This window comes from Deinococcus sedimenti, from assembly GCF_014648135.1.
Taxonomy (GTDB): Bacteria; Deinococcota; Deinococci; order Deinococcales; family Deinococcaceae; genus Deinococcus; species Deinococcus sedimenti.
In genome coordinates this window covers 1-51,911 of record NZ_BMQN01000017.1, presented here as the reverse complement: position 1 = coordinate 51,911, position 51,911 = coordinate 1, and the positions used below count along the sequence as shown (strand labels likewise).

Here is a 51,911-nt window from a genome sequence, read left to right as displayed (position 1 = left end):
CCGCCCTTTTTCATGCCTCACTGCGTTCAGGACGCCATTTCTAGCGAAGTGTCAGGTGCTGAGGGATCAGGCCCTTGGGGCCCTCGTACCAGGGGTCCGGGTGCTGCACCAGGCCGTACAGCTCGCCAGTCTTCAAGGCGTCCTGCGCGGCGGCGCACATGCCAGTCAGGACGGCGAGGCTGAAGAAGCGCCGGTTCAGATTGATGGAGTCGGCAGACTTGGCCACGCCGCTGATCCGGCGGGGCTTTCCAGCGTCGGCGTCCTGCATAGGCTGCAGGTCAAAGGATTCGACGGCATCTCGGAGGATGCCGTCGGGCGTGGTGGGGCTGCGGGTGCGCTGGTCGGTCATGTTCGCTCCTTGTCCTGCATCAGGACTTCGCCCGGTTTGAGTTCCGGGTGACGGCGGGCGGGGAAGTGATCTGGCGGGGCTTCCTGATCACTGACCGGCTTTGGGGTCGGCGGTTGGCTTTCTGGCTTTCGGGTCGGGGTTCGGTCCATTCGTCTCAGCCTCCTTGGCTTCGCTGGCCAGCTTCTCTGCCTCTGCGGCGGGGTCGTAGCCGAGTTCGGCGGTCATGGTCTGACGGCTGGCCAGGCGCTCCCGGGCGACGAGGTTGATCTTGGCGATCAGGGCGGTGAGGTCCTCGTTCTGCAGGCTGGGGAAGTTGAAGGGAAACTCGACCTGCGCGGCGCTGACACGCTTGCGGCTGCCTTTCTTGGTGACGAAGGTGCCGTCCGGGTAACGGCGGGTGAGCTCGGTGCGGAAGGTGGCCTGCAACCAGTTCCAGACGGTGCGCTGCCGGCGCTGGAAGCTCTTACGGGCGGGTTCGCCCATGCTGTCCGCCGTTGTGCGCGTGACACCCCCGCCCTCGGCGAGGTAGTGCTCAGGGAGGCCCAGGGCCACGGCGAGCAGCTGCTTGATCAGCTTCGCGTCGACCGCAGAGTCCTGCGCCTTGAGATCCGGGATGTGGAAGTCGAACTCCTCGCGCTTGCCCTCAGCGTTCTGAGCGAGGGTCAGCACGGCGCCGCTCCTGGGAACATTGCGGAAGCGGCCCGCCTTGGCATTCAGTTCCTTCTCGTCCTTCGCGAAGGCGTAGTACACCGCGTTGATCCGGGAGGCCAGCTCGTGCACCTTCGTGCGGGCGTTGATGAAGTTCAAGTACGCCAGGGCTGGGCCCAGCGCACGGCCCACGGCAGGCCAGCCGCGCACGTCATTCAGGAGGCTGTCGTGGGCAGACCAGATGTACTCGCCGTCGCGAAGGGTGCGCTTCCCGGCGATACCGATACTCTCGACAACATCGGGCAGGCCGGGTGCGGTCGTGAACTTCAGCTGCCCGTCGATCACGCCGTACTGGCCGATGCGGGCCGCCTGGTCGCGCCGGGTGAACCGCTTCGGGTCGGGCCAGATGGTCAGGTTCTCACCCAGCAGGAGGTGTTCCGTGAACCACCGTTCGATCAGGGTGTCGAAGCTGTTGGCGGCCCAGAATTCCTCCATGACGGCCTGCACGGTCTTGTCGGGGTGATCGCCGTACGTGACGGAGGTGCCCAGCACGAAGCTCTTGATGACTTCGACAGCGCCGTACAGCAGGGGGTTGAGGTACCACGCCACCACAGCAGCGCGCTGCGTGTCGGCCCGGGAGAGGGCGCCCAGCAGGCGCACCTGCTGCGGGAGGGTGACTGGACCGCCGATGCCGCCCGTGAGTTGCCAGCCGCCCTGCATGTCCTGCGCGTCTTCGTGGCGCGCGGTCACAGGTTGGCCGTATTGGTCGAGAATCACCAGTCACCTCCTTGGTAGGTGTCGTCCTGCTCGTACCCGGCGATGCCGGAGGGGGGAAGCTCGGGTTCGTCCTCGCCGAGCATGAGTTCAGTCAGGGCCCAGACGAGGGCGTCCATGCGGTCGGGCGACTTCTCTCCTGGCACCCAGGTCGTCATCTGCCCTTCCACGTCCGGGAACACGCCCACGTGATGCACGAGGCCCTGCTCGTACAGCGTGCTGATCGGCTCCGCTCGGGTCTGCTTGCCCCGGCTGGCCCAGACGGGCTTGACCGGCACACGCTTGTCCATGGTGCTGATGGTGTGCGTGACCATGTCCCCACCGTTGTTCTTCTCCGGCACGATCGCATCGGCGCGGTGGTAGTGGTACGCGTCGATACTGGTCTGCGCCCACTCGCTGGGGCTGAAGTTCCCGGACAGGTCCCCCAGGACGTACGCGTGCCCGTGGGCATCCTTCCCGGCGACGATGATGCCGGTCTCGGCGCTGTCGCTGCTCTGGCTGGCCTGCGGGTCCACGGCCACCACGATCCGGATCAGGTCGGGCAGCTGGTCGAACGTCAGGCGGAAGCCCTCGCGGTTGAACATCGCGTACTTCCAGAGGGCGCCGGGCGTGTCCTCGAGCAGTTCGCCGTCCAGCTCCTGACGCCCGAGCCGCGTGCCTTCGTACTTGCGGATGACGTTCCGCTTGAACGTCTCGGACAGGTTCCCGATGTTCTCTGCCGTGCTGCCACCGGTGAGGACGGTGCCCTCGTCCTTCTTCAGCTCCCGGATCAGGCGGTTCGGGCGGGGCGTGCCAGTCATGACCACGCGCGGGTCTTTCCCGAGACGCAATCCGAACAGCAGGTTCGACCAGGTCGTGTCCTCCCCGGTGCCCTGATCCGCGTCATTCCACGTGGCGGGCTCATCACCCCACGCGCCGTGATGCTGCGGACCGCGCAACTTGCGGGGCGTCTCGCTGCTGTAGCACTTGAATCGCGCCCCATTCTTCAGGTACAGCTCGCCGAGTGAGCGGTTCCAGGCGGTGTCGACTGATCCGCCCCGGAGTTCGGTTTCATCCAGCACGCTGAGCAAACCGGACTCCCCTTCGACCATGACGTCCCGGGCATCCGCCGCGGTCTGCGCGACCAGGGCGAAGCGGCCCCGTGGGGTTTCCCGCGCCCACTGCGCGATGGTCTCCGCACCGGTCCTCGTCTTCCCGAACCCGCGCCCAGCGAGGATCAGCCACACGAACCAGTCACCCTGGGGCGGCAGCTGGTTCAGGCGGGCGGTGAGCAGCCAGCGTTGCCGGGCGGTCCGTCCTTTGACAACCTTTGGTTTACGCGGTTGGATCCGCGCCACCCGCTTCTGGGTTGCTTTGATCCGGCTGACCATCTCCAGCATCACTCACCCCCTCGTGCCCGAGGACCTCGCGTGTGATGGCGATCTCACTGAGCACCTTGATGGCGCCCGTGACCGCACCGATGTTCTCTGCCGTGGACCCGGGCAGCTCTTGGGTCATCCCGCCCAGTTTCCGGATGAGGGTGGTCAGGGTGGAGTTGAGCTCTCCGGCCCAGGTCTGGGTGGTGACGAGGCTGGAAAGTTGGGCGTAAAGGGCGGAAAGCTCGGTGTCGGCTTCAAGGGCGGCGCGGTAGTTTCTGAGCGTCCTGTCCGTGATTTTGTGGGTTTCGCAAGCTTTCCGGTCACCGAAGAGGGCGGCATCCACGAGGATGCGGGCGGCGCGGGCGTTGTCTCGTTTGGGGGATGCCATGGGTCACCTCCTTGGTAGCGTGTGGGATGTCCACTGACTTCCTGATCAATCAGGTGTTTGAGCTCCAAGAAAACTGGGAGCGGTACCTCACGCCAGCGCAGGCTCTTGAGAATCAGCGGTTGAAGGATGATGGGTGGGAGTCGTGGCTGGAAGTCCAGACTGATTCGGTCCCGATCACCCTGGTGTTTCATTGGGGTCGGGCTGAAGACCAGGCCAAAGTGGAGTCTGACCCCGTCCCTTATCCCGGGGCGTTAGGAGAGGCGTTCGAGCAGGTGGTCAGGCGGATTCACGCGATGAGCAGGACACTCCAGGCCTAGCTGCGACAACGACAAACCGCCCCGGAGGGCGGTTGATGTTGACGTTTCGTGGAACTTAGCAAAACGGTAGCAGTTTCAGACAAGATTCACAACTGGGGAGGCGGGACGTTCGGCCTGGACGCTGCGGAGGGGACGCTCTGCGTGTACGTCACCCAGGCGCACCGCGAGGGTTAAGACCGCCACGGCATACCGGAGGGCGTTCTCGCGATTCTGTGACCAACTGGTGCCGCGCAGCAGGCTTTCCATGCGGGCGTGTTCATGTCGGCGGAGGCGGTCGAGCATCCGGCCCAGTTGCATGGTTTCGGGGATGGTGCTGGTGGTCATGTCGGTGATGAGCTGGCCGATCTCGGTTTCGCTGATCTCCCCTGCTGGGGTGCGCAGGTACGTCTTCTGGGGTAGGCCGCCCTCGCCCATGGTGAGGGGGTCGTATGCGCCCTGGTCGCGGAACGCGGCGTAGCTGATCTTGGGGAGGACGTCTGGGAAGTGGACGTCCCAGGTGCGGAGGGTCTGGTACCACTGCTCGGCGTACTGGCGGGCGTCGCGCGTCTCGGTGCGTTGCGCGGTGAGGCGGCGGATGGTGTCTCGCCCGCGGTTGATCGTGATGGGTGGTTTCTTGCGGGGCATCGGCACCTCAGGGCGGGTCATGGTCATCGGTGCTCGCTCTTGGGCGGCTGGGTGGGGCTGGGTGATTATGGGAGCGTCCTCACGTTGGGCTTTGAGTTGTGTTGAGCTGCGTCCCACATTGCCAAAAGCGGTACAAAGTGCCTCACGGGCGAGCGGCACACTGCCCACGTTGCACTTGCTCCAATGACTCTCGGTGCGGACCATCCCCGAGCCTCTGGCGGACCGTGCAACCTAATTCCTCCTCTGCTCGCCCCCAGGTTCCTGGGGGTGTTCTTGTGTGGATGACGTGCGGGAGGTTGTGGGGCTGGTCTGTGGGATGTCGCGGGTATGGGGTGAGGCCCAGGTCGTAGAGGTAGTGGGCGTCCTGGTCTTTGATGCGCAGGTACCCGCGCCGACGCTGCTGGTACCGGGCGCGGATCAGGCGGCGCAGGATGGGGTCCGTGGCGGCTTCCAGCGCGCGGGCGTACTCGCGCTCTTCCTGGCGTCGGCTCATGACTTCACCTCGAAGAGGGTGGCGGTGAGGGACGTGATGGTGACGTGCACCTGCCCGCCGGTGGTGACGGAGCCGCGCGTGACGCGCAGTTCGTCGATGAGGCTGTCGTCGGCCCAGACGCCCGCGTGGGTGAGGGCGTCTTCGAGCGCTTTTGGAATGTTCGATAAGTCCCGGGCGCGGCGGTCGGGTGGGCAGACGTGCAGGTGCAGTGCCAGACGCGCGCCGGGCGGGGTGCTGGGGCTGTTCAGGGCGCGGATGATGTCCCGCACGGCGCGGCGGTACTGGCGGCCGTCCTGGCTGAGGAGGATGCGGGCGGCCCAGGGTGGGGCTCCGGGTTTCTTGGGCTTGCAGGGGACGAGGGTAGCGCGCCAGATGCTGTTCAAGCTGGGCGGGAACGGCAGCGTGAAGGTCAGGGCGGTAGCCGGAGAGGGTTCTGGAGCTCTCGGCTGACAAGCGATAGGTCGTGAGGGCAAGACCGTCACCGGAGCAGGACGTATGGCGGGCTCCACTTCCAAGCCCAGCCGGGCGCGGGTGGCGTCGCGCACGGCCAGGTCGGGGATGCGAGCGAGGTACACCTCGGCGGCTTGCCGAGTCGGGAAGGGGTTCACGCGGGCACCTTCTTCAGGACGCCGCTGGGCACCACAGCCTCATGCTCGTCTGGGAAGCGCACCAGTACGTTCCCGATCGCACCGGGCCGGGGGACGATCAGCACGGTGCAGCTGGTGCCCCGCCGGGTGTCGTCCCCCTTGCCCAGCTTGGGGCCGTAGCGGTACGTCTCCCCTACCGTCAGCCAGCGGTACGCGGTCATTCGTACCACCAGCCGGGCAGAATGTCACCATGACCTACCGAGAGGAGATCATGGATGTGGTGCGTGAGTTGGTTCGTGATCGGCCGGACCGGGAATTCACTCTGGACGAGTTGATCGCAGCCTTGAATGACCGCGGATCGGCGTGCAAAACACAGACCGTGAAGACCTACGTGGCGGGCATCCTCTGTCAGCAGGCGCCGGTGATGTACCGCAAGCGTCACCCGACGCTCGAACGTGTGGGGCGCGGGCGCTACCGCTTGGCCTGACATCACGCGACCTTCCTGACCGTATGTTCGGCACCCCCGTTCGCCACACAGCGATGGCCGGGGCTGAGGAGAGGCAGTGGGACGCCTGAGTGACCCATTGTGACGCCTGGGTGGAACCTGCCCCGCACGTCTTGGTGCCACAGGTTGTCATGCGCTTCCCAGCCGAGCTGGCACTCGATCATGCCGTACCCGTCCGGTATGCCTTTCGCACAGGTGCCACAAGTGCCCATCAGGCCTTCACCTCCTCGACGAGATTCATAACGGCCTTCTTGAGGTACGGCGCATGGTCCCCGTACGCCACGGTGGCGTGGCTCTCGGTGTCCACCACCAGGGCCTGCACTGTGGCGTTCCCACTGGCATCCCGCTTGATCACCAGGCGCAGTTCCTGGGTGCCGGTGAGCTGCTGTTCGGCGTAGCTCAGGCACCAGTCCGTCCACCCGCCGCGCCCGTTGCTCTTGGCCTGCATGACGCTCCCCTGCACGTGACCCTTCTGGCGTTGCAGGCGCTCGTGCGTGCCGGTGCTGACGTTCTCGCGGATCACGGCCATCCGGGCGGGTTCGGGCAGTTCCATGAAGGGCACGGGCTCGCCGGTCTCGGGGTGCGCCACGGTGCCGTGCTCGTCGATGGCCTGCACGACCTCCGCCACGGCCTTGATCTGGCTGGTGGTGGGCTTCGCGGTGCCAGTGGTCGCTTGAATGAACCGTGCCACCTGCTGCTGCTGTTCAGGAGCCAACTGCTGCACCACCTGCGCGGCGGCCTTCGCTTCAGATGTGCGGGCTTCGCGTTCAGTGTCCGGCGTGTAACCCGTGGGTGACAGAACCTGCGCCACTTCAGCCGCCTGGATGAGGCGCCCGGCGTGTTGACGGGAGATCCCCCAGCGCTCCGTCAGGTACGCGTCGAAGGTGGAGTACGTGGCGCGGTACAGACGGCCATCCCGGATTTCCGCGAGGGCGCTGCCGGTTTCCCGGAAGGTGGTGAGGCCTTGGAGGATGGTGACCTCCAGTTCGCGGAGACGCCCGGTTTCAGCAGGGGTGAGGGGTTGAACTTCGTTCAGCGTGGTCATGCGGCGGTCCTCGCTTTCCAGCCAGCGCGCAACTGTTCCAGCGCGGCGGATTCGATCTGCCACAGTCCCTGCGCGCCCCGGTGCGCGACAGGTTCGGGCAGGGTGATGACGTGGGCCAGCTGCCAGTGGAACTGTCCAGCGGCAGCCCAAGGGGACGCGCTGTCCTGAACCACACCGGCCAGCCGCGCGACGGCGACGATGCCGGGCGTGATGGTGTTGCTGAGGCTCAGGTCCCCGGTGCCGTTCGTGTAGGTCATCAGGCAGGCGTACTGCTCGGCGGGCATGTGCTTCACCAACGCCTGGGTGTGGTGTCCAATCCAGCGCAGGTCATCGCGTGCGCTGTCGAGCTTGGCGCCGGTAGGCGTGGCCCCGCCGTGAATGGCGAGGTACATGCCCACCTGCCCGCCCTGTCGGCTGGGGTGCCAGCGCCGGTTTTCTACGTCCTTGCCGAGGTACGCAATGGCGAATGCCCAGGGATGGGTCAACGTGATGCCGCGAATCAGGGTGCGGGTCATGCGGCCACCGTCCAGGGCGCAGGCCGAACAATCCGGCAGATCCGGCGGCACAGGCGGCTGGTGTTCGTGACGGCCGTGCACACCACGCTGACCAGCAAGCCCAGCTGCTCAAGATGGCGGACCTGCCGGGCGACGGTGGCGGGATTCAGGCCGGTCAGGCGGGTGAGTTCGTTGAGGTTCAGGCCGGGGCAGGCGTACGCGGCGCTGAACACCTGGCGCTGCGTGGTTGAGAGGGCAGGGAGGGTCGTCATGGGATTCACCTGGGGGCAGCGCGGACCGCCCCCGTTCCTTGGTCAGTCAGCAGCGCCGTCGGTGTCGGGCAGGTTGAAGGGCAGGTCCTCGCCGGGCTCGCGGGGGTCCAGCGTCAGGCGGGGCGGCACGGGCCCGGCATCCACGTACAGCGGCTCATCGGTGCCGGGCGCGTCCTGCACTTCGGTCACGGGGTCCTGGTCGCTAACGTCGGGCAGCTCCTCGCCTTCACCCGTGCCAGTCAGCAGGGGCTCTGCGTCCACGTCGGCCTGACGCTCCCGGTTCAGTTCCTGTTGGATGACTTCGTTCAGGGTGGGCTGGTTGCTGACCGTGCACTCCAGGCACAGCGTGCTACCCAGCAGCGTGTCCACACCCAGGCCCGCCGTCTCCAGTTCGTCCAGCGTCACGCGCGTGGTGCACAGCACCTCGCCCTCATTGCTGACGGTGATGTTCCCGCGCAGGTGCACGCTCACGTACACGCTGGGCAGGTGCTCGCCGTCCAGGCGGGGGGTGACTTCCAGCTTGATCTTCCCGCCGTCCTGCGCCGCGCCCTTGAGGGTGGGCATGTGTTCCAGCGTGAACTTCCGCTCCGCGCGGGCGCCGGGCATGAACGCGAGTTTCGTGTCGGCCACCCAGCCGGTGTCCTTGTCGTCCTTGATGGCGATGCTGCGGGGGGTCACGGCGAAGATTCCGTAGGTCTGCATGGTTCGTTCCTCCTGGGACTCAGCTGGGGCGGCAGTAGTGCTCAACGGGGATCCACACGGTGATGTCGCGGCCCTTCGGGCTGACGTGGTGGTACAGGCGCGGTTCCTGCCCGCACTTGGAGCAGGTGGCAGAGGTGGGCCGGTTGAGTTGCAGGGGTTCATCGCCCTTGGCGCCCAGGGCACCGGCAAACGTCACGGGGCGGCCGATGCGGCGGTCACTGAAGGACACGGGGCACCTCCGTGCCGGGCAGGACGGGCGTGGTGTTGCGAGCCATGCCGGCCAGCTGCGCGGCGCGGCGCTCGAGGAACTCCTTGCGGGCGAACGTCAGCGTCCGGGTATCAACCTGGCCGAGCTGTTCACCGTTGCAGACGCTGCGGATCAGGTCACGCACCGGCCCCGGGGTCTCGGTTGAGGTCAGGCCCTGTGACACGCGGGCGATCGCTTCATCCCATTCGCTGATCGCGCGTTCCTGGAAGTCGCCCTTGCCGACGCCGTAGTCCACGAGTTTCTGCGGGCTGGGGAAGAACGTCTCGAACCGGAACGCGGCGCGGCAGGCCTCGGCGAACTGTTCGGCGGTGAGCTCGGCGCTGAGGATGTCGCGGTAGATCTTGACCGTCTGAGCGTTGTGCTTGCGGTTCCAGCGGTCTTCGAGGATGGTCCAGGCCGCGGCGAACTGAGCGTCAGAAAACTGCACGGGTGTCCTCCTGCAGTGCGGCGTAGATGTCGCTCGCGCGCTGCGCGGCCTGCTCGTTGGCGGCCTGCGTGGTCTGGGGCCTGGGGGTGAACTTCACGACGTGCGCGGCTCGGAGCGGAAACAGGCCCTGCCAGCCGTTGGTGATGCTGGTGTGGATCACCTCCACCGGCCCGTGCCCCTCAGCGGCCAGCTGCCGGAGCTTGTTGAACATGCCTGCGGCCGTGCTGGGCGCGGTGGCGAGGCGGCGCTCCCGGCGGTACTGGAGCCACGCGGCCCAGGCTTCGGGCAGGCCGGGCACGGCGGCCAGGTCCTCGGGCAGCTCGGGCAGCGCGGCGGCGGCGCGGCGAGCGGCCGGAACCTGTTCAGTGCTCGTGGCTTTCGTTTCACGGCGTGCCTTGCGGGTGGTCTGAACTTCACCCGTGAGGGGCAGGCCAGTGTCTGCCGCGTCAGCGGCCTCGCCGTCAGGCGAGCGGCCCTGACCAGCCACAGCCGCTGGGACCTGATCCTGAACCCCCGGCGCGGTGACGTTCCGCGCTTCTCCCCCTTGGGGGGTTGGGGGGGTGTTGATCTGTTCTTCCTTCTGTATTCCTTCCTTATTCCTTCCCTTGTGCCCTTCAATCGCCGGATTCGCTTTTGCACTTTCCTGCGCTGGGTGGGCGTTTCTGCCCTGCTGGTGGCGCACGTTTGTACGCGCGTCTTGCGCAAGGCTCGTGCAAGCTCCGCGCAAGACGTGCGCGCCTTCGTGCGCCAAGACATGGCCTTCAGTGACCAGGAAGGCTAGGGCCTGCTGGATGGTCCGCTCCTTGTACGGCAGGGTGTTGATCAGGTCCCCGGTCGTCATCTCCTGACGGCGGTAATTGCTCTGGCGGGACAGGGCCAGGAGGACCCAGCCGGCCGCACCGGGGAGGGTGGGCGCGAGATCCAGCGCCCAGTTCTCCAGGGTGGTGTACGTGCCTTTGGGGCGGGCCATCAGAAGGGCAACACGGCGCGCCGTGCCTCCGTCAGGGCCTGCACGGCTTCGTCGTTGCTCCAGCTGCTGAATGTGGTGAGGATGACTTCGGCCTGCGCTTCGGTGAGGTCACGGGCGCGGATGGCCAGGTCGCTGTTCAGCAGGTACGCCCAGAGGCTGGCGCGGTCCTCGCTGGTCTTCGCCCCGGCGCGGCCCGCATGGGCGCACAGGGCCTTGCGCTGCCCTTCGGTGAGCATGGCTTCAGCGGGGACGGCGGCGGGCTCCGGCTGGGCTTGGGGGGCGGGCTGGGGAGCGTGCTTCAGGCCCAGGTCCTTCAAGGCCGTATGGCAGGCGCGGGCAGCGTCGGTGGTCGTGCGCCAGGCGTACTTGTCGAGGATCGCCTGCACCTCCTCTGCTGGCGCCACGCGGCGCACGCGGGTGGCCATCTCCCCGATGCTCGTGGCCCAGCGCTGCATCACTTCTTCCTGGTGCGGATCGGGCAGGGTATGGGCGGGGGTGCCCGCTGCTTCCTGCACCTCCCGCGTCACATCGACGGGGCGAGCGGACTGAGCCTGCTGGGCGGGGCGTTCTTCGCGGCCGTTCTCGGCCTGGGCCATCTCCACGTCGCTGTACACCCCGCTCAGCTCGGCGGGGAATGCCTTCCGCAAGGCCAGTGCCTCAGCGCACTTGCCCAGCATGGTGTGCGGCATCCGCTTCCACATCGCGGTGGGCCCTTCCTTGCCCAGCTGCACGTACTCCGCCCAGCGGGCCGTGGCCGGGAACTCCGCCACGTGGCCGTGCACGAGCTTACGAACGATCACGCGGGCGAACTCCGGGAAGCCGTCCTTACTGACGGGCCCGAACTCCGGGTCAGTGGTGCCCATGTGCACGCCACTGCGCGCGGCGATCAGGCGGTACCCGTCGATGCCCGTCTGGATGACCATCTTCTCTTTGCGGGCCTTCGCGTCCCAGCGCATGACGGCGTAAATCTGCCGCTGGAAGGGGTTCAGGCCGCTGCTCTTGGCGACTTCCAGGAACAGCGCCAGTTCCAGGTCGCTCGTTCCGGCGGCCACGGTCTGTTTGATCAGGTCGATCTGCTCGCTGGTGAAGTCGGTGCTCTGGATGAGGGGCATGGCCTGAGCGGGCTGGATGGCGGAGGCGGTCATGCGTCCACCGCCGGGCGGGGCAGGTGCGTGAGGGCGTAGGCCAGGATCAGCGTGATCCCGATGACGAGCAGGGCGGCAATCAGCATGGTTTCCCTCCGGCGAGGTGGGCGCGCAGGATGCGTACCTGTTCGGCATTCGCAGCGGCGTGGCGGTCCTCGGCCTTGGGAGCCGGGGCGGGCGTGGGCGTGGGTTCGCAGTAGCGGGCCATGACTACCTCCGGGCCTCGATGCACTGGGGGCAGCCGCAGAACGCGGTGCAGGTCTGTTCGGGGACGGGCGTGAAGTAACGGCGCTCGACGAGGACCCCAGCGCGGCGGACGACGATCTCGCTCAAACCAGCGCGGGCCAGGAACGCCAGGGCGAACCCAGGGCGCTCGCGGGGAATGGTCTTCAGGGTCATGCGTGCGCCGCCAGGGCGATGGTCAGAACGCTCAGGGTCAGCAGGCCCACGCCGCACCACGGGCCGCACAGCGCGCGGGTGGCATGGACGCCGAAGCGCACGCGGTTCACGCCGCACCCCCTTCGGTCTGAGCGGCGCGGTGCACGGGGAATTTGACGGTGGCGACGATCTCGCCGAGGTTCCAGTGGCCGCAGGTGCCGCCATCGTCCGTGCTGGCGTTGCAGTCCATCCCGAGGCGGCCCAGACCGTGCTGGCAGCCGCACGCGTCGCAGCGCAGGCCGGTCACGCCGCGCGCCTTGGCGTCGGCAATCAGGCCCGCAACCACGCGGTCGTGGGCGGTGTCGCGCCGGGCGTCGCGGCGCAGCTGGGCGGTCGTGCGGTGCAGGTCCAGGTGGCGGTTGGGGTTCGTGGTACTGTTCGTCATACGAGCTCCTTCCCGCGCCGACTTCCTAGGGTCTAGGCGCGGTTTTTCGTTTCAGCCGGCTTTGGGGCCGGTCTGCTGCACGCCCTTGCGGGCGGTGTCAGTGGTCTTGGGGGTGACGCTCAGGAGGGCACGGGCGAGCTTGATCTGCCCTTCGCGGCTGTGGATGTCCACGCCGCTGCCGGTGGTGACGCTGCCGAGGTACAGAGCGGGGGCGGCCTGACGAGTCATGCGGGCACCTCTTCACCTTTTACGTTTTTACTGGTAATTCTGGCCGAGTAAAGATCCTCGATAGCAATACCAAGAGCCGCTGCCAAGGGTGCAGCGATGCTCAGAGATGCATCCTTTTGGATGCCCTGCTCCTGCTTCTGAATAGTCGCGATGGGAACCCCAGACAGGTCTGAAAGCTGCTGCTGGGTAAGCTTTTTCTCCTCTCGAACAGATTTCAGGCGGTCTAGATTAAACATCGTGCGAGTATTCTACGTTTTTACTAGTATCCTGTCAATACCAGCACCAGCAGAAACTTTGAATACCAGGGAACTCCTGAACTACCCTCTGCGTACTAGTACGGCAATGCTAGGAACGTATTCCATGACGACACGAGGGAGATCATCTACGCGCATTGTTCCGCCCTGGGCAACAGCCCTGAAGGTGCGGAGAGTGCAGCTCGGCCTGTCTCAGGAAGGCATTGCCGATGCGACTCAGGGTGTCGTTTCGCAGAGCACCATGTCTGCGCTGGAAGTGGGCAGGCAGGAACTGACCGACCTCGCCTATATCCGAGTGGTAGCCCTCGCGAAGGCCCTGAACTGGTCTCTCGCCGAGATGCAGCGCGCGACCGGCGTGGACCTCGGCATCACGCCCGTCACCCTCGTCGGTGAAGGCAGTGCGGACGTCTACCCCCTCACCGCCGCCCTCACCCTCGACAACCCCGGCCCCGCCGTCGATCACGAGCTCATCACCCCCGGCCTCAAACGCCCCCTCCTGCTCCGCATGGACAGCGAAGAGATGCTCGGCGTCACCTCCGCCAGCATCCGGCCCGGCAGCACCCTCCACATCGACCAGGCCGACACCACCCCCGAAGAAGGCCGCGTGTACGTCCTCACCGACCAAGACGGCGCGCACGTCCGCCTCTACACCACCACCCGCCTCGGCCCGGTCTTCCGCGCCGAGAACCGCACCTTCGAAGACATCCCCGCGACCGAAGCCACCATCATCGGCAGAGTGGTCTCCGTCGCCACCGATTACGACCCGAACCTGAACTGAGAGGAGGAATTTCTCGTGCAGTCCTACTTTATGCCCCGACGTTACGCCCCCAGCAAAGCCCCCGTCTGGGGTTTCATCTCCGCCGGAAATCCCGCCGATCCCGCTCCGTTCCAACCCGTCCGGCGCGTCCCCATCCCCCCACCCTTCCGGCGCTTCGGGATGCTCGCCTTCAAAGTCACCGGCGACAGCATGACCCAAGATGACCACGGCCTGCGCGAAGGCAGCTGGGTGCTCGTCGACCAGAAAGACCTCTGCACCGACCGCGGCTGGCTCTTCGCGTTCCAACTCGAAGACGGCAGCATGGTCGTCAAACGCTATAACCTCCACCACGGCCGCCCCGCCATGCACAGCGACAACCCCGACTACCCACCCGTCCGGCTCACGGGCGCCGTGCGCAACCGAGGCCGCGTGTACGCCACCAGCGCGGACGGCGTGACCTGGCACGCCGTGCGGTACCAAGGACTCGGCAACTGATCCCCTCCGCAAAACAGTGAACATCATGGACGACGGCCCGGAATGACATCCCCCCTGACCGGAGTGTCACAGACCGCACTACCCCTGGAGAAATTCTGATGAAACGCATCCTCTTCACCAGCGGCGCCCTGCTTCTCTCCACCACCGCCCTCGCCCGGCCATACCCTGACCAACTCGGCATCTGCTACGCCTTCACCAACGGCAACATCACTCAGACCGCCGCTTGCGTCATCGGCACTGGGTACGGCGCCGGCGCGCAGTACATGAACCTGATCTTCGGAAACCGCAACCACTACATTGAATTCCCGAACATCCGACCCAACATGGCCCCGACACTCGACGGCAAAACCGCCCTTACGTACAAACGCAACGCGGCCTTCTACGACATCCTCAAAGGTGCCCCGATTGACGGCGAAGAGTACATGGATTGCATCAAAACCAAAGACAGCAAGGTGGACGTGTGCTACTACAAACCCGGCGCAGGACAGTAACACCCAGCGCAGCAGTTCACATCATTGATCCCACGTGGCCGTCACCAGCACCCACGACGCGACGTGGCAAGCCGTGAAGTACCGCGGGCCACGCACCTGAGCAATCAGCGTAAGTGCGTCGAAAAAGCAACCGCAGGAGAGGCAGTATGAGGAACCCCATGGAGAAGCTACTCATCCCCCTGCTGTTGACCTCCTCACTCGCCCACGCCGTCAGTCCCATCCCACCCTTGCAAGGCAGTGCGGCCACACCCATCACCATCCAACTCGAAGCCGACGGCAAAAAACCCGCTGGCCCAAAAACGTACCCCACAGGAACAGACCTGTACATCTACAGCTGCACAGCCACCCGTTGCAACGTCTTCGTTCCCATCAGCATGCGACCTGGCTACGCACCGCGCGCTCTGATCAAAGTCCCAGCGGAATACACCTGTACGTCACTTCGACACTACGGCATGACATCCATCACGAAGAGAGAAGCCAGTTACCGAAGTGCCCTGGATCCCGATCGGGACGGCGTGGCCTGCGAAGGAAAGTGAGGGTCGGGCAGCGGACGGCGTGACCTAGCAGGCCATGAAGTACTGAGGACGCAGCAATTGAGGGGCTTGGTGGAACGCTTGCCCTGTGGGGGAAGTGAGTGTGAAATGGCGATGATTTGGCATGAGCGCTTAAGGTATTCAACGAGGTTACAGATGATACAGGCACTTAGATACCCTAAAAAATATGCATTCAAAAATAAGAATCAAATTGATTCATTTTACCGCAGATAAAGGTGATTTATGATGAAAATCCCCAACAGAAAAGTAGAATTCCTAGGCCTTAATGACTTGGTTTTCGATCCCCAGAATCCACGATTACCAGAGAAGCTAAAACACTCTAGTGAAGATGAGGTTATCAATTACATGCTGGAAGATGCAAATCTCCTTGAATTGATGACCTCAATTGCCGAGCAAGGTTTTTTCGATGGCGAGCCTCTATTAGTAGTACCCTCTCTTAGTACGAAGGGCAAGTTCGAGGTTGTCGAAGGCAACAGGCGACTCACCGCCGTTAAAGTGCTCAATAAAGATAATTGGGATGGCTTTAGGAAAAAGGCAGTAAATGATATTATCCAAAATGCCAAAGTGAAACCACCCAGCCTTCTCCCAGTTCTCAAATACGAGAGTAAGGGAGAAATTATGGAATACCTCGGATATAGGCATATCACAGGGGTCAAAGAGTGGGATTCAATTGCAAAAGCTAGATATATGAGATATCTCTTTGATCAATTAGATCCGATCCAGCACAGCGAGAGATACAAAGAAATCGCCAGAATCATTGGCAGCAAGCCAAATTATGTCGCCCGAATCATTGCAGGCCTAGGCGTTTTCGATGTTATAAAAGATAATGAGTTTTTTGGAATTAAAGGTATAGACGAAGATGGCTCTAACTTTTCACTTCTCACTACAGCAATGAGCTATAGAGAAATTACTCGCTTTATTGGCCTAGAAAGTAATCAAGAATTTGATGCTGCATCATTAAAATCCGATCATCTAAAAAGTCTCACAGAGTGGATTTATAAGGAAACCGAGGGGAAAACTCGCATAGGGGAATCACGCAATCTCGGCAAGTTGGCAAAGATTGTCGCAAGCCCAAGAGCAATGATAGCGTTCGCCAGTCAAGGGCGCAGCATAGATGAAGCAATTCTCCTGACAGATGAACCCAAAAACGTCTTTTCTAAAAGCCTCAATTCATCTCTAAGCTACTTATCCAGTGCCAGCGGAATTATGCATCTTTTTGAAGACTCAGAAAAAGATTTCATAAGTACCTTAAATGAAATACGAACAATGTCAATTTCCATCAGAACTGTTATGCAGGCGCGCATAGACGAGGCAGAGTAATGCCGAGAGCGAGGATGAATCCAACTTCGTCGAGATCAAGATTGAAGCCAAAGCCCCCGAGTGAAATATCAATTGATTTTACAGATTTATCGAGAGAGGATAATTATAAATGGGCAGATCACATAGAGCTTCTATGTCTTTTTGCAAAAGATGGAATCATTACATCAGCCGACGTCGAGCTAATGATTGATCACGAAGAGGATATTTACATATCAAATAGTGATGAGGAGGGTGACTTTGATTCCACCGAAAGAGGTGATAGTAGAGAGCTCGCAGTCTCAGACTGGTTTAGAATTTTAAGATATAGAGCGGCACAATTCGGCGACTCTTACCCATTTGATTTAGATGATAGTAATAATATAATCATGAAAAAATCCGTAATGGAGGATAATCATAAATTGTATATATCTATGCTGGCCTCATCGAATCTAAGATACTTTAAATATTATTCCCCCAGACTCACTTCTTCATTTGAAAGAGTAAGTGCAGATGTTTTGAAAGCTTATTTACCCACAAATGCAGAAGTGCATAACTTTGGAGCGGGATCGACTAATGTCAGGGTTTCCGAAAAGTACAATAGAGGCAGTCTGTATGATCGAATATTGGAGCTAGCCGCCGATCTACGGTGGAAGCCTCTGATTGAGAGAAGACACTACAACAGACGCAATAACGGAGATGACGGATTGGATCTCGTCGCCTGGATCCCGATCAACGATGAAAATTCCGGAATGGTTGTTCTATTTGGCCAGTGCGCTTGTACCGACAATTGGACCAGCAAACAGCACTCATCTGGAACTGCGAAGTGGGGTCGACGCCTAGATCTCACCTGTGACTTCGTCAACACGGTGTTTATCCCCATCTGTTTCCGAGATAGCGCAGGCCTCTGGCATGCGCCTCAAGAGATTGAAAAATCTATCCTGTTTGACCGTCTCCGAATCATCCGCATTCTCGGATCTACCTATGCGGATTTTGCCAGTCTCCCCGCTCACACAGCCGTAGGGGAGATACTCCGACTCAGAGAAGCTCGTGCGGTGTGACCACAGCAGGAGTGGCCAGGAGAGAGCAAAAATGATAATTTTGTAGTCATGAGGAGCCCGCCTACCGAAATCAGCGAAGAAATCACGGCTGTGTCGCTGTTTTCCGGCTGTGGCGGCTTCGACTGGGGGGCGCAGCAAGCAGGGGTCAAAATTCTCTGGGCTAACGATGTGGACTGGGCCGCAGCCACCGTCTACCAGCACCTTTTCCCGGATGTCGATTTCCACAAAGCCGACATCCGCAAAATCGAGAATTTCCCCAAAGCTGACATCCTCATCGGTTGCTACCCCTGCACCGGATTCAGCATGGGCGCCCGCCGCCGCGCCCCCGGTCAAGAAGACGCTCGCGATCTCAAATCCAACGACAACAACTTCCTCTACCAAGAGTTCCTCCGTGCACTCAAACAGGTGCAGCCCAAGTACCTGTTCGTCGAGAACGTCAGTGGCATGGTTTCTGCGGATGACGGCTGGTTCCTCGATCAGCAGATCCAAGGATTCGACGATGCCGGCTACATCGTGAAGAAGGAATATCTCGTCGCAGCCGACTTTGGGGTGCCTCAGCAGCGCAAACGCCTCTTCCTGGCCGGCGTTCGGAAAGATATCGCCCAGCAGTTCAAATTTGAGTATCAATTCCCAAAGCCCACCCATGGCGGCCCAGGACAGCCAAAGTACATTTCCCTGCGCCGCGCAATCGGACATATGCCAGCTTGGCCAACCGGAGAATTCGATGCATCGAAATTCCCGGGACACTATCTGACGCGTCGCCGGAAGAAACGCTGGGATGAAGTGAGTTACACCATCGTCGCGAACTCAGCACACGTCCCCCTCCATCCTCAAGGCTGGCAGATGAAGCCTGCCGGGAAAGACAAGTATCTCCTTCAGGGGAGCAAAAATCGTCGCCTTTCCTGGCGTGAATGTGCCGTCATTCAAGGTTTGCCACACGAACAGATGCCTGCTGATATGCCTCTCAGGTCGATTTATCGGGTTGTTGGCAATGCCGTTCCACCTACCTTCGGGAACGTATTGCTGAGACCGGTTGTGGACTTCGAGAGGCAGCAACGCGGCCTACCTCCACTGAAGCGCCCTCCTGTATGCCCCTATCGCAATTCCTACCTAGATTCGGAAGCGGCAGACTAAACCGAACATCATCTTGCTGCATCTTCAAGGGGTCGCGAAAGCGGCCCTTCGGGCTGCACCCAGCAACGCTTCCAACCTTGCTGACATATTGGGTGTAAGCATGACCTCCCCCCCTACTCGCACCGCTGCCCTATACCTCCGCGTCAGCACGGCTGCACAGGCCGGTGACGAACGATTCGGCCTGGCCATCCAGACCCGCGCCGCGCAGCAGTACGCGCAGCTGCACGGCCTGCAGATCGTCCGCACCTTCCAGGACGTCATCACCGGCACCCGCGCCACCCGGCAGGAACTCGACACCCTCCTGAACGTCGCCCACCAGTACGACGCCGTGCTGGTCAGCGCCGTGGACCGCCTCGCGCGCCGCACTGCCATCGCGTACGCCGTGCTGGAAGAGCTGCTGGAAACGGGTGCTGAGGTGCACAGCGCCGACATGGGCCTCATCGACCCGAAGGACGAGATGTCCAGCATGAACTTCGGCGTGAGATCGGTCTTCGCGCAGTCGGAGCACATGCGCATCGCCAAACGCCTCCGGGGCGGCATGCTCGCCAAAGTTCGCGAAGCCGGGCGGCCCGTCATCCCCCCCAGCGGGTACGGCTGGCACAAAGGCGAGATCCAGGAAGAGGAAGCCCAGTGGATCCGGCAGATCTACACCTGGGCCCGCGCAGGCCAGAGCGCCCACGCCATCACCACCGAACTCAACCGCCTCGGCGCACCCCGACGCGGCGCCCGGTGGAGCGAAAGCAGCGTGAAGTACATCCTCGCCAACCCCCTCCACAAAGGCCAGTACGTGTTCGGCCGCGCCCGCAAAGGCCGCGGCGACGGGCGGGACCTCGTCACCTGCACTGTGCCCGCCATCATCCCCCCAGCGGACTGGGATGCCACGCAGCGCGTCATCCAGGGCCGCCGGCGCGGCGGACGCCCCGGCACCCGCGCCGACGCCCACGAGTTCCCCCTCGCCAAGCGCCTCCACTGCGGCCTGTGCGGCGGCACCCTCAGCGCCGTCACGAACGAACCCGGCCCCAGCCGCCCCAAGCAACGCACCACGCAGCGCTTCTACCACTGCTACCGCATCTACCGCCGCGACGGCTCCAGAGGCGAGCTGTGCACGCACCGCCGGTACTACAACGCCCGCACCATCCACCCCTTCGTCCTTGAGCAGCTGCGCGCCCTGCTCACCGACGACGCGGCGCTCATGGCCGCCCTGGACGTCCCCACCCCACAACCCCTCGACGTCACCCCCGCCATCGCCGCGATCGACAAACGCCTCAAGAACCTCAAGCTCCTTGCGCTCGACGGCGGGCTCTCCCCCACCGAGTATAAGGAAACCCGCCAGGAGCTCGAAGCGCAACGCGACGCCCTCACCGCCCCCGCCAACGTCCCGCTGCAGCCCAACAACCTCACCCAGGCCCGTGACCGTCTGGCGCAGGTGCTGGAAGGCGAGGACCTGGCGGAGATGGCGCGCACGTTGGACCTGCACGTCACGCTGCACCCCGACGGCCGGGCTGACCTGAAACTCACGGCGCTGTAGAAACTCGATTCAAGAGCAAAGTACGCGCCAGACCTCGTTAAGCATCGACCACTGCGGCTCACAGGCTCGGATTTGTCCGAGTCGACGATGATTCTTTATTGCTCTTTGCTCAGTGCACCTCCGCTATGCTGTTCAGATTTCAATCGTCAGGCATTCTTGGTTACGCTATCGTAATTTCGTCTGATCGCTCGATCTCTTCCAGTTGCCGCGTAACACATGAAGCAATACGTCGGAGCATAAATTCAAACTGAACAGGACCGGTACAACCAGTACCAGTCCCGTAAAGTTCGCTAGTGGTTTTATGGATTCGTTGGTAGGGGGGCCGGAAGGCGGTAAATAGCGTCTGCTGGAACGTCAGCAGCTTCAGCTGGCGGCTCGACTCTTATGAATGAGGGCGCAGTTAGGGCGTCTGGAAAGACGGCAAAGCAAGTCAAGTCTAAGGTAGATACCCCTTTTGCATTTATACGCGCGCTTTTATATTTTATGGCATCAAAACGCCCAGACTCGAAAACAAATTGGGAAAGAACCTGAGTATCAGCATCTTCGCCTTCTTCGTTATCTTGCCACCAATGCCCCGTCAGGTCGGATGGCTTGACTCCCAAAGCCTTAAGCACACTCTGATCAGTTAAGTCGAGAACGCGACGCAGGTTATACGTAACGCTGAATAGGGCAACAGGTGGCACAGGCTGAGGCGGATGATCCGCAACACCTTCTTGCGCCGATGCCGTTGTATATCGAAATTCGCGCATGCTAACATGTGGGTGGGCCGCAATGTAGGTAACGCGGTGCGTAGATTTACCAGCAACATTAAAACGGCCGGAAACATATTGCGATCCAATACCACTAATGGGCGCAGTCAAATAGGATATAGGATAAAGACTACTCATACGAAAAGCGACGCCACTATGCGCAGTGGCGTTCAACTTTGAAAGGCTCTTAGCTACCTTAGTAATATTCAGAGAGCCACACCCTCTCGCGCCGCACCCAACACAGTAGTAATTGCATTGGGCTGACCATCCTCTAGTACGCTAACAGGGGTCTTACCATTAAAAGCATCATTGGGGGTCTGCATCCACGACTGAGCGTCTTCACTTTCCCCAAAGGTCATCTGGAGCGCCTCAACAGCACGCTGAAGAGCTGGCAGAACCTGTTCCTTAGGATCGATGGTCGGCATGGATTTCACGCGGTAGCCCGGCAGGTCAAGCTGATCAAGTTTGAGACTAGAAAAGCTCCGGGCTGTTGGCTGCAAGCTTGAGGCGCGAACCGTCATGGTTGCCCCGCCAGCCACAGACTCCAGTTGAACCAACGACCGCTGACTTTTGCGGATGCGGTCCTCAAAGTTTTTGACCGCACGGTGAACACCATCTTTGGTGAGACCTGTCAGTTGCCGCAATTGTTCCACCGCTGCATTATCTGCAACAACAAACGAATCGAGCACAGTGATCTCTCGAACCTTGGGGGGCTTACTCATACGCACCTCCTAATGGGATTCTAGCGCGCCCCGCAAGGGTTTTCATGTAATGCAAATCAGCATCCAGAAGGTGAGAGATCTTTTCCCGCCACCACATCGAACCCATCATCGTCAGCAGCTGAAGGTTAAGGGGCCTAGATGGCTATAGGCCCAGCATCCACAGACAGCGTTCATGGCCTCTCGGAGCCGCTGTGCACACGCGCTGGCGAGGCACATTCACTCCTTTCTTGTATACATGGGTACATCGCAGACACTGAAACCGGACTGTCGTTGGAGGACGGGCACGTGACGATCAGCCGCGCGCGGGCCAGCGTGCAGTACCCGGCGCGCTTCCAGCTCGTCGCGGCGATGAACCCCTGCCCGTGCGGGCACCACGGGGACCCGGAGAAGGCGTGTGCGTGCACGCCCGCCGAGCGGACGCGCTACGCGGCGCGGCTGAGCGGCCCGCTGCTGGACCGCATCGATCTGCTGGTCCGGGTGCCGCGCCTGACGGTGGATGAGCTGACCCGCGCACCGGAACCGGAGGGGTCGGGGCCGGTGCGGGCGCGCATCCTGGCGGCGCGGGCGCGGATGCTGGAACGGCAGGGCGCGCGGAACGCGGACCTGAGCGGGCAGGCGCTCCGCCGGGCCGCGCCGCTGGCGGCCGGACCGGAGAATTTCGCACGGGCGGCAGCGCGGCAGCTGGGTCTGACCGGGCGGGGGTTCGACCGGGTGCTGCGCGTGGCGCGCACCGTGGCGGACCTGGCGGGCAGTGACGACATCCGCGAGGCGCACTTGGCCGAGGCGGTGACGTACCGCCCGCGTGACCTGGGGAGCGGCTGACCGGTACCCTGACCGGCGTGAGTGCCTCGTCTGTCCCGGATTACGAGTGGTTGTTCGCGCGCACCCGTGCGGGGCGTGAGCGGGGGCCGGGCGCAGCTCGGGCGTTGCTGGACGCGCTGGGCCGCCCGGACACGCGGTTCCGGAGTGTGCGGGTGGTGGGCACGAACGGGAAGGGCAGTACCTGCGCGATGCTGGACGCGGGGCTGCGCGCGGCGGGGGTGCGCTCGGGGCGGTTCACGAGTCCGCACCTGACGCACTTCGAGGAGCGGGTGCGGGTGGACGGCGACCCGATCACGCCCGCGGAGACGGCGGCGTTTATCGCCTGGGCGCGCGCGCACGGGGGGGACGCGGCGTTCTTCGATCTGACGCTGGCGCTCTCGGCGCGGGTGTTCGCGGCGCGGGGGGTGGAGGTCGCGGTGATGGAGGCCGGGGTGGGCGGCGCGACGGACGCGACGCAGGCGCTGGAGAACGTGGCGGCGGTGGCGTTGACGAACGTGGCGCTCGATCACGTGGGCGTGCTGGGGGGGACGGTGGCGCAGATCGCGCGGGACAAGGCGGGCGCGGCCCGGCCCGGTGTGCCGCTGCTGACCACGGCCACTGGGGAGGCGCTGGACGTGATCGCGGAGGTCGCCGCGGGGGTGGGCGCGCCGCTGCTGACGCCGGACACGCACCCGGATCTGTTCGCGCTACCGCACCCGCCGCGGCTGGAGGGGCCGCATCAGGCGCGCAACGCGGCGCTGGCCGCCGCGACGCTGCGCACGCTGGGGTACGGGGCGGGCGTGGAGGGCGCGCTGGACGCCACGCATCCGGGCCGCCTGGAACGCTTCAAGGTGGACGGGCGGACGGTCCTCGTGGACGGTGCGCACAACCCGCACGCGGCGCAGGCGCTGGCCATAGCGGTGCCGCGGGCGGACGTGCTGCTGTTCGGGAACCTCGCGCGGAAGGACACGGGGGCGACCCTCGCGCCGCTGCTGGGCGTCGCGGCGCGGCGGGTGTTCACCGCGCCCGGCGACCTCGCCACGTCCCCGCAGGACCTGGCCACGCAGCACGGTGGGGACGCCGTTCCCGACCCCGCGCAGGCGCTGGCGCACGCACTGGCCCTCACGCCGCCCGGCGGGACGCTGCTGGTTGCCGGGAGCCTATACCTGGCCGGGCAGACCCGCGCGCTGCTGGGGGGCGCTTGACAGGTCTCGGGTCCGCCCGTATACTTCCACTCGCTCTGGATCGTTAGCTCAATTGGCAGAGCAGCTGACTCTTAATCAGCGGGTTGTAGGTTCGATTCCTACACGATCCACCACACCGAGAAGCCCCCGCCCCGCGCGGGGGTTTTTCCTGTCCCGGAACGCCGGGCCGCGCGGCGGCGTACCGCGGGGCATGGGACTGTTCAGCCAGGACGAACCGACACCGCAGGCCTTCGAGATCGCCGGGCGGCGCCTGACCTGCGATCACTGCCAGCAGGACACCTTTTTCGAGGGCGAGGCGCAGTTGAACACGCAGGGCATGACGCTGCTGGGCCTGGACTGGGCGAACCGCAGCGCGACGTACTTCCGGTGCGCGACCTGCGGGAAACTCCACTGGTTCCTGTTCGGGGAGTAATCCCTCCTCGGGGCGCGTACACTGGCCTCTATGTTGCTGTACGGGCGGAATCCGGTGCTGGAAGCGTTGCAGGACGGACGGGTGTCCGAGGTGCTGGTCGCGCGTGGGGTGGAAGAGGCGTTCGTGGCGCAGCTGAAGGCGACGGGCGTGCGGATGAAGTTCGCGCCGCGCATCGAGCTGGATCAGCTGGCGGGCACGACGCAGCATCAGGGCGTGCTGGCCGAGGTAGAGGACCTGGAGTGGGCGTCGGTGGACGACATCCTGGATCTCGCCGAGAAGCGTGGTGAGGACCTGTTGATCGTGCTGCTGGACGGCATCACGGACCCGCGGAACTTCGGGGCGATCATCCGCAGTGCGGAGGTGCTGGGCGCGCACGGCGTGGTCGTCGAGGAGCGCCGCAGCGCGCCGCTGTCGCCGGTCGTGGCGAAGACGGCGGCGGGCGCCACGAGTTACCTGCCGGTCGCGCAGACGAAGAACCTGCCGCGCCTGATGGACGCCCTGAAGAAGGACGGGGTGTGGGTGTACGGCGCGGCGGGCGAGGCGGCGCAGGACGTGCGGAAGGTGGATTTCAGCGGGAAGGTGGCGCTGGTGATCGGCGCGGAGGGCGAGGGCATGCGCCGTCTGGTGCGTGAGAAGTGCGACGCGCTGGTCAGCATTCCGGTGCGGGGTCGGGTGCAGAGCCTGAACGCGTCGGTCGCGGCGGGCATCCTGCTGTTCGAGGCGTCGCGGGGCCGCGCGTGAGTGACCGCCGGGTGGAGGTCCTGCGCGGTGAGCAGTTGACGCTGGAGGTCCTGCCGGAGGTGGGGGCCAGCGTGCTGAACCTGCGCGCAACCTCGGGCCGCCCGGTGCTGCGCCCGGTCGAACTGGGGAGCGTGGAGACGAGCAGCCAGTGCGCGAGCTTCACGCTGATTCCGTTCAGCAACCGTGTACGCGACGCGAAATTCGTGTTCGGGGGCCGTGAGATTCAGTTGCGACCCAACACGAAGGACGGTCTGGCGCAGCACGGGGACGTCCGCAACCGCCCCTGGCACGCCGAGCGGGTGAACGACACGCATCTGCGCTGCACCTTCGACTCGCGGGAGTTCGCGGACGTGAACTGGCCGTGGGCGTTCACGGCGGGCATTGAGTACCGCCTGCACGGCCCGCACCTCGACATGACGCTGACCCTCACGAACGAGGATGCCAGCGACATGCCCGCCGGGATGGGTCTGCACCCGTACTTCGCGCGCGTGCAGCCGGACCTGCCGGGCGTGGACCCGACCCTGACGGTGGGCGCGGAGCTGATCTACGACACGGACGAGCGCGTCCTGACGGTCGGCGCCGCCCGCGATCTGCGTCCCGACGAGGATTACCGTGCGCCCACCCCGGTGGGGTCGCAGGAGATCAACACGACGTACACGGCGTGGGACGGCGTGGCGCGGCTGGACTGGGGCGCGCGGGCGCTGACAGTCACGGCGGACAACGTGTACTCGCATCTGGTGGTGTTCACCGCGCCGGACGGCAGTCTCGCGCTGGAGCCCGTGTCGCACGCGACGGACGCGTTCAACCTCGCCGCGCAGGGCGTGCCGGGCGTAGACCTGCGGGTGCTGTCGCCGGGGCAGACGCTCGCCGGTACGGTGCGGCTGACCCTCGAAGGCGACTGGTAGGCCCCTCCCCTACCCGGTGGCGAGCAGCGCCCCGTGTCCGTCGCGCAGTTCGAACTCGTGGCGGTCGCGGGCCTGCATCCAGCGCAGGGCTTCGAGCAGGTCGTCGGTTTCCTTCAGGATCTCGGGGGTGTCCGGGTCGCCGGTCCATACCACGCGGTAGGCGCGCGGCGCCGGGGGTGGCGTCCAGCGTTCTCCCTCGTCCTCTTTCACGAATGCTCTCGACATCCCTCCAGTCTGGCGGGCGCGGCTGAAGCGCGGGTGGGAGGAGGGTGGTCGCCGCTTTACTATGGCAGGTCGGGCACGCTGGCTTTGGGGACGAGCGTGATGCGCGCCTGGCGTTCCTGATCGTCCCGCAGGTAGGTCAGGGTGACGGTGTCACCCACATTCGCGCGGCGGATCGCGGTGATGACCTCGTTCGCGTCGCGGGTGCGGGCGCCGTTCACGCGCAGGATCACGTCCCCCAGTGCCGTCAGCTGGTCCTGTTCGTCGAAGGTGCTGCCGCGCAGCCCGGCGCGCTCAGCGGGGCTGCGGCGGGCGACCTCGCGGACGATCGCGCCGGGCGGGTCGGTCTGCCCGCTGTGCACGGCGTCGAAGATCAGGCCCACGACCGGCACGTCGTTCGTGATCCCGGCGCGCAGGGCGCTGATCAGGTCGTTGCCCTCCACGACCGGCACGGCGTAGCTGCGCCGCGTCTGGCCGCTACCGTCCACGCTGATGTAGCTGACCACCCCGATGGCCTGCCCGTTCCCGTCGATGATCGGGCCGCCACTGTCGCCGGGCGCGAGGGGCGCGGTCATTTCCAGCGTGCCCTGCGGGAACTCCGCGTTGCCCGACTCGGCGTTCAGGCGCAGCAGTTTCCCCCGGCGGGGTTGCAGGTAGTCGCCGCCGCTGTTCCCGATGGCCAGCACCGTCTCGCCCGGGCGGGGCGCGCGGGTCGTGAGGTTCAGGAACGGGAAGTTCGTGCCGCGCCCGTTGACCTGCAAGAGCGCCACGTCCGCGGACGCGTCGAAGGCCACGACCCGCGCGCCATAGCTGCGGCCCGAGAGGGTACTCACCTGGAACAGCTGCCCGCCGCTGACCACGTGGTACGCGGTGAGCAGCTGCCCGCCCGCGCTGATGAAGAAGCCGGTGCCGATCCCGCCGGTATTGCGCTCGGTGTTCACGCTCTCCACGCGGACGGTGGCGGGGCGGGACCTGTCGAACAGCGCGCGGGCGTCATCCGGCAGGGTGACGGGGGGCGTGGGCGCCTGCGTGTCCACGCGGGGTGCCACGTTCACGCGCGGCAGGAACGGCAGGTCCGCCTCTGGCAGCAGGTACGCGGCCAGCGCGAGGATCAGCAGGACAGGAAGCCAGGGCGAGGCGCGCACGCCGTCAGTGTAGGGCCGCGTTCAGCCCCTGACGGTGGCAGAGGGAACCGAAGGGTTGTGGTGCCTCCCACCGCCCGACATTCTTGCTTGACAAGATAGTGAGCCGCCACTACCTTGCACACCAAGACACCTGTCGGAGGCCCCCGCATGAACCCACTCAAATCCGGCACGCTCGACCTCGCCCTGCTCGCCGCCCTCCAGGACCAACCCCGCTACGGACTGGACATCCTGCGGCACGTCAACGACCGCAGCGGCGGCCTGTTCGACCTGAAGGAAGGCAGCCTCTACCCCGCCCTGCACCGCCTCGTGAAGGCCGGGTGGGTGGACAGCGACTGGCAACCCAGCGACCGGGGCGGCGCGCCCCGCAAGGTCTACCGGCTGACCGACGACGGACGCGCGGCCCTGCACGCCAAACGCCAGGAATGGCAGACGCTGCGAGGCGCGCTGGACGCCCTGCTGACCCGCGCCCTGCCCCGGCGGTCCGCGTGACCCGCCGCCTCCATCGCCCCCACCGCCCCCTGAGCGCCGACGCGTACATCCACCGCGCCACCCGCGGCCTGCCCCGCGCCGAACGGCTCGACGCCGCCGCCGAACTCCGCGCGCACCTCACCGAACGCATACAGGAGCACCAGGCGCACGGCTTCTCCCCCGAGGAAGCCGAGTACCTCGCCGTGCGCGGCATGGGCGACCCCCACCCCGTCAACCGGGGCCTGCTCGGGCACGCCTTCACGCACCGCACCGGATGGCTCACGCTGGCGGCGCTCCTCGTGGGCGGCCTGGGCTGGACCGCGTACCGCGAGTGGCTGCCCCCGCGCGAAGGCGCGCAGTTCAGCCCGATGAACCAGCGGGACATCAACGCACTGTTCAGCGACAAGGACGCCCCGCGCGGTACGTACCAGGGTGTGAGCCTCACCTACCCGCGCGGTACGAAAGCGGTGCTGTACGTGACGGTCAGCAGCACCGAAGATCGGTACCGTCCCGAAGAGGTCAGAATGACCACCAAAGACCTGACCCAGGAAGAGCAGATCAACTTCAGGGGACGCCTTCCCGGCAGTTACCGGTACCAGGAGCGACTCCTCCTGAGTCCCATGCGGGTCAGTTGCACCGGGCAGGATTACAGCGGGATCTACTGGACCACCTACACCATCCCCTCGCCACTTGAGAATTCTGGTGGCCGCGCCTACAGCGGGCGAGGGAGCGCGGTCGCCTGTGGGAATCCCAGCGTGCGCCTGCACCGCGTGACTCAGACCCTGAGCACCACGCCTCCCAGTCAGCACACCCGTACGGTGCCACCGGAGGGTCAGGGAAGCACGTTCACGATGCATCACCCCCTCCGTCTGAACGAGTGGCGCGTGCTGTTCCGACTGCGCGTAGATCCGGAAGCCGACCCCAACACGTCCGGCGCCGCCGACAGTGGCGCCTTCAGTGCGAAGGCGCGCGGCGTGTACGTGGCGGTCATGCCACTCGACTACGTGCCCAACGACACGGATGGGTACAACTGGGGGGACATGTCCGTTGGCTTCAAGGGTGAAAAACCCATTCCGCTGCCGCCGCTGGTCACGGATCAGCCGGGCGGGTGATGCCCTAGGCTGGGCGTCATGCGTTTCTGGCTGTTGAAATCGGAGCCCGATGTGTTCGGCTTCACGGATCTGGTGCGGGTGGGGCGGGAGCCGTGGAATGGCGTGCGGAACTATCAGGCGCGGAATTTCCTGCGGGAGATGCGCGAGGGGGACCTGTGTCTCTTCTACCACTCGAACGCGAAGCCGATGGGAGTGGCGGGGGTGGCGCGGGTGTGCCGGGCGGCGTACGCGGATGACCTCCAGTTCGACCCTGGGAGCAAGTATTTCGATCCGAAGTCCACTGTGGACGCGCCGCGCTGGAGCATGGTGGATGTGGAACCGTTGATCGCGTTCCCGCAGGTGGTGCCTTTGGACACGTTGCGGGGCCTGCCGGAGTGGGAGGGGTCGGCCCTGACGCGCAAGGGCTCGCGCCTGAGCGTGCTGCCGGTGGAGGCCGGGGCGTTCTGGGCGACGCTGGACGCGGCGGGCCTGAGTCTGGACGAGGTAGCGGGACTGGGCTGAGCGGGTTGTCACGGCAGAATCCAGAGGAATCGAGGGGGTTCCTCCCGCTCTCTGGATCGCGCGGACTCGCAGCGGTGCTCAGCAGAGCGAGCACCTGAGAAGGGCAGCGGTTGGAGGTGGAGCCCTGGGGCGTGGTGTTGGCCCCTCAACGGAACTGAACACCGCTGTCAGAAGACCGTGAGGTTGAGTTCGGTGTGCGCCGACGCGTCGGGGGGAATCTGGCGGGCTGGCCTGTCACTGGCGGGTCAATCCCATCGCTCGTGCTGTCGGCCCAAGTGGTCCACGGCAGCATGTCGGGAGGCTCCGGAGGCGGCTTCTTCATGTCCTGCACGGAATTCAAGATCGAGTCAACGAGGGTTGGAGGACTCGTGGTCTTCATCCATCCTGTTCTTCATCTGATGTTGAGATATTTTTCATGGTCTGCCCGGCGCCGTAACCTTAATGTCAGATAAAGAAAAGGAGAATCTGGATATGGAACTGCTTCTGGCTTCACTGGTCATCGTGGTGTCCCTGCTCCTGGCGGCCTGGCAGGAGCGCCCCAGCGCGCGGCACCGCCGCCGATGAACTGAACATCCGCCCACCGGGCCCTCCCCTCACGCGCGGGAGGGCCCGCACCATGCGCCCACATCCAGATCATCACCCGCACAGCTCAACGGACGTCGCGAGCTGGCAGGTTTCACAGCAGAATCCAGAGGTGTGGCGGGGGTCACTCGATACCTCTGAATCGAACGGGCTCGGAGAGTTGCGCTTCCAAGCGAGCACCCAGGAAAGACAGTCTCTGGATGTGGAGCCCTGGGGCGTGCTGCTGGACGGTGAACCTGAACACCGCCATCAGAACGGCCGAGCGGTGTCAACGACCTCCCTGACCCAGGCGGCGCCTTCCGAAACAGACACAGGCTGCCTTTCTGGACCGAGTCCCGTGAACCCGGTGAGGACCGGCCGGGCCGGGTAGGCTGAAGGGTAATGTCTGCTCTCTGGCCCGGTCGCCGTCCCACCCTGTTCTCTCGTCTGGCGCTGGGGCTCATGCGGCTGGCTGGGTGGACGCCGCTGCTGGCCACGCCGCCCGGGGCCAAGTTCGTCGGGGCGGTCGCGCCTCACACGCACAACGCGGACTTCTGGCCGGGGCTGTTCTTCATCTGGTCCACCCGGTCCCCGGTGCGGTTCGTGGCCAAGCATCAGCTGTTCGTGTTCCCGGTGGGGCTGTTCATGCGGGCCGTGGGGGGCCTGCCGGTGGACCGCCGCCGGGCCGGGGGGAACTTCGTGGACGGCGTGGTGGACCTGATCGAGAAGGAACCGGAGATCATGCTGGTCGTCGCGCCGGAAGGCACCCGCAGCCGCGCGGAGTACTGGCGCACCGGGTTCTACTACATGGCACTGGAAGCGAACGTACCGATCGGGGTGACCGTCGTCGACTGGGGCCGCAAGCAGGTGGGCGTGACCGGGTACGTGACGCCCACCGGGGATATCGAGGCGGACTTCGCGGTGATCCGCGAGATGCTGCGCGACGTGCGCGGTCACACGCCAGCGAACGAGACGCCCGCCATTCCGAGGCCGGCGGCGGCGGGTGGCCCGAGCAAGGGATGAGGTCAGCCGGTCAGAGTGTAACGACAGCGTGACGGGATCCCTGTAGCCTCCTTCCAGACCACACATCTGGAAGGGAGGACGATGCGACACGAGGCATCAGGCGGACCGTGACGGCCGCGTCACTGGGGACGGAACGGGCAGCGCCCGCACCGGTCGTCGCGCTGGAGGCGCGGGGGCTGGTCAAGGACTTCCGGGGGTTCCGCGCCACGAACGACGTGAACCTGCAGGTTCATGACGGAGAGATTCACGCGATCATCGGCCCGAACGGGGCCGGGAAGACCACGCTGTTCAACCTGCTGTCGGGCTTCCTGAAGCCCACGACGGGCGAGGTGCGCCTGTTCGGCGAGCGGGTGGACACCCTGCGGCCCTTCGAGATCGTGCGGCGGGGCCTGTCCCGGTCGTTTCAGATCAGTTCGGTGTTCCCGACCCTGAGCGTGCGGGAGAACGTGCTGGTGGCACTCCAGTCGCCCACACCGCTCCCGCACCGGTTCTGGGTGCCGCTCTCGCGCCTGGAATCATTGGGCGAGCGGGCGGACGCCATCCTCACGGACGTGGGCCTGGGCGGCATGCCGGACCGGCTGGCGGCGGACCTGAGCCACGGGGAGAAACGGCAGCTGGAGATCGGGATCTCCATGACGCAGGACCCGCGCGTGCTGCTGCTGGACGAACCGACGTCCGGCATGGGTTCGGAGGGCATCGCGCGGGTGATCGCGCTGGTGCGGCAGGTGGCGCGCGGGCGGACAGTGGTACTGGTGGAACACAACATGAGCGTCGTGGCGGAACTCGCCGACCGCATCACGGTGTTGCAGTACGGCTCGGTGCTCGCCAGTGGCCGTTACGAGGACGTGCGGCGCGACCCGCGCGTGATCGAGGCGTACCTGGGTGACGACGGGGGACACGCGTGATGCGGGTTCCGTCTGTTTCGTTGCCAGATCGGCACACCACCGATCTGTCCACTCCACGTCCGGAACCCGCTTCGCTCCTTCTCGCTCTGCTCGGATGGAATGGGTTTTGCCAACCCATCCCATCGGAGTTCGTATGACGCCGCTCCTCTCGGTGCAGGACCTGAACGCGTACTACGGGCAGAGTCACGTGCTGCGCGGCGTGAACCTGCACGTGAACCCCGGCGAGGTCGTCAGCCTGATCGGCCGCAACGGCGCCGGGAAGACCACCACCCTGAAAAGCGTGATGGGCGTGCTGCGCAGCCGAACGGGGCAGATCACGTTCGGTGGGCAGGACATCAGCCGCCTGCCGAGCAACCGCGTGGCGGCGCAGGGGCTGGCGTGGGTGCCGGAGGAACGCGCGATCCTCAGCACCCTGACCGTCCGCGAGAACCTCGAACTGCCGCCCAGCCGCCCCGGAGGCTGGAGTACCGAACGCATCTACGACGCGTTCCCGGTGCTGCGGGAGCGGGGGCATCATCCGGGCAGCAAGCTCTCGGGCGGCGAGCAGCAGATGCTGGCGATGGTGCGCGTGCTGCGCGCCGGGCCGAAGCTGCTGCTGCTGGACGAGCCCAGCGAGGGCCTGGCGCCCGTGATCGTGCAGCGCATCGGCGAGATCATCGACACGCTGCGCCAGAGCGGCATGGCGGTGCTGCTGGTCGAGCAGAACCTGAAGTTCGCGTCGCGCCTCGCGGACCGGCACTACGTGTTCGTGGACGGGCAGATCGTGGACGAGGTGCCGCGCGAGCAGGTGGACGCCCGCCGGGAGGACCTGCTGCGGTACCTCAGCGTGTAAACCCGCGTTCCTCTCCCCCATTCCGTGCCCCATTCACTCCTCTGGAGGTTGTCCCATGAACAAGACCCGCACCGCCATCCTGGCCCTGACCGCCCTGCTTCTGGCGCCCGCCGCCTCGGCCCAGTCCCTGTCCGACGGGAGCATCAAGGTGGGCGTCCTGACGGACCTGTCCGGCGTGTACTCCGAGCTGTCCGGGCAGGGCAGCGTGAAGGCCGCGCAGATGGCCGCCGAGGACTTCATGAAAGCGAACCGCGCGTACGTCGGGAAGGTCAGCGTCATCGGCGTGGACCACCAGAACAAGGCCGACGTCGCCGGGAACAAGGCCGCCGAGATGATTGACCGGCAGAACGTGGACCTGCTGGTCGACATGCCCACCAGCAGCGCCGCGCTGGCCGCCACCGAGGTCGCCCGACAGAAGAAGACGGTCGCCATGGTCGTCACCGGCGCCACCACCGCCCTCACGAACGAGAAGTGCAACAAGTACACCTTCCACTACGCGTACGACAACTACATGCTCGCCAACGGCACCGGCACCGCCGTCACGAAACGCGGCGGGAGCAGCTGGTACATCATCTACCCCAACTACGCGTTCGGGCAGGACCTGAACCGCCAGATGGTGTCGGCCGTGCAGGAGAACGGCGGGAAACTGGCCGCGCCCAGCGACGCCACGCCCTTCCCGAACACGGACTTCAGCTCGTACCTGCTGAAAGCGCAGAGCGTGCGGCCCAAGATCTTCGGGACGATGCAGGCCGGGAACGACCTCGTGAACGTCGTCAAGCAGTACAACGAGTTCGGCCTGAAGAAACAGGGCATCGGCCTGGGCATCGGCCTGCTGTTCGAAACGGACGTGGCCGCGCTGGGTCAGGACGCCTTCGCGGGCGCGATCGCCACCGTGCCGTGGTTCTGGAACTTCGACGCGCGTTCCCGCCAGTGGGCCGGGCGCTTCGAGAAGGCCTTCGGGAAGAAACCCACCTGGGCGCAGGCCGGCGTGTACTCCGCGACCCTGCAGTACCTGAACGCCGTGGCGCGCGCCAAGAGCGACAACAGCGACGCGGTCATCAGGGCGCTCGAAGGCCACTCCTTCGACGACTTCTTCGCGCGCAACGCCACGATCCGCCCGCAGGACCACCGCGTGATCCTCGACGTGCAGGTCGTGCAGGTCAAGGGCAAGAGCGAATCCAAGGAAGCCGGGGACATCTACAAGCGCCTGAACACCATTCCCGCCGCGAAGGCCTTCATGCCCCTGAGCGAGAACAAGTGCCGTATGTGAGGAAAGCGGTCTGAGGGTCCAAGAGTCTGAATGTCAAAGGGCAGACGCTGCCCCTGGACGCTCAGACCCTGTGACCTTCAGACCCTCAGACGCTTATGAATACACAGTTACTCTTGATTCAGGTGTTCAACGGTCTGGTGAACGGCGCGTTCTACGCGCTGCTGTCGCTGGGCCTCGCGGTGATCTTCGGGATGCTGCGGATCGTGAATTTCATGCACGGCGCGCTGTACATGCTGGGTGCGTTCGCGGCGTTCGCGCTGGGGCAGCTGCTGGGGCTGGGCTTCTGGCCGTCGTTGATCCTCGCGCCGCTGCTGGTGGGCCTGCTGGGCGTGGTGCTGGAACGCGGGCTGCTGTCGCGGCTGTACGGGCTGGAACCCAGTTACAACCTGCTGCTGACGTTCGGCCTGACGCTGCTCACGCAGGATCTGGTGAAGCAGGTGATGCTGAGTCGTTTCGCGGTGTCGAGCGCGCCGTACTCGCCGCCCGAGGTGCTGTCGGGCGTGGTGAACCTGGGCTTCGTGGTGTTCCCGAAGTACCGCCTGTTCGTGATCGCGCTGTCGCTGGTGGTGTGCCTGGTCACGTGGTTCGTGATCGAGAAGACCCGCGTGGGCGCGATCATCCGCGCCAGCACGGAGAACCCGGTCGTGACGCGGGCGTTCGGCATCAACGTGAGCGGCTGGGTGACCGGCGTGTTCGCGGTGGGCGCGGCGCTGGCCGGACTGGCGGGCGTGCTGGCCGCGCCGATCTACTCGGTCGAGCCGTACATGGGCGCGGAGCTGATCATCACGACGTTCGCGGTGGTCGTGATCGGCGGGATGGGCAGCATCATGGGGTCGGTCGTGACGGGCTTCGCGGTGGGGGTGCTGGCGGCGGTGGGCGCGGCGGTGTACCCGCCGATCGCGAACACGCTGGTGTTCATCCTGATGGCGCTGGTGCTGCTGGTGCGGCCCAGTGGGCTGTTCGGCCTGCCTGAGGGGGCGCGGTGAGCGCCGTGACGAAACTGGGGGTGACGCGCGATCCGGCCCGCGTGACCCGCGCCGCGTGGCTGATCGGGCTGGGCATCATCCTGCTGGCGCTGCCGCACCTGATCTACCCGGTGCTGGCGCTGGACATCCTGGCGTGGGGGCTGTTCGCGGTGGCGTTCGACCTACTGTTCGGTTTCAGCGGGCTGCTGTCGTTCGGGCACGCGGCGTTCTGGGGCACCAGCGCGTACCTCACGGCGTACCTGCTGGGGCACGGGCAGAGCGTCCCGGTCGCCATCGCGGGCGGCACGCTGAGCGCCCTGGCGCTGGCGGTGCCGGTCGCATACCTGAGCGTGCGGTCCAGCGGCATCTACTTCAGCATGATCACGCTGGCGTTCGCGCAGATGGTGTCGTTCCTGGCGCTGCAGTGGACGGACCTGACCGGCGGCGAGAACGGGTTGCAGGGCTTCGCGCGGCCCAGTTTCCTGGGCCTGGACTTCAGTGACGCGCAGGTGAGGTACTACGTGTGCCTCGCGCTGTTCACGCTGGGCTTCGGCGTGGCGTACCGCGCGGTCCGCAGTCCCTTCGGGCAGGCGCAGCAGGCGGTGCGGGACAGTGAGCAGCGCGCGCAGAGCGTCGGGTACAACCCCGCGCGCTTCAAGTTCACGGCGTTCCTGCTGAGCGCCGGGCTGGCCGGACTGGCGGGCGCGATGTACACCTTCGGGCACGGCGTGGTCAGCCTGGAGGTCGTGAACTGGCGCACGTCCGGCGAGGTCGTCATGATGACCCTGCTGGGCGGCACCACCACCCTGTTCGGCCCGGTGATCGGCGCGGGGATCGTGCTGCTGCTGCGCGACGTGCTGACCACCGCGAACCTCCCGGTGGGTATCGTGACGGGCGTGGTGTTCGTGCTGGTGGTGCTGTTCTTCCGCCGGGGCGTGGTCGGCACGCTGCAACACTGGCTGCGCCGCCGGTAGCGCAGACATGGCGAGGGCCGCCCGCCAGATGCGCGGGCGGCCCTCCTGTTGCGCCGTTTACTGTTCGTCTTTCAGGCCGCGGATCTCCTCGATGAAGCGTTCCAGGCTGTCGAAGTCGCGGTACACGCTCGCGAAGCGGATGTACGCCACGTCGTCCAGGGGGCGCAGGAAGGTCATGGCGCGGCGGCCGATCTCCTCGCTGCGGATCTCGCTGGCCTGCACGTCGTCCTCGAAGCCGTACGCGAAGGCGCGCAGCAGGTCCTGATCCACGGGGCGTTTCTCGGTGGCCAGGACCAGTCCGCGCAGCAGCTTGTCGGGGTTGAACGCCTCGCGCGGGCCGCTGCGTTTGACGACCATCAGCGGTTCGAGTTGCGCGCGTTCGTAGGTGGTGAAGCGCCGGGCGCAGTTCAGGCACTCGCGGCGGCGGCGGATGCTGGCACCGTCGTCGCTGGGCCGGGAGTTCACGACCTTGCTGTCCGGCGCGGAACAGTACGGGCACTTCATGCCGGGCCCGCCCGGCGGGAACGGTCAGGACGCGGAGCGGGTGGCAGCCGGTTCACAGGGGGTAGTCCTCCTGCACGCGGATCTTCGGGACGGGCGGGAGGGGCACCTCGATGACGTTGCCGCGCAGGGGGGCCATGCCGGGCGCGGCGAGCGCGAGGACCGCGTTGGACAGTGGGCGGTCGAGGGTATCGTCGTTGCTGCTGGCGCGCGAGGGCAGCAGGAGGTTCAGGCGCAGGTCCTCGCGGTGGGCGTTCTGCACGAGGCCCTGGATGGCGCCGCGTTGCGGGTGGACGTGCAGGCCGCGTTCGTCGGTGTGGGGGCCGATGAGGGTCAGCCAGGTGCCGGGGAGGCGGCGGCGGATGATCTGCGCGATGGCGACGCTGCTTTTCACGTTGCAGTTGAACAGGTCCATCCATTCGTTCTCGCTGAGCATGGTGAACTCGGCGTGGGCGCGTTTGTCGGCGAGGTGCACGATGCCGTGCAGGGCGCCGTAGATGTCGAGAATGCGGGTCTGGGCGCTGAGCCAGTCCAGGGGCACGCCGACGTCGGCCTTGATGGGGATGGCGGCGCCGCCCGCGTGTTCGAGCTGGCTGGCGGCGGCGGCGAGGGTTTCGCTGTTGCTGCCGATCAGGACGACGCTGGCCCCGGCGCGGGCCAGGGCGGCGCTGATGGTGCGGCCGTACCCCTGGTCCGCCCCGGTGACGGCGATCACCTGTCCGGCCAGCACTTCACCGACGGTGGTGTGCGCGGGCACGGCAGCGATGGGGGTCTGCTGGGTCATGTTCTCCAGCATACCGGAGGCGTGGTGGCGTTTATCCCGCCTGCGGGAGGGGCCGCAGGGCCTGTGGGGGTGGGTCGCCGGCGCGGTGGCCGCAGCCGCACTCGTGGCACCAGTAGCCCTGGTCGCCGTCGCGCAGGTCGTGCAGGGTCAGGGGCTGGGTGCAGTGGGGGCAGACGTGCTGGTAGCCGCGCCCGCTGGCGGGCAGGGGGTCGGCCTGCGGGCGGAACACTCGTTTCATAGTTCGATTTTAGCAGAATAACGTGGCGTGATTCTTCCATGCAAGAAAAGAGGCGGGCCTCCGCCCACCCCCTGAATCCCTGCCGTTACAGGTCCGGTTCGTCCGTGAATTCCGGTTCCGGCGCGCGGACGGCCGGGGCGCCGTCGCCCACCCGGCGCCGCTTGCGCAGCATCGCGGGTTCCTTGTCCAGGTTGAACACGAAGTGCCGGGGGCGCCGCTCGCGCAGCCACGTCTCCAGCGCCACCAGCCGCGGCCGGAAGCGGATGAACTCCCGCAGCTGCCGGATCGGCACGAAGCGCGCCTCCTGCACGTCCCGGTCCGGGTCGCGCGGCTCGAGCTTTCCGCCCACCTCACGCCCGGTGTAGAAGAACTGCAGATGGTGCCCCCACGTGACCGCCTGGAACTCCACGATGAACGCCAGGTCGCGCAGTTCCACGATCAACCCGGTCTCCTCGAAGGTCTCGCGCCGGGCGCCGTCCTGCACGAGTTCCCCGGCCTCCAGGCCGCCCTTTGGCAGCGACCAGCGGCCCCGCTCGCGCACGAGCAGGATCTCGTCGCCGCGCAGCACGATGCAGCCCACGCCGATGCGCGGGTCCGCCAGCGGCCGCTTCTGCCCGCGCTTGCTGGGTGCCGCCGGGACGGGCGTGGCGGTGGTGTTCGTGACCTGACCGGGCCGCGCCTGCGCGCCCCCGGTGCCGCGGCGACGCCGGCGGCGGCGCTGCGCGCCCTGCCCTCCGGACTTGACCTGTTCTTCCGCCATTACACGCCCTCCGGCGCGAGGTCGTTGAAGCGGACGTGCGCGCTGTGAAACTGCAACTTCACCGTACCGACCGGACCGTTGCGCTGCTTGCCGACGATGATCTCCGCGATGCCCTGCTGATCCGTTTCCTTGTTGTAGTACTCGTCGCGGTAGATGAACATCACGATGTCCGCGTCCTGCTCGATCGCGCCCGACTCACGCAGGTCCGACAGCATCGGGCGGTGGTTGGGGCGCTGCTCGACGGCGCGCGACAGCTGCGACAGCACGATGATCGGGACCTCCATCTCGCGCGCCAGTCCCTTCAGGCCGCGCGAGATGGTGCTGATCTCCTGCTGGCGGTTCTCGGTGCCGCCGCCACCCTTGCTGCCCGACATGAGCTGCAGGTAGTCGATGACCACGAGCCCCAGCCGCCCGTGCTGCGCCGCGATCCGCCGCAACTTGCTGCGCAGGTTGTTCAGCGTCAGGTCCGCCTCGTCGTCGATGATCATCGGCGCGTCCGCCAGTCGCCCGGCCGCGTGCGCCAGCCGCTCGAAATCCCGCTCGTTCAGCTGCCCCGAGCGGATGCGGTTCATGTCCACGCGCGCCTCGCTGCACAGCATGCGCAGCGCCAGCTGCACGGCGGGCATTTCCAGGCTGAACACCGCGACCGCCTTCTCGCCGCGCAGCGCGACGTTCTGCGCGATGGACAGCGCGAACGCCGTCTTCCCCATCGACGGACGGGCCGCGAGGACGTTCAGGCTGCCCTTCTGCAACCCCGAGATCTGCTCGTCCAGATCCCGGAATCCGGTGCTGACGCCGTCCGGGATGCCCTTGTTCTGGTGCAGCAGCGTGATGTACTCGAAGGTCTCGGTGACGACCTCATTCATCGCCTGGAACGCCTCGCCCTTCTTCTTCTGCTCGGCGACCTCGAAGATCATCTTCTCGGCGCGGTCGAGCAGGTCCTCCAGCGGCAGCTGCGCCTCATAGGCGAGCTGCATGGCCTTCCCGGACGCGCTGATCAGCGAGCGCAGCGTCGCCTTCTCCTGCACGATCCGCGCGTAGTGCTCGGCGTACGCGGCGGTCGGCACCTGGTCCGACAGGCCGATCAGGTACGTCAGGCCGCCCACCTCGTCGAGCATGCCCTTGACGCGCAGGTCCTCGCTGAGCGTCACGAGGTCCACGGGTTCGCCGCGCTCCTGCAGGGTGCGCATGGCGGTGAAGATCTTGCGGTGACCCTCGCGGTAGAACATCTCGGGCGTGACGGTGTCACCCAGGCTGTTCAGGGTGTCGTTGTCCAGCAGAATACTGCCCAGCACGCTGATCTCAGCGTCGTTGCTGTGCGGCGGAACGCGTGGCGTGAGTTCCAAATGTGGCCTCTCTCCCGGCAGGACACGCGGTCAGGGACCTAAACCTCGCCCCGAACCGCTCCCGCCGTCCAATCTGAATTCAAGGGTGGGGACACCCGCAGGTGATCCCATTCGCCTCCCCATGCCAGGCAGGCCGAACTGACACGCAGCATACCACCCTCACCACCACCGGTCTTATCACCACAGCCCTTACCCCTCAGTCGCCAGTCCAAAAGAGAGGAAAGATGCCGTCCACAACGATCAACATCCGATCATTCAACCCGACAGCGTTTCGTAGCTCAATCCACCTTTCAGTAAGACCTCTGTGAGAAAAAGTGACTACACTTCAACTCAAGCCAGGACAGGACACACCTCACCCGGCCCAACGCCATCCGCAGACCGCCCGGACCCATCCATCCATCAACCGGCGCGGTCGCACCAGGAGCACAGCATGAAGAACACCACCCAAGGCTTCACCCTGATCGAGCTGCTCATCGTCATCGCCATCATCGGCATCCTCGCGGCCGTCCTGATCCCCAACCTGCTGAACGCCCGCAAGAGCGCGAACGACAGCGCCGCCCAGACCTACCTGCGCAACGCTGTGACTGCAGCTGAAGCCTGGCGCAGCCAGAACCCCACGGACACCACGACCCTCGGAGCGGCGACCGGTGTGGACTGCAATAGCGCGACCATTTCGGCCAACAACACCGCCGTTTCCTTCCCCGCCGGCGTGACCGCCTGCAAAGTGCGTCAGACCCAAAACGGAACTTACGGCTACGTCACGTCCAGCACCGGCAAATTCTTTGAATTCGACGGTTCGACGGTGAAACAGGCGACCTCTGCCGCTTTCCCCACCTCCATGCCCTGAAGAATTTGTGCATTCAAAAGACCCCGTCGTCAGACGGGGTCTTTTGAATAGTTGAATGCAGCGAGATGCCGATGACACGATCAAAATCTATCGCCTTAACGACAAACATAATCTTCCTTTTCCTCATAACATTTTTTATTGGTAGAAATCCAACTAAATCCGTCCAATCTGTGATTTATGAACCAAGATTCTTATTTATCGTGGGTTTTGTAATTTTTTCTCTTGTCTTTAATATGTGGCGACAAGGCAAAAACTTCAGCCTGATAGAATATTTATTATTTAGGGTAAAAAACTTTAAATTTACCACAATTACCGCCTTTATAGCCATGGCTTCTCTTAGTGCATTTCTGTCGCCCCTTCCCATAATTGCCTGGATGGGACACGATTCGGCACAGTTTGGCACGCTTGCGTTTTTCCTTAGCATGGGCGTTGCTTTCTTTTTTGCAAAGAGCGAGATTGATTCAAAATATTATATTATTCCCCTATCTTGCTGCGTATTAACCATGACTGCGCTCGCAGTATTAGAAAGTATAGGATTCAGACCATTAGAGCAATGGGTCACATCACCCAGGATGATCTATCCAGCGGCAACTATTGGCCTTAGACAGCATCTCGGCGGTTGGTTTGCGATTATGACTTTACAACCTATCTTTTTCTACCGCCGCCTTGGCAAAGACGTATGGTTTTATATTTGGATTATTTCAGGTTTTTTAGGCGCTGCGCTTTGCACAACATCGGCGGCAACTATTGGAATACTCATTGGACTAATTTTCTGGATTTTCGCCGAACATCGCAATTCGCGGCGCGTTCCCTTTATTGCATTTTGTTTCTTCATCATCTGTTGCCTATGCGCTCCGATATTAACTAACTACATTAGCAGTAGGATTAATAATCCAGATAACACTTATAAGTCCTACACATCAACAACAACTTTGAAGACCCGCCTGATTCTTTGGAAAGCAGCCGCAGAAGGGACATACAGGAAGCCCATACTTGGGTGGGGATCGCAGACATTCCCAATATTCCTTCCCGAAATTCTCCCAGAGCGCGATCTGTTTAATCTATACAGATTAGAATTAGGACTGCCAAGCAATGCGCCCATACGTCGACATATGATGGGATATGAGTATAAAAATGAAGGAAAGTGGGTATATTTTAATATTCAATATATTGAACCTCACAATATTTTCCTCTCAGAATTATATTCAAGGGGAATACCAGCAACGCTTCTTTTTATAGCGTCACTTATTAATATTCTCAGAAGATATAACAAGCGGCACCTAACTAGATATACGGCAGCATTTATTCCATATTTATTTTATCTGACGTTTTGGTTTTACCTCATTCCCGTGACACCAATGTATTTTGCCCTGCTTGGAATAGCACACAAGGAAATGATGAAAGATGCAGAAGTCGAAAATTGAAGGATTTACGCTCATAGAGCTTCTGGTTGTCATTGCAATTATTGGCGTATTAGCCGCAGTCATACTACCCAGCATACTCAATGCGAGAAAATCAGCCAACGATAGTCAATCGCTCAGCATGGCAAGAAATATAGTCACAAGCTCCGAAATAAGCCGAGCTCAACTACAAAGTGGCGTTCTTTACACATCGCCGACAACGTGCTCGCCGACACTCATCGCATCCCTACCCTCCAGTATTGAACTATGCCAATTCAAGCAGGATTCTAACAGCAGCTATTCTCTCGTCAGATCACAAACTGGAAACTACTATTACTTCGATGGCGAAAAGATGTCGGGGCCAAGTGTGAATCCACCAAGTAGTTGGTAACACCAACCACATAAAATAGTGACCACAGCATTAGAGCGGGCTGAGCGAGCACCTACGCTAGCCCGCTATACTTCGCGTCATGCAGAGGCAGCCTTTTACCGCTCTGGCGGCCGTGTACGACTCGATCATGGCGGATGTGGAGTATGACCACTGGGCGGATTTCGTCCTGTCGTTCGCGCGGGACGGCGGCCTGAGCAGGCCGGGCCGCGCTCTGGACCTGGCGTGCGGCACGGGGGGGTTCACGCGGGAGCTGCGCGCGGCGGGCTGGGACGTGACGGGCCTGGATTTCAGTGAGGCGATGCTCGCCGAGGCGCGCGTTCGCCTGCCGGGCGTGCCGTTCGTGCAGGGCGACCTGCGGACCTTCGACCTGGGGGAGCGGTTCGGGCTGGTCACGTGCGTGTTCGACAGTCTGAACAACCTCCTGACGCCGGGGGACCTGGGCGCGGCGCTGGCTCGGGCGCGGGCGCACCTGAGTCCCGGCGGGCTGCTGGCGTTCGACGTGAACACCCGCCTGGGCGTGCGGGAACTGTGGGAGGGGGACGCCATCGAGGGACTGGCCCCACTGCCGGACGGCAGCGAGGTCCACTACCACTGGTCGCACCACTACGACGCGGAGGCGGACGTGGGTGTGGTGCAGGCGTTCTGCCGGGTGGACGAACAGGAGTTCGTGGAGACGCACCGCGAGCGTGGGTACGACCCGGCGGACCTGGAGCCCCTGCTGGGGGCGGCGGGGTTCGCGCGGTGGGAGATCGTGGAGTACCCGGATTACGCGCCGCCGGAACCGGACGCGCCGCGCGTGTGGGTGTTCGCCTGGGCAGGTGAGGCGTGAGCGGGCTGCCGGTGCTGGGCGCGGGCGGCTGGGGCACGGCCCTCGCGGTGAACGCGGCGCGCAACGGCCCGGTGCGGCTGTGGGCGCGCCGCGCCGACTTCGCGCGGACCCTGGCGGAGGGGCGCGTGAACGCGGAGTACCTGCCGGGCGTGACCCTTCCGGCAGGCCTGGAGGTCACGGCGCACCTGGGCGAGGCGATCACGGACGCGCCGTTCGCGCTCGTCGTGGTGCCCAGCGTGGGCGTGCCGGAACTGCTCGCGGCGCTGCCGCGTGACCTGGGCGTGGTGCTGTGCGCCAAGGGTCTCGCGCCGGACGGGGGGCAGCTGAGCGTGCTGGCGCGGCAGCTGGGGTTCACGCGCGTGGCGGTCCTGAGCGGCCCGAATCATGCCGAGGAGATCGGGCGGGGTCTGCCCGCCGCGACCGTGGTCGCCAGCCGCGACGGGGGTTTCGCGCGGTCCGTGCAGGCGGCGCTGATGACGCCGGGCCTGCGCGTGTACACCAGCGACGACGAGACGGGCGTGGAACTGGGCGGCGTGCTGAAGAACGTCATGGCGGTCGCCGCCGGACTGGTGGACGGCCTGAACCTGGGCGACAACGCCAAGTCCGCGCTGATCACGCGTGGACTGCGCGAGATGAACCGCTACCTGACGGCGCTGGGCGCACGCGAGGAGACGGTGTATGGCCTGAGTGGCCTGGGGGATCTGGTCGCCACGGCCACCAGTCGTCACAGCCGCAACCGCGCGGCAGGCGAGGCCATCGCGCGCGGGGAGCATCCGGGGCAGGGTGGGAAGGTCGTGGAGGGTCTGCGTACGGCGGGGCTGCTGGACGCGTGGGCGGCGGCGCACGGGCATGACCTGCCGATCGTGCGGGCGGTGGCGCACGTCACGCGGGGCGAGTGGACGCCGCAGGACGGCGTGGCGCGCCTGATGGAACGAGAGGCGAAACCCGAACAGCACTGATCACCGGACAGCGCCGTGAGGGGACCGGGGCGACCCTGCCGGTGGGTCTGCGGTGACCGGTGAGCCGGGCGCGCTGAGCGTGGATTCCGGTGGGACGCCGGGCAGGCCGAGGTGAGAATCCGGCGTGCCAGACGGGCTTGAGCGGATCTTCATATCTGCATGTTTTGCTGCATGTTGTATGTCCGCTTCATTGGAGGTACAAGCGCTTGTACCTCCTGCGGGCGGGTGGTACAGTCAGCCATCTAAGGCAAGGCCCACTTCACCGGCCACCACAGCAGCTCACCTCACAGCCTCCCGACCGGGGCGGTGCGGGCTCTGTGCTGTGTACTCATGCCATCAACCCCTCGCCCGCAAGGAGACCCACCGTGACCACCCTGAGCGCCCAGCCCCTGACCAACTTCGACGAGAACGCCCACCACATCGCCAAGCGGCAGTACCTGCAGGGCACGGACGGCGACCTGAGCGGCATGTTCCGCCGCATCGCCACCTGGGTGGCCGGAGCCGAGGAGGCGGGCGCGCGCGAGCACTGGGCGCAGGCGTACTACGACCTGATGGCCGGGAAGAAATTCTGCCCCGGCGGGCGCGTCCTGGCGGGCGCGGGAACGCAGCACGGGAACGTCCTGAACTGCTTCGTGCAGGGCGCGACCGAGCACGCGCCGCACACCTTCGAAGGCGTGATGGAAGTCGCGAAGAAACTCGCGCTGGTCACGAAGGTCGGCGGCGGGAACGGCGTGAACCTGGACGTGTACACGCCCCGCGCCGAGAGCAGCCGCCCCGACACCGGCGTGCGCGGCTGGGTGTACATGAGCGCCGCGCACGCGGACGTGCAGGACTTCATCGAGGGCCTCATGCGCCCCCCCACCCAACCCGACGGGGAGAAGCAGCCCATCGCCGTGCGGAACTGGACGCGCGTGGTGTACGGGCAGGTCATCAAGCCGGAACTGGTCGCGCTGGCCCGCGCGAACGGCGTGTCCGTCGTGAAGGCCATGCCGGAGGGCGTGCAGGCCGTCCCGGACGACATGGGCGGCATCGTGGACGCCGCGCGCAAGATCGCCGAGGACGCCAAGACCGGCCTGGAACCCCGCCTGGACCTGAGCAGCATGCGCCCCGAGGGTGCCCCCATCAAGGGCTCGGGCGGCACGAGCAGCGGCCCCGTCAGCTTCCTGCTGGAAATCTTCGACAACTTCCTGGAATGGGCCAACCGCGGCGCGGAAGCGTCGGGCCCGATCAACACCCTGCGCTTCGTGTACGCCCCCGTCCTGCGCGTCGTCCGTCAGGGCGGCACCCGGCGCGGCGCGGGCATGGCCACGATCAGCATCGAGCATCCGGACGTGCTGGACTTCCTGACCGCCAAGGACCTCGACCGCGAGGCCGCTGAAGGCGACATCAGCACCTTCAACATCAGCATCCTGGTCAGCAGCGCCTTCTGGGACACCCTCCAGGCGGGCGGCCTGTGGCCCGTGAACGCGCAGGACGTGCCCGGCAAGTACTACCTCGCGCCGCAGAAGGGCACGTTCAAGGGCACCCTCCCCAGCCTGCCCACCCGCGCCGAGGACGACGCGCAGGGCGTCCCCGTATACACCGACAAGAGCGGCAAGACCAGCATTCCCGCCCAGTGGCTGTGGGACCAGATCGCGCAGCACGCCTGGAGCACCGGCGAACCCGGCCTGATCTTCGTGGACCGCATCAACGAATACAGCGCCCTGAAGAACCTCGGCGAGCGCTACCAGATCCGCAGCACCAACCCCTGCGGCGAGATCCCCCTGACCGTCGGTGAACCCTGCGACCTGGGCGCCATCAACCTCGCGGCGTACGTGCAGAACAGCAGCTTCGACTACGACACGTTCCGCGCGGACGTCCGCACCTGCGTGCGCTTCCTGGACGACGTGCTCGACGTGAACGTGTTCGCGCTGGAAGACAACCGCGTCGCCAGCCAGGACCTGCGCCGCCTGGGCCTGGGCGTCATGGGCCTCGCCGACGCCCTCATCAAACTGGGCCTGCGCTACGACAGCGAAGCGGGCCGCGACACCATCTACGACATCATGAGCGCCCTGCGCGAAGAGGCCATCGCGGAAAGCGAACGCCTGGGCGAGGAACGCGGCATCTACCCCGTGTACACCCGCAACGCCGAACAGATCCCCCACGCGCCCCGCCGCAACGTCGCCGTGCTGACCGTCGCCCCCACCGGCACCACCAGCATGCTCATGGGCGTCTCCTCCGGCATCGAACCCATCTTCAGCCCGTTCATCTGGCGCAAGATCGGCAGCGAATACCGCGCCCTCCTCGCCCCCCTCTTCGTCGAACTGCTCGAAACGTACCCCGCCCCCCAGGGCATGACGAAAGACGGAGGCTGGGACTGGGACAAGGTCACCGAAGCCGTCAGCGAAAACCACGGCTCGGTCGTCGGCCTGCCCTTCATTCCCGACGCCCTCCAGCAGGTGTTCGTCTGCGCGCACGACATCAAACCCGTCGACCACGTCCGCATGCAGGGCACCGTGCAACGCGCCTTCGACGCCGAAGGGCACGCCGCCAACAGCCTCTCCAAGACCATCAACCTCCCCAACGACGCCACCGTCCAGGACGTGCAGGACGCCTACAGCGAAGCGTACAAGACCGGTTGCAAAGGCATCACCGTGTACCGCGACGGCAGCCGCCAGTTCCAGGTCCTGAGCACCAGCAAGAAAAAAGCCAAGACCGAAGAACCCACCCCCGAAGTCAGCGCCAGCGCCGACGTCATGGGCGAGCAGGCAGAAGGCGAACAGCAGATGGCCAAGGCCCAGGACGCAACCACCACCCAGCCCACTGCCATCCGCCATCAGCCATCCGCCCCGGCGAAGCCGCACTACGAACGCCCCACCCGACTGCGCGGCATCACCGACATGGTCAAACTCACCGACCCCACCAGCGGCCACCGCCGCAGCTTCCTCGTCACCGTCAACGAACTCGGCGGCAAACCCGTCGAAGTCATGGTCATTTCGGGCCGCGCCGGCGACGAAGCGAACGCCGACAGCGAAGCCCTCGGCCGCGTCGTCAGCATCGCCCTCCAACACGGCGTCCCCGCCCAGGCCATCGTCAAAACCCTGCGCGGCATCAACGGCGGCCTGTACGGCAGCTACAACGGCCGATTGGTGGGCAGCAAAGCCGACCTGATCGCCGTCGCCCTGGAAACCTTCCAGAAAGACCTCGACGCCGCCAAACTCCCCCCCCTCGCCGGAGGCAGCACCGACACCGCCCAACCCGTCACCACCGTCAGCGCGGCGCCCAGTGGCGTCAGCGTGGACGGCATGGCGCGCGAGCGGTGCCCGGTGTGCGAGGAGAAAGCCGTGATCCGCGAGGAAGGCTGCCTGAAATGCCAAGCCTGCGGCTACAGCAAATGCGGGTAAGAAAGGAGGGGGCTACGGCCCCCTTTCTTGCCCTTGAATGGGAGGTGATTGAAATGAAATCGACGCTCTAGGCTAGGCCTGGAACGTCGGAAACCAGATCACTGCGGCCTCGTTGGGGAGGCGATCTAGCTACTGTGGAAAGTGCTCAGAGCGTACCCCTTTGAGGCCCAAAAGGCAACTTGGCAACAGTTCGCATAACTCCAGCAAAGGAGCCAAAGCATGGCAAACAAGAAAACCAGTTCCAAAGCTGCTACTGCCGCCTCAAAAGTACTCTCAAATCCTCGCAGTACACCGACGCAGAAAAGCGCGGCTGCAAGCGCACTCAGCCAACGCGAGCGAGGTAAGAAGTAATGGCATTCGACCGCGACGCGTTTCTCCAAAGAGTTCAGGAAAAGGCAATCAACGCCTATTTCGCCAGAGCGCAGCACATAGCATCGGAGACTGTCTGTGCAACACACAACCAGAGCCCTACGGTGGAACTCGACGGTGAACGCCTAGCTATCACTGGATGCTGTGCCGAAGTCAGACAATCTGTCTTGTCGCAGCTGAAATCCAACAGTCAGTAATTGATTGTTGACCGGTGCACCCGCTTATTGGTGGGTGCACCTCCTTTTCCGAGGACACTCCACTCGGGGGCGGGGGAATGCGTACGCTCTGGCCGGGTTGGAGTGGGTACGCTGCCCGTATGCCTCTCTCTGATTACGCTCGCCCCTCCCCTGCTCGTCTGCGCCTGTACGCCTCTTTGCTGCTGATGCTGGTATTGACGGCGGTGGTGGGGCGGCGGCGTCCGGGGGAGCTGGGGACGCGGGAGACGCTGCGGCGCAGTGCGTTCGCGCGGGTGATGTTCATGGATATCGGCGCGCTGAGCACCCTGGGCGCGCTGTACCTAGTGCTGAACGGACGGACGCGGGTGCGGGTTCCGGCGGCGGTGGCGTCGCTCTTCGCGGGGAGTTTCGCGCTGCTGCCCGCGCTGATGCTGGAGGACGCGGCGGCCATGCGGGCCGAGCGGAAGGGTCGCGCGGAGGGGTGATCTTCTTTTCTCCCCTCTCCCCTTGTGGGACTCGGAGAGCTGCGAAGCAGAGAGGGAGGGACTCGCAGAGCTGCGCAGCAGAGGCGCACAGCGCCGGAAGGGTGAGGGGGCGACCGGGCGACCTCGCCTGATTCGCAAGCGTTCAGCTGTCTCCTCAGTCGGGTCGGAGGACGTGCAGCGCGCCCGCCCACACCTGAACGTGGACGGGGCTGCCGGGGTGCGTGCGGGTCTCGCCGTCCACGTGGAACACCTGCCCGACGTGCTGCCCGGTGGCGTGCAGGGTGAAGGTGGCGGCGACGTCCTCCTGCACGCTGGGCAGCGTGTCGAACTGCCCGCGCAGCATGGCGGTGGCGTACGCGGCGAGGCTGTCGCGCTGCTGGCCGTTCACGCGGATCAGGTTCAGCAGGCCGTCGCCGGGGTGCGCGTCGGGCGCGAGGTGCAGGCCGTTCCCGGTGGACGGGATGTTCATGATTTCCAGCAGGGTCAGTGGCGGCGCGGGGCTGGGGTGCCCGTCGATGCAGGTGGGGACGGGCTGCGCCTGGAAGCCGGGCAGGGTGGTCAGGAGGGCCTGCGCGGCCCGCAGGGGGCTTTTAGGCGCGGTGGGGTCGTAGGCGTGCAGCAGGTCCGCGAACAGGCCGCAGCCGAACGCTTCGAAGAACACGTCCTCCCCCCAGGGGGCCTGGACGCGGCCCGCGTCGAACGGGTGCCGGGTGGCGGTGCGGTACGCGCGGGCGACGTCCACGGGGTCGCCGGTCAGGCCCAGCGTCCGGGCGATGTTGTTCGAGGTGCCCAGTGGGATCACGCCGACCGTGGCGTCCCGTCCGGTGAGGTGCAGCGCGGCGGCGCGGAAGGTGCCGTCCCCCCCGGCGATGAACACGGGGCCGGGCAGCGGGCCGCTCAGGGCCAGGCCGAGGTCGTGGGGGGTGCGGGTGGGGCGGTGTTCGGCGTCGAATCCGGCGTCCCGCAGCGCCGCCTGCAGCTGGCTGGGGTCGGCGCGGTGGCTGGTGCCGGCGCCGGGGTTGTGGATCAGCACGGCGGGCGCGGGGGGCATGTCCTGCACTCTAGCGGGGCGCGTGCGGGGGGGTGGGGTGGTGCGGGAGGGGTCATGGTTTCCTCAAGGCGCGCGCCGTGCGAGGTGGCTACAGTGGCGGCATGACCGCACCCCATTCCCTCGCCCCGGAGGGCTCCCCTGCTGCCCCGCAGCGTGGCACGGCGACGCTGATCTACAACACGAACGCGGGTGGCAGCAGCCGCTGCACGCCGGACGATCTGGTGAACGCCATTCACGCGATCGGGTTCACGCCGGTGTACCGCGCGACCAGCTGCGAGGACGACCTGGAGGAAGCCCTGGATGGCGTGCAGGGCACGGTATTCGTGGCGGGTGGGGACGGCACGCAGCGCGCGGTGGGCCTGACCCTGGCGGGCCGCCCGGAGGTGACCCTGGCGGTCATTCCGATGGGCACGGCGAACAACGTGGCGCGGACGCTGGGCGTGCAGGGCGAACCGCTGGACGTGATCGCCGCGTACGGCCGCGCGGAGGTCCGCCCGTTCGACCTGGGCCGCGTGGAAGGCCCCTGGGGCGAGGACGTGTTCCTGGAGGCGTGCGGGTGCGGGGCGTTCGCGGACGTGATGGCCGAGTACGACCCGGAGGGCGGCAAGAGCCCCCTGCGGGCCGTGCAGGCCCTCACGACGACCCTGACGAGTTTCGACCCGCCGCCCGTGACGCTGACCCTGGACGGCGAGGAGCAGCCCACGGCGGCGTTCGCGCTGCTGGAGGTGCTGAACACGAAGGCGACCGGGCCGAGGCTCCGCCTGGCGACGAATGCCGACCCGGCGGACGGGCAGCTGGACGTGGTCCGCATTGACGCGGCGGGACGTGAGGGCATGCTGACGTACCTCGCGGCGCTGGCGCGGGATGACTTCGAGGCGCTCAGCAGCGTCGAGAGTACCCGCGCGGGGCGCGTGGAGATCCCGTACACCGGGCAGGCGTTCCACGTGGACGCGGAGGTCCGGCCGCCCATGCAGGGCGTGACGGGCCGCGTGCTGATCGAGGCGTGGCCCGGGGCGCTCAGCGTGCTGGTGCCCCTGCCCGAGCCTGAATCACCACCTTCTGATCCAGAGGTGGTCTGAGGTGCCGCCCGGGCCTCCCCTCCCCCCGCCCAACCCGCAGGAGGCGCGCGAGATCCCGCTGCGCCGCTCCTGGCCGGTAGCGCTCGTGCATGCCGTGCAGGACCGCGTGGGGGCTGCGCTGGGCTGGGCACCGCGCCCGGCGGCGACCATGCAGAACAACATCGTGTGGCGCGGCGGCGTGCAGGTCATGCGCGTGGACCTGCACATGCACACGGAAGTCAGTCACGACTGCCGCACGCCCCTGCGGGACATTCCCGCGTGGATGCTCCGCACGAACACCCGCGTGATCGCCGTGACCGACCACGACCAGCACCGCGGCGGCCCGGAGTTGCAGGCCATCATCCGCGACCAGGGCCTCGACGACCGCCTCAGCGTCATCCCCGGCGAGGAGGTCACGACCAGCGAGGGCGAGCTGATCGGCCTGTTCCTCCAGGAACGCATCCCACCGAAACTCACGCCCGAGGAGACCGTGCGCGAGATCAGGGCGCAGGGGGGGCTGGTGCTCCTGCAGCATGGCTTCGATCCCCTGAAGCGGTACCGCCTGCGTCCCGAGGCGACCGAGCGCATCGCGGCGGACATCGATATCGTCGAGACCTTTAATTCCCGCCTGTCCCGACACCGCTGGAACCGCGCGGCGGCCGAGTGGGCGCGGGCGCGCGGGCTGCCGATGAGTGCCGGGAGTGACGCGCACACCCTGCGTGACATCGGCGAGGCGTGGGTGGAAGCGCCCTTCCGGACGATCCACACGCCGGAGCAGCTGCTGTCCACCCTGCGGGAGGGCGTGGTGGCAGGCCGCTGGACGCACCCAGCGTACGCGTTCGGGCAGAAGCAGTGGCGCAACTTCAACGGTCAGTTCCGCAGGTAGGGTCACCCCGGGCCGGTAGGCCGTTCAGCGTGTCTGAATCGTGCTTTTCCATCATGCGTCCGTCAGGCGGAGGTGCTACCATACGGGCACCGATGAGAGTCGGTGAACACCCTGGGGGTGACCCGGTTTCGACAGGGGAACTGCAGGCGCTGTTGCGTGTCGAGGTGCCGTTGGCCTCGTAAACAAACGGCAAAGCCATTAACTGGCAACCAGAACTACGCTCTCGCTGCTTAAGTGAGACAGTGACCGCGAAGCCCAGCCTTTGGCGCCGCGCGAACTGAACCAAAAGAAGGCTAGCCAACGCAAGGTTCCATAGCGGGAAGCGAAACTAAGTGGAAATAAGGCAAAGGGGAGGCGCGCCCACCAGTCGCCCCCAGCCCGACAATCAAACTGTGGGATACACACGTAGACGCACGCTGAACGGACTCTTGGACGGCGGTTCGACTCCGCCCACCTCCACCACAGATCCCCGCCCACCCGGCGGGGATTTCTCCTATACTGGGCAGGCTTTCCCAAGCACGCGCCGGGATGGCGGAATGGTAGACGCATCCGACTTAAAATCGGCCGCCGAGAGGCGTGAGGGTTCAAGTCCCTTTCCCGGCACCAATGAGAACAGCCCCCCATAAACCTGGGGGGCTGTTCCGTTTCCTCGAATTGCACAGCTTGAAGCAACTGCGTCGGCTGGAAGATGTAATGGAAAAAGGGCCGCCCCCGTCACCTGGGAGGCGGCCCTGTCGTGTGCGGGCAAGAAAAAAACCCCATCCGGGGAGGGGGTGGGGTTGGAGCGGGAGACGAGATTCGAACTCGCGACATCTACCTTGGCAAGGTAGTGCTCTACCAGCTGAGCTACTCCCGCATCACAGCGCCGCTTGCGGCGCCTGTGGTGCACGCAACCCGTGGGTTGCGGTGGTGATATAGAAAAAACCCCCGCGCTGACCGACTTTTCCG

At 65.0% G+C, this 51,911-nt stretch carries 64 protein-coding genes, 3 tRNA genes and 1 other RNA gene; 36 read left to right on the top strand and 32 right to left on the bottom strand.

Features of this window, described 5'->3' with window-relative positions:
* Positions 1-40: 40 nt before the first annotated feature.
* From IEY69_RS18445 to IEY69_RS18430, 4 genes are all read right to left on the bottom strand, one after another.
* Positions 41-349: a hypothetical protein gene (locus IEY69_RS18445; RefSeq protein ID WP_189074603.1), complete on the bottom strand. Its 309-nt coding sequence runs from the start codon at positions 347-349 to the stop codon at positions 41-43.
* Between the two features lie 87 nt (positions 350-436).
* Positions 437-1,774: a hypothetical protein gene (locus tag IEY69_RS18440; protein ID WP_189074602.1), complete on the bottom strand. Its 1,338-nt coding sequence runs from the start codon at positions 1,772-1,774 to the stop codon at positions 437-439.
* A complete protein-coding gene (locus IEY69_RS18435) occupies positions 1,771-2,997 on the bottom strand; it encodes a terminase large subunit domain-containing protein (protein WP_229784104.1) in 1,227 nt (408 codons plus the stop codon). Before IEY69_RS18435 ends, IEY69_RS18440 begins: the two co-directional genes overlap by 4 nt.
* A gap of 88 nt (positions 2,998-3,085) precedes the next feature.
* A complete protein-coding gene (locus IEY69_RS18430) occupies positions 3,086-3,517 on the bottom strand; it encodes a hypothetical protein (RefSeq protein ID WP_189074601.1) in 432 nt (143 codons plus the stop codon).
* 26 nt (positions 3,518-3,543) lie between these two features.
* Between IEY69_RS18430 and IEY69_RS18425 the strand changes: the two genes are divergently transcribed.
* On the top strand, positions 3,544-3,834 hold the full coding sequence (locus tag IEY69_RS18425) for a hypothetical protein (protein ID WP_189074600.1): 291 nt from the start codon (positions 3,544-3,546) through the stop codon (positions 3,832-3,834).
* A 75-nt stretch (positions 3,835-3,909) separates the two neighbouring features.
* Here IEY69_RS18425 and IEY69_RS18420 read toward each other — a convergent pair whose 3' ends face one another.
* From IEY69_RS18420 to IEY69_RS18405, 4 genes are all read right to left on the bottom strand, one after another.
* Complete coding sequence (locus tag IEY69_RS18420; protein ID WP_189074599.1) at positions 3,910-4,479, bottom strand: hypothetical protein; 570 nt, start codon at positions 4,477-4,479, stop codon at positions 3,910-3,912.
* A 121-nt stretch (positions 4,480-4,600) separates the two neighbouring features.
* Positions 4,601-4,951: a hypothetical protein gene (locus IEY69_RS18415; protein WP_189074598.1), complete on the bottom strand. Its 351-nt coding sequence runs from the start codon at positions 4,949-4,951 to the stop codon at positions 4,601-4,603.
* Positions 4,948-5,559 carry a RusA family crossover junction endodeoxyribonuclease gene (locus IEY69_RS18410; RefSeq protein ID WP_189074597.1) on the bottom strand — a complete coding sequence of 204 codons (612 nt, stop codon included), beginning with the start codon at positions 5,557-5,559 and terminating at the stop codon, positions 4,948-4,950. The genes IEY69_RS18415 and IEY69_RS18410 overlap by 4 nt, the downstream gene beginning before the upstream one ends.
* Positions 5,556-5,759 carry a hypothetical protein gene (locus IEY69_RS18405; protein ID WP_189074596.1) on the bottom strand — a complete coding sequence of 68 codons (204 nt, stop codon included), beginning with the start codon at positions 5,757-5,759 and terminating at the stop codon, positions 5,556-5,558. The genes IEY69_RS18410 and IEY69_RS18405 overlap by 4 nt, the downstream gene beginning before the upstream one ends.
* Positions 5,760-5,788: 29 nt before the next feature.
* Between IEY69_RS18405 and IEY69_RS18400 the strand changes: the two genes are divergently transcribed.
* Positions 5,789-6,025, top strand: coding sequence for a DUF7669 domain-containing protein (locus IEY69_RS18400; protein WP_189074595.1), 237 nt, complete (start codon positions 5,789-5,791; stop codon positions 6,023-6,025).
* Between the two features lie 229 nt (positions 6,026-6,254).
* On the opposite strand, the gene IEY69_RS18395 is transcribed toward IEY69_RS18400, so the two are convergent.
* The 13 genes from IEY69_RS18395 to IEY69_RS18340 all read right to left on the bottom strand — a co-directional run bounded on the left by IEY69_RS18395 (position 6,255) and on the right by IEY69_RS18340 (position 12,653).
* On the bottom strand, positions 6,255-7,088 hold the full coding sequence (locus tag IEY69_RS18395; RefSeq protein WP_189074594.1) for a hypothetical protein: 834 nt from the start codon (positions 7,086-7,088) through the stop codon (positions 6,255-6,257).
* Positions 7,085-7,603 (bottom strand): ASCH domain-containing protein, encoded by a 519-nt coding sequence (locus IEY69_RS18390; protein ID WP_189074593.1) that lies wholly within the window; start codon positions 7,601-7,603, stop codon positions 7,085-7,087. Before IEY69_RS18390 ends, IEY69_RS18395 begins: the two co-directional genes overlap by 4 nt.
* Positions 7,600-7,854 (bottom strand): winged helix-turn-helix domain-containing protein, encoded by a 255-nt coding sequence (locus IEY69_RS18385; RefSeq protein ID WP_189074592.1) that lies wholly within the window; start codon positions 7,852-7,854, stop codon positions 7,600-7,602. The genes IEY69_RS18390 and IEY69_RS18385 overlap by 4 nt, the downstream gene beginning before the upstream one ends.
* 42 nt (positions 7,855-7,896) lie before the next feature.
* Positions 7,897-8,556, bottom strand: coding sequence for a hypothetical protein (locus IEY69_RS18380; protein WP_189074591.1), 660 nt, complete (start codon positions 8,554-8,556; stop codon positions 7,897-7,899).
* Positions 8,557-8,575: 19 nt separating this feature from the next.
* On the bottom strand, positions 8,576-8,785 hold the full coding sequence (locus IEY69_RS18375; RefSeq protein ID WP_189074590.1) for a hypothetical protein: 210 nt from the start codon (positions 8,783-8,785) through the stop codon (positions 8,576-8,578).
* Positions 8,772-9,251 (bottom strand): hypothetical protein, encoded by a 480-nt coding sequence (locus IEY69_RS18370; RefSeq protein WP_189074589.1) that lies wholly within the window; start codon positions 9,249-9,251, stop codon positions 8,772-8,774. Before IEY69_RS18370 ends, IEY69_RS18375 begins: the two co-directional genes overlap by 14 nt.
* Positions 9,238-10,221, bottom strand: a complete 984-nt coding sequence (locus IEY69_RS18365) for a phage replication initiator YdaU family protein (RefSeq protein ID WP_189074588.1) — start codon at positions 10,219-10,221, stop codon at positions 9,238-9,240. Before IEY69_RS18365 ends, IEY69_RS18370 begins: the two co-directional genes overlap by 14 nt.
* Complete coding sequence (gene bet / locus IEY69_RS18360; protein ID WP_189074587.1) at positions 10,221-11,366, bottom strand: phage recombination protein Bet; 1,146 nt, start codon at positions 11,364-11,366, stop codon at positions 10,221-10,223. The genes IEY69_RS18365 and bet overlap by 1 nt, the downstream gene beginning before the upstream one ends.
* Positions 11,367-11,445: 79 nt before the next feature.
* Positions 11,446-11,574: a hypothetical protein gene (locus tag IEY69_RS22030; protein ID WP_268243880.1), complete on the bottom strand. Its 129-nt coding sequence runs from the start codon at positions 11,572-11,574 to the stop codon at positions 11,446-11,448.
* Between the two features lie 2 nt (positions 11,575-11,576).
* On the bottom strand, positions 11,577-11,765 hold the full coding sequence (locus IEY69_RS18355) for a hypothetical protein (protein WP_189074586.1): 189 nt from the start codon (positions 11,763-11,765) through the stop codon (positions 11,577-11,579).
* A gap of 106 nt (positions 11,766-11,871) precedes the next feature.
* Positions 11,872-12,189 (bottom strand): hypothetical protein, encoded by a 318-nt coding sequence (locus IEY69_RS18350; protein ID WP_189074585.1) that lies wholly within the window; start codon positions 12,187-12,189, stop codon positions 11,872-11,874.
* A 51-nt stretch (positions 12,190-12,240) separates the two neighbouring features.
* Entirely contained in the window at positions 12,241-12,417 is a 177-nt protein-coding gene (locus IEY69_RS18345; RefSeq protein WP_189074584.1) for a hypothetical protein, read from the bottom strand.
* Entirely contained in the window at positions 12,414-12,653 is a 240-nt protein-coding gene (locus IEY69_RS18340; RefSeq protein ID WP_189074583.1) for a helix-turn-helix domain-containing protein, read from the bottom strand. Before IEY69_RS18340 ends, IEY69_RS18345 begins: the two co-directional genes overlap by 4 nt.
* 259 nt (positions 12,654-12,912) lie before the next feature.
* Between IEY69_RS18340 and IEY69_RS22130 the strand changes: the two genes are divergently transcribed.
* From IEY69_RS22130 to IEY69_RS18300, 8 genes are all read left to right on the top strand, one after another.
* The gene (locus tag IEY69_RS22130; protein WP_373291087.1) at positions 12,913-13,449 is read left to right on the top strand and encodes a S24 family peptidase; all 537 of its coding nucleotides are present in this window, start codon (positions 12,913-12,915) and stop codon (positions 13,447-13,449) included.
* 15 nt (positions 13,450-13,464) lie between these two features.
* Positions 13,465-13,923, top strand: a complete 459-nt coding sequence (locus IEY69_RS18330) for a S24 family peptidase (RefSeq protein ID WP_189074581.1) — start codon at positions 13,465-13,467, stop codon at positions 13,921-13,923.
* A 98-nt stretch (positions 13,924-14,021) separates the two neighbouring features.
* Positions 14,022-14,414 carry a hypothetical protein gene (locus IEY69_RS18325; protein WP_189074580.1) on the top strand — a complete coding sequence of 131 codons (393 nt, stop codon included), beginning with the start codon at positions 14,022-14,024 and terminating at the stop codon, positions 14,412-14,414.
* Positions 14,415-14,560: 146 nt separating this feature from the next.
* Complete coding sequence (locus tag IEY69_RS22125) at positions 14,561-14,950, top strand: excalibur calcium-binding domain-containing protein (RefSeq protein ID WP_373291086.1); 390 nt, start codon at positions 14,561-14,563, stop codon at positions 14,948-14,950.
* A 243-nt stretch (positions 14,951-15,193) separates the two neighbouring features.
* Entirely contained in the window at positions 15,194-16,288 is a 1,095-nt protein-coding gene (locus IEY69_RS18315; protein WP_189074579.1) for a ParB/RepB/Spo0J family partition protein, read from the top strand.
* 14 nt (positions 16,289-16,302) lie between these two features.
* On the top strand, positions 16,303-17,325 hold the full coding sequence (locus IEY69_RS18310) for a hypothetical protein (RefSeq protein WP_189074578.1): 1,023 nt from the start codon (positions 16,303-16,305) through the stop codon (positions 17,323-17,325).
* A 48-nt stretch (positions 17,326-17,373) separates the two neighbouring features.
* On the top strand, positions 17,374-18,459 hold the full coding sequence (locus IEY69_RS18305) for a DNA cytosine methyltransferase (protein ID WP_189074577.1): 1,086 nt from the start codon (positions 17,374-17,376) through the stop codon (positions 18,457-18,459).
* A 100-nt stretch (positions 18,460-18,559) separates the two neighbouring features.
* Positions 18,560-19,987: a recombinase family protein gene (locus IEY69_RS18300; protein ID WP_189074576.1), complete on the top strand. Its 1,428-nt coding sequence runs from the start codon at positions 18,560-18,562 to the stop codon at positions 19,985-19,987.
* A 299-nt stretch (positions 19,988-20,286) separates the two neighbouring features.
* Here IEY69_RS18300 and IEY69_RS18295 read toward each other — a convergent pair whose 3' ends face one another.
* Positions 20,287-20,847, bottom strand: coding sequence for an RES domain-containing protein (locus IEY69_RS18295; RefSeq protein ID WP_189074575.1), 561 nt, complete (start codon positions 20,845-20,847; stop codon positions 20,287-20,289).
* Positions 20,848-20,942: 95 nt separating this feature from the next.
* On the bottom strand, positions 20,943-21,458 hold the full coding sequence (locus IEY69_RS18290) for an MbcA/ParS/Xre antitoxin family protein (RefSeq protein ID WP_189074574.1): 516 nt from the start codon (positions 21,456-21,458) through the stop codon (positions 20,943-20,945).
* A gap of 138 nt (positions 21,459-21,596) precedes the next feature.
* Between IEY69_RS18290 and IEY69_RS18285 the strand changes: the two genes are divergently transcribed.
* The 6 genes from IEY69_RS18285 to IEY69_RS18260 all read left to right on the top strand — a co-directional run bounded on the left by IEY69_RS18285 (position 21,597) and on the right by IEY69_RS18260 (position 25,522).
* Complete coding sequence (locus IEY69_RS18285) at positions 21,597-22,280, top strand: ATP-binding protein (protein ID WP_268243879.1); 684 nt, start codon at positions 21,597-21,599, stop codon at positions 22,278-22,280.
* A gap of 8 nt (positions 22,281-22,288) precedes the next feature.
* Positions 22,289-23,464 (top strand): glutamate ligase domain-containing protein, encoded by a 1,176-nt coding sequence (locus tag IEY69_RS18280; RefSeq protein WP_373291088.1) that lies wholly within the window; start codon positions 22,289-22,291, stop codon positions 23,462-23,464.
* A 37-nt stretch (positions 23,465-23,501) separates the two neighbouring features.
* A tRNA-Lys gene (locus tag IEY69_RS18275) sits at positions 23,502-23,577 on the top strand.
* Between the two features lie 77 nt (positions 23,578-23,654).
* A complete protein-coding gene (locus IEY69_RS18270) occupies positions 23,655-23,876 on the top strand; it encodes a DNA-binding protein (protein ID WP_189074571.1) in 222 nt (73 codons plus the stop codon).
* 30 nt (positions 23,877-23,906) lie between these two features.
* Positions 23,907-24,617 (top strand): 23S rRNA (guanosine(2251)-2'-O)-methyltransferase RlmB, encoded by a 711-nt coding sequence (gene rlmB, locus IEY69_RS18265; protein WP_046843396.1) that lies wholly within the window; start codon positions 23,907-23,909, stop codon positions 24,615-24,617.
* Positions 24,614-25,522, top strand: a complete 909-nt coding sequence (locus IEY69_RS18260) for an aldose 1-epimerase (RefSeq protein ID WP_189074570.1) — start codon at positions 24,614-24,616, stop codon at positions 25,520-25,522. The genes rlmB and IEY69_RS18260 overlap by 4 nt, the downstream gene beginning before the upstream one ends.
* Positions 25,523-25,531: 9 nt before the next feature.
* Here IEY69_RS18260 and IEY69_RS18255 read toward each other — a convergent pair whose 3' ends face one another.
* On the bottom strand, positions 25,532-25,747 hold the full coding sequence (locus tag IEY69_RS18255) for a hypothetical protein (protein WP_189074569.1): 216 nt from the start codon (positions 25,745-25,747) through the stop codon (positions 25,532-25,534).
* Positions 25,748-25,806: 59 nt separating this feature from the next.
* Positions 25,807-26,889: a S1C family serine protease gene (locus IEY69_RS18250; RefSeq protein WP_189074568.1), complete on the bottom strand. Its 1,083-nt coding sequence runs from the start codon at positions 26,887-26,889 to the stop codon at positions 25,807-25,809.
* A gap of 147 nt (positions 26,890-27,036) precedes the next feature.
* On the opposite strand from IEY69_RS18250, the gene IEY69_RS18245 reads away from it, so the two are divergent.
* The 9 genes from IEY69_RS18245 (at position 27,037) to IEY69_RS18205 (ending at position 35,500) form a co-directional block, all read left to right on the top strand.
* Positions 27,037-27,378: a PadR family transcriptional regulator gene (locus IEY69_RS18245; RefSeq protein ID WP_189074567.1), complete on the top strand. Its 342-nt coding sequence runs from the start codon at positions 27,037-27,039 to the stop codon at positions 27,376-27,378.
* Entirely contained in the window at positions 27,375-28,469 is a 1,095-nt protein-coding gene (locus tag IEY69_RS18240; protein ID WP_189074566.1) for a permease prefix domain 1-containing protein, read from the top strand. Before IEY69_RS18245 ends, IEY69_RS18240 begins: the two co-directional genes overlap by 4 nt.
* An 18-nt stretch (positions 28,470-28,487) precedes the next feature.
* Positions 28,488-28,970, top strand: a complete 483-nt coding sequence (locus tag IEY69_RS18235) for an EVE domain-containing protein (RefSeq protein ID WP_189074565.1) — start codon at positions 28,488-28,490, stop codon at positions 28,968-28,970.
* A gap of 963 nt (positions 28,971-29,933) precedes the next feature.
* Entirely contained in the window at positions 29,934-30,554 is a 621-nt protein-coding gene (locus IEY69_RS18230) for a 1-acyl-sn-glycerol-3-phosphate acyltransferase (RefSeq protein ID WP_189074564.1), read from the top strand.
* Positions 30,555-30,661: 107 nt separating this feature from the next.
* Positions 30,662-31,459 carry an ABC transporter ATP-binding protein gene (locus IEY69_RS18225; RefSeq protein ID WP_229784102.1) on the top strand — a complete coding sequence of 266 codons (798 nt, stop codon included), beginning with the start codon at positions 30,662-30,664 and terminating at the stop codon, positions 31,457-31,459.
* A 133-nt stretch (positions 31,460-31,592) separates the two neighbouring features.
* Positions 31,593-32,291 (top strand): ABC transporter ATP-binding protein, encoded by a 699-nt coding sequence (locus IEY69_RS18220; RefSeq protein ID WP_189074563.1) that lies wholly within the window; start codon positions 31,593-31,595, stop codon positions 32,289-32,291.
* Between the two features lie 55 nt (positions 32,292-32,346).
* Entirely contained in the window at positions 32,347-33,561 is a 1,215-nt protein-coding gene (locus IEY69_RS18215; RefSeq protein ID WP_189074562.1) for an ABC transporter substrate-binding protein, read from the top strand.
* 122 nt (positions 33,562-33,683) lie between these two features.
* Entirely contained in the window at positions 33,684-34,547 is an 864-nt protein-coding gene (locus tag IEY69_RS18210; protein WP_229784106.1) for a branched-chain amino acid ABC transporter permease, read from the top strand.
* Entirely contained in the window at positions 34,544-35,500 is a 957-nt protein-coding gene (locus tag IEY69_RS18205; RefSeq protein WP_229784100.1) for a branched-chain amino acid ABC transporter permease, read from the top strand. Before IEY69_RS18210 ends, IEY69_RS18205 begins: the two co-directional genes overlap by 4 nt.
* 57 nt (positions 35,501-35,557) lie before the next feature.
* On the opposite strand, the gene nrdR is transcribed toward IEY69_RS18205, so the two are convergent.
* From nrdR to dnaB, 5 genes are all read right to left on the bottom strand, one after another.
* Entirely contained in the window at positions 35,558-36,004 is a 447-nt protein-coding gene (gene nrdR, locus IEY69_RS18200) for a transcriptional regulator NrdR (protein WP_189074560.1), read from the bottom strand.
* Positions 36,005-36,056: 52 nt separating this feature from the next.
* Complete coding sequence (locus tag IEY69_RS18195; protein WP_189074559.1) at positions 36,057-36,785, bottom strand: SDR family NAD(P)-dependent oxidoreductase; 729 nt, start codon at positions 36,783-36,785, stop codon at positions 36,057-36,059.
* A 31-nt stretch (positions 36,786-36,816) separates the two neighbouring features.
* Entirely contained in the window at positions 36,817-37,023 is a 207-nt protein-coding gene (locus tag IEY69_RS18190; protein WP_189074558.1) for a hypothetical protein, read from the bottom strand.
* Positions 37,024-37,108: 85 nt separating this feature from the next.
* Entirely contained in the window at positions 37,109-37,783 is a 675-nt protein-coding gene (locus tag IEY69_RS18185; protein WP_174367812.1) for an NUDIX hydrolase, read from the bottom strand.
* Positions 37,783-39,129 carry a replicative DNA helicase gene (gene dnaB / locus IEY69_RS18180; protein WP_046844056.1) on the bottom strand — a complete coding sequence of 449 codons (1,347 nt, stop codon included), beginning with the start codon at positions 39,127-39,129 and terminating at the stop codon, positions 37,783-37,785. The genes IEY69_RS18185 and dnaB overlap by 1 nt, the downstream gene beginning before the upstream one ends.
* Positions 39,130-39,559: 430 nt before the next feature.
* Between dnaB and IEY69_RS18175 the strand changes: the two genes are divergently transcribed.
* The 7 genes from IEY69_RS18175 (at position 39,560) to IEY69_RS18145 (ending at position 47,968) form a co-directional block, all read left to right on the top strand.
* Complete coding sequence (locus tag IEY69_RS18175; protein ID WP_189074557.1) at positions 39,560-39,976, top strand: type IV pilin protein; 417 nt, start codon at positions 39,560-39,562, stop codon at positions 39,974-39,976.
* A 65-nt stretch (positions 39,977-40,041) separates the two neighbouring features.
* Positions 40,042-41,400, top strand: a complete 1,359-nt coding sequence (locus tag IEY69_RS18170; RefSeq protein ID WP_189074556.1) for an O-antigen ligase family protein — start codon at positions 40,042-40,044, stop codon at positions 41,398-41,400.
* A complete protein-coding gene (locus IEY69_RS18165; RefSeq protein WP_189074555.1) occupies positions 41,381-41,767 on the top strand; it encodes a prepilin-type N-terminal cleavage/methylation domain-containing protein in 387 nt (128 codons plus the stop codon). The genes IEY69_RS18170 and IEY69_RS18165 overlap by 20 nt, the downstream gene beginning before the upstream one ends.
* Positions 41,768-41,846: 79 nt before the next feature.
* Positions 41,847-42,596 carry a class I SAM-dependent DNA methyltransferase gene (locus tag IEY69_RS18160; RefSeq protein WP_189074554.1) on the top strand — a complete coding sequence of 250 codons (750 nt, stop codon included), beginning with the start codon at positions 41,847-41,849 and terminating at the stop codon, positions 42,594-42,596.
* Positions 42,593-43,555 carry an NAD(P)H-dependent glycerol-3-phosphate dehydrogenase gene (locus IEY69_RS18155; protein WP_189074553.1) on the top strand — a complete coding sequence of 321 codons (963 nt, stop codon included), beginning with the start codon at positions 42,593-42,595 and terminating at the stop codon, positions 43,553-43,555. The genes IEY69_RS18160 and IEY69_RS18155 overlap by 4 nt, the downstream gene beginning before the upstream one ends.
* Before the next feature lie 365 nt (positions 43,556-43,920).
* Positions 43,921-46,938: an adenosylcobalamin-dependent ribonucleoside-diphosphate reductase gene (locus IEY69_RS18150; protein WP_189074552.1), complete on the top strand. Its 3,018-nt coding sequence runs from the start codon at positions 43,921-43,923 to the stop codon at positions 46,936-46,938.
* Positions 46,939-47,623: 685 nt separating this feature from the next.
* On the top strand, positions 47,624-47,968 hold the full coding sequence (locus IEY69_RS18145) for a hypothetical protein (RefSeq protein WP_189074551.1): 345 nt from the start codon (positions 47,624-47,626) through the stop codon (positions 47,966-47,968).
* 154 nt (positions 47,969-48,122) lie between these two features.
* Here IEY69_RS18145 and IEY69_RS18140 read toward each other — a convergent pair whose 3' ends face one another.
* On the bottom strand, positions 48,123-49,019 hold the full coding sequence (locus IEY69_RS18140) for a diacylglycerol/lipid kinase family protein (RefSeq protein WP_189074550.1): 897 nt from the start codon (positions 49,017-49,019) through the stop codon (positions 48,123-48,125).
* Between the two features lie 101 nt (positions 49,020-49,120).
* Here IEY69_RS18140 and IEY69_RS18135 point away from each other — a divergent pair, with 101 nt between their 5' ends.
* From IEY69_RS18135 to IEY69_RS18120, 4 genes are all read left to right on the top strand, one after another.
* Positions 49,121-50,098, top strand: a complete 978-nt coding sequence (locus IEY69_RS18135) for a diacylglycerol/lipid kinase family protein (RefSeq protein WP_189074549.1) — start codon at positions 49,121-49,123, stop codon at positions 50,096-50,098.
* 148 nt (positions 50,099-50,246) lie between these two features.
* Entirely contained in the window at positions 50,247-50,963 is a 717-nt protein-coding gene (locus IEY69_RS18130; RefSeq protein WP_229784105.1) for a PHP-associated domain-containing protein, read from the top strand.
* 113 nt (positions 50,964-51,076) lie between these two features.
* Positions 51,077-51,425: a transfer-messenger RNA gene (gene ssrA / locus IEY69_RS18125) on the top strand.
* A gap of 60 nt (positions 51,426-51,485) precedes the next feature.
* Positions 51,486-51,569, top strand: a tRNA-Leu gene (locus IEY69_RS18120).
* A gap of 174 nt (positions 51,570-51,743) precedes the next feature.
* Here IEY69_RS18120 and IEY69_RS18115 read toward each other — a convergent pair.
* Positions 51,744-51,819 (bottom strand) — tRNA-Gly (locus tag IEY69_RS18115).
* Between the last annotated feature and the right edge of the window lie 92 nt (positions 51,820-51,911).

Coding starts and splice junctions, on each gene's coding strand:
- IEY69_RS18245 (WP_189074567.1), top strand. CDS start 27,037: ATGAACCCACTCAAATCCGGCACGCTCGACCTCGCCCTGCTCGCCGCC.
- IEY69_RS18325 (WP_189074580.1), top strand. CDS start 14,022: ATGAAACGCATCCTCTTCACCAGCGGCGCCCTGCTTCTCTCCACCACC.
- IEY69_RS18315 (WP_189074579.1), top strand. CDS start 15,194: ATGAAAATCCCCAACAGAAAAGTAGAATTCCTAGGCCTTAATGACTTG.
- IEY69_RS18405 (WP_189074596.1), bottom strand. CDS start 5,759: ATGACCGCGTACCGCTGGCTGACGGTAGGGGAGACGTACCGCTACGGC.
- IEY69_RS18305 (WP_189074577.1), top strand. CDS start 17,374: ATGAGGAGCCCGCCTACCGAAATCAGCGAAGAAATCACGGCTGTGTCG.
- IEY69_RS18235 (WP_189074565.1), top strand. CDS start 28,488: ATGCGTTTCTGGCTGTTGAAATCGGAGCCCGATGTGTTCGGCTTCACG.
- IEY69_RS18160 (WP_189074554.1), top strand. CDS start 41,847: ATGCAGAGGCAGCCTTTTACCGCTCTGGCGGCCGTGTACGACTCGATC.
- IEY69_RS18285 (WP_268243879.1), top strand. CDS start 21,597: ATGGCTATAGGCCCAGCATCCACAGACAGCGTTCATGGCCTCTCGGAG.
- IEY69_RS18290 (WP_189074574.1), bottom strand. CDS start 21,458: ATGAGTAAGCCCCCCAAGGTTCGAGAGATCACTGTGCTCGATTCGTTT.
- nrdR (WP_189074560.1), bottom strand. CDS start 36,004: ATGAAGTGCCCGTACTGTTCCGCGCCGGACAGCAAGGTCGTGAACTCC.
- IEY69_RS18165 (WP_189074555.1), top strand. CDS start 41,381: ATGCAGAAGTCGAAAATTGAAGGATTTACGCTCATAGAGCTTCTGGTT.
- IEY69_RS18355 (WP_189074586.1), bottom strand. CDS start 11,765: ATGACCCTGAAGACCATTCCCCGCGAGCGCCCTGGGTTCGCCCTGGCG.
- IEY69_RS18385 (WP_189074592.1), bottom strand. CDS start 7,854: ATGACGACCCTCCCTGCCCTCTCAACCACGCAGCGCCAGGTGTTCAGC.
- IEY69_RS18230 (WP_189074564.1), top strand. CDS start 29,934: ATGTCTGCTCTCTGGCCCGGTCGCCGTCCCACCCTGTTCTCTCGTCTG.
- IEY69_RS18300 (WP_189074576.1), top strand. CDS start 18,560: ATGACCTCCCCCCCTACTCGCACCGCTGCCCTATACCTCCGCGTCAGC.
- IEY69_RS18400 (WP_189074595.1), top strand. CDS start 5,789: ATGACCTACCGAGAGGAGATCATGGATGTGGTGCGTGAGTTGGTTCGT.
- IEY69_RS18140 (WP_189074550.1), bottom strand. CDS start 49,019: ATGCCCCCCGCGCCCGCCGTGCTGATCCACAACCCCGGCGCCGGCACC.
- IEY69_RS18350 (WP_189074585.1), bottom strand. CDS start 12,189: ATGACGAACAGTACCACGAACCCCAACCGCCACCTGGACCTGCACCGC.
- IEY69_RS18345 (WP_189074584.1), bottom strand. CDS start 12,417: ATGACTCGTCAGGCCGCCCCCGCTCTGTACCTCGGCAGCGTCACCACC.
- IEY69_RS18270 (WP_189074571.1), top strand. CDS start 23,655: ATGGGACTGTTCAGCCAGGACGAACCGACACCGCAGGCCTTCGAGATC.
- IEY69_RS18215 (WP_189074562.1), top strand. CDS start 32,347: ATGAACAAGACCCGCACCGCCATCCTGGCCCTGACCGCCCTGCTTCTG.
- IEY69_RS18130 (WP_229784105.1), top strand. CDS start 50,247: ATGCAGAACAACATCGTGTGGCGCGGCGGCGTGCAGGTCATGCGCGTG.
- IEY69_RS18220 (WP_189074563.1), top strand. CDS start 31,593: ATGACGCCGCTCCTCTCGGTGCAGGACCTGAACGCGTACTACGGGCAG.
- IEY69_RS18420 (WP_189074599.1), bottom strand. CDS start 4,479: ATGACCCGCCCTGAGGTGCCGATGCCCCGCAAGAAACCACCCATCACG.
- IEY69_RS18395 (WP_189074594.1), bottom strand. CDS start 7,088: ATGACCACGCTGAACGAAGTTCAACCCCTCACCCCTGCTGAAACCGGG.
- IEY69_RS22030 (WP_268243880.1), bottom strand. CDS start 11,574: ATGGCCCGCTACTGCGAACCCACGCCCACGCCCGCCCCGGCTCCCAAG.
- IEY69_RS18185 (WP_174367812.1), bottom strand. CDS start 37,783: ATGGCGGAAGAACAGGTCAAGTCCGGAGGGCAGGGCGCGCAGCGCCGC.
- IEY69_RS18415 (WP_189074598.1), bottom strand. CDS start 4,951: ATGAGCCGACGCCAGGAAGAGCGCGAGTACGCCCGCGCGCTGGAAGCC.
- IEY69_RS18170 (WP_189074556.1), top strand. CDS start 40,042: ATGCCGATGACACGATCAAAATCTATCGCCTTAACGACAAACATAATC.
- rlmB (WP_046843396.1), top strand. CDS start 23,907: ATGTTGCTGTACGGGCGGAATCCGGTGCTGGAAGCGTTGCAGGACGGA.
- IEY69_RS18175 (WP_189074557.1), top strand. CDS start 39,560: ATGAAGAACACCACCCAAGGCTTCACCCTGATCGAGCTGCTCATCGTC.
- IEY69_RS18445 (WP_189074603.1), bottom strand. CDS start 349: ATGACCGACCAGCGCACCCGCAGCCCCACCACGCCCGACGGCATCCTC.
- IEY69_RS18425 (WP_189074600.1), top strand. CDS start 3,544: ATGTCCACTGACTTCCTGATCAATCAGGTGTTTGAGCTCCAAGAAAAC.
- IEY69_RS18255 (WP_189074569.1), bottom strand. CDS start 25,747: ATGTCGAGAGCATTCGTGAAAGAGGACGAGGGAGAACGCTGGACGCCA.
- IEY69_RS18340 (WP_189074583.1), bottom strand. CDS start 12,653: ATGTTTAATCTAGACCGCCTGAAATCTGTTCGAGAGGAGAAAAAGCTT.
- IEY69_RS18145 (WP_189074551.1), top strand. CDS start 47,624: ATGCCTCTCTCTGATTACGCTCGCCCCTCCCCTGCTCGTCTGCGCCTG.
- bet (WP_189074587.1), bottom strand. CDS start 11,366: ATGACCGCCTCCGCCATCCAGCCCGCTCAGGCCATGCCCCTCATCCAG.
- IEY69_RS22125 (WP_373291086.1), top strand. CDS start 14,561: ATGAGGAACCCCATGGAGAAGCTACTCATCCCCCTGCTGTTGACCTCC.
- IEY69_RS18135 (WP_189074549.1), top strand. CDS start 49,121: ATGACCGCACCCCATTCCCTCGCCCCGGAGGGCTCCCCTGCTGCCCCG.
- IEY69_RS18380 (WP_189074591.1), bottom strand. CDS start 8,556: ATGCAGACCTACGGAATCTTCGCCGTGACCCCCCGCAGCATCGCCATC.
- IEY69_RS18195 (WP_189074559.1), bottom strand. CDS start 36,785: ATGACCCAGCAGACCCCCATCGCTGCCGTGCCCGCGCACACCACCGTC.
- IEY69_RS18365 (WP_189074588.1), bottom strand. CDS start 10,221: ATGGCCCGCCCCAAAGGCACGTACACCACCCTGGAGAACTGGGCGCTG.
- IEY69_RS18390 (WP_189074593.1), bottom strand. CDS start 7,603: ATGACCCGCACCCTGATTCGCGGCATCACGTTGACCCATCCCTGGGCA.
- IEY69_RS18190 (WP_189074558.1), bottom strand. CDS start 37,023: ATGAAACGAGTGTTCCGCCCGCAGGCCGACCCCCTGCCCGCCAGCGGG.
- IEY69_RS18310 (WP_189074578.1), top strand. CDS start 16,303: ATGAATCCAACTTCGTCGAGATCAAGATTGAAGCCAAAGCCCCCGAGT.
- IEY69_RS22130 (WP_373291087.1), top strand. CDS start 12,913: ATGTCTGCGCTGGAAGTGGGCAGGCAGGAACTGACCGACCTCGCCTAT.
- IEY69_RS18430 (WP_189074601.1), bottom strand. CDS start 3,517: ATGGCATCCCCCAAACGAGACAACGCCCGCGCCGCCCGCATCCTCGTG.